Source organism: Bacillus cereus group sp. BfR-BA-01330 (assembly GCF_022663885.1).
Taxonomy (GTDB): domain Bacteria; phylum Bacillota; class Bacilli; order Bacillales; family Bacillaceae_G; genus Bacillus_A; species Bacillus_A cereus.
In genome coordinates this window covers 115,344-173,014 of sequence record NZ_JAKUGK010000007.1, presented here as the reverse complement: position 1 = coordinate 173,014, position 57,671 = coordinate 115,344, and the positions used below count along the sequence as shown (strand labels likewise).

The window sequence follows — 57,671 nt, the reverse complement described above, 5'->3', positions numbered from 1 at the left end:
TTATTGCTTAAAAACCATAAAAAAATATAACAATCATCGAGTAAAACTATTATAGCATCAATAAATAGAGTTTTTATATGCATTTTTACATATATATAGATTTATTTATGTTTTATCTATATAGTTAAATTGTCTGTTTCTTGTTTTAATTCGTTTGTTTATTTTGAGTGCTCCAGCAATGGAGCCTTTTTTATGCAATAAAACATTTTCTTAGCATTACTTAGTTGATCTATATTAACTTTACCCTCTTAAATTATATCTATATTTTACCAAATAATCATATGAATAACTAATTTTTTCTAATAATCTAGTGCATTGATAATTTTAAGGTTAGTTGTTAATACCCATAGAAAAATTCATTATGCAATGAAAATTGAGAAATCAAGAATTATAAAAAACTTATAGTATCTTTTGGAAAAGTATATTTAAAATTTGTATATTAATATGTTATAATTTAATTTCTAAAACTACCAAAAAAGGACTGCCAGTAATGGTGGTCCTTTTTTATATTGGTGAGATTGTACTAGTATGATAGAATAGGATTAACTGTATATTGTGAGGGTGATTGGTTATCCCTTCTTTCCATTTGGAAGGAAAGGGGGTGATATACCTATGGAGTTTTTGTTTGAGCTTCTAAAAGAATTTGTGAAAGCCATTGTACGTGAAGTGTCTGCGTATGTTTTTAGGAAACAAATTTTAGAAAAAGATAACAAAAAACCCACTCCTCGTCGCCGTCGGAAGCAAAAGGGTGGGTTTCGTAAAAAATAAATGATATAACCACCACCCTGACGGTAGCAGTTATTAGAAGAGATGTTAGCGCATCTCTTCTTTTATTATATACACAAGCTATTACTGTAATACTACTACAGTAATTATATCAAACGTACATAAAAAATCAATGAGCACGTAATAGATATAATGTACAGAAGAAAAGAAACCCAAGTGAGTCTTTTTTCAATTTATTACATCCCTAATTGATTGTAAATTGATTTGAATACGTGAATTCACCACGATATTTAATTGCAGCTACATAAGTACCACTTGTATAGCTATCTGTGATAGGGGTTTGCCAAATTTCTGTTCCAGGAATAAATTCTGGTTCTATTGTTTGGAATCGTTCTAGGGTACCATTTGTGTGGATTTTAAAAATTTTCATTTGCGCACCAAAATGTTCTCTACCAAAGTGCTGTGTTAAGTAAAATGTATCACCAGTTATTAAATTCCCAATCTTCCAATCTGGTTGATATGTACTTTCCTCTGAATTTTGTAAATCCACAATGGTTTTAAATCCCCAATCATCATTAAGTGGATCTGAGTAAGCTGCAGCTGCTTGTGAGGTAGGCTTACTCATTTCTATTGCAGTAAAACCGCTAAAAGTTAACGCCCCAATTAATGCTAATTTTCCTAACTTCATTATTGTTTCCCCCCTATTAATTTTTGTAATTTTTAAAACCAGAAATCATACACACATAATAATATAATTCACTGTATAATATTTCAAATAATTTCTAAAAAAAGTTATAAATACAAAAGAAAGACACCAAAAGGGGCCTTTCTCCGACTTGAACCACTTTAATTTTAATAATATGTATTGGACTCCCATCCGAATATTGTTTTAACGTATTTATCCATATTTTGTTTGCGAAAAAATGAAAAGCATAATATCTTATTACTGCTTGTTCATAGCTTTTATCTGTTATAAACATATTCAGTAGTCATGAAGTCATTAGGGAAGTCGTTGATCACTTTCTTCATAACGTTTAGTTCTTCCTGAGATTTGAGTTCAATACCATTTATATAATCAAATACCTTAGATTGTTCATCTGCTACGTAATTCTGTGTCATGTAATCATCTTGGAAGTCTTTCTTTGCTTTTTCTTTAACGGCATTCATAGCATTTATAAAAAAATTGTACTGTGTAGAATTATTTCACTGTACCAAATATTCGAATTTACTAAACAGTTAGAATGAATACGATTAGTTATATAATTGAAAATAAAATTGTTAAACAAATGTTGAGAAATAACAAATTTCAATTTCCATTATATTCTATATTTGCTATTATTTAATGTAAGACTATTCAGAAAAGGAAGGGATTATATGCGTGTTCCAGTGAAGGGGAATGAACAGATTTCAAAATTATTTAATGACTGGTATCAAGCTATACTACAACATCAAAATGTACAAGCAACAAACTTAAAACAAGAAGTTGAAGATAAGCTTTCCAGTATAAAAGAAGATAAAAATTTATTATTATACTATTCATTATTAGACTTTAGATATAAAGTACTAACCGATGGACTTAACATTACAAAAGATAGCTTTAATGAAATTAACTCCTTTGATATACCTGATAGTAGTTTTTCATCCTATTATTATCACTTCTTCAAAGCTATTCACAGCACAATTCTTGCAGACTATAATGAAGCAAAAGAATATTTTGAGAAGGCGAAAAAACTTTTAATGTACGCAATGAATGAAGTAGAAGAAGCTGAATTTAATTACCGTTTAGCTTCATTTTATTATCAAATCTATAAACCGCTTTTAGCTATTGATTACATACGAATAGCTAAAGATATTTTCTCTAAACAAACAGGCTATAAAATTAATGTAGCATTATGTGACAATGTTTTTGGATTAGCTTGTATAGATTTAAGGCAATTTGAACAAGCCGAAGAAAGTTTTAACACTGCCATAGATATTCTAAAAAGTAAAAATGAAAGAACATTGTTACTACGTGTTAGAAATAACATTGGACTATTATATGCAAATCAAAATCTATCCTCTTTAGCAATTCGTCACTTATCAGAGGTTACAGAAAATATACCAAATCACTTTAAAGCCCTATATTTACAAGCAGATGAAAATTTAAAATTAGGCGAAACGACAGTAGCATCTCAACTCATCGAAAAGGGCTTAAACATTTGCAATGAATTAGCAAATAAAGAATATCAATATCGCTTTAAAATCTTAGAAAAATTGAACAACACGTCTAACACTACAGAATTAGAAGCTGTTGTATTAGCAGGAGTTTCATACTTTAAAAAAGAAGAGTTATGGGATTGCATTGAAGAATATGCAGAACGATTAGCGAATAAATTTTATGCAGAGGAACATCATGTGAAGGCTAGTAAATATTTTTATATGAGTAATGAAGCAAAGAAAAAACTATTAGCTAAAGGGGCGTTAAAGTAATGAAAAAGTTTGGATTAACAATAGCAGGTTTAACGTTAGCTGGAATTATGACTTTTGGTATAAGTAACAACTTAGAATTTTCGGCATTAAACAAAGGTGACACACCTGCACCACAAAGACCTGATTTAGCATTTAGTGATGGGCATATCGGTACTTCTCCAGAATATACACATGGAGAAGGGTGGTCTTCATCTTACACACACGGGGAGCCTTGGGGTATAGCTGATGGTAATACTGGTGCACCTACTTACGATCATGGAAGACCGCCTGCACCACAAGCTTAATTGTTCCGCAAAGAAAGTCATACTACTTGTATGGCTTTTTCTTTATTTTAGTTACTTAAGCCCTACATTTTTATCTGATTTGCTTTTGCTGGTGTAGAAGAGGGAAAAGATATAGAAGCATAAATTGAAACTTTAATCAGCCCCCACCTAATTTCTTTGCTTTCGCTGAATTTTGAGGTGGGGATCTTACTGCCCGTTAATGCGGGATAAAAGAAAACCGCCTGAAATGATATGTACTTGAATAGTAGTACATAAAAAATACAAATAACAATAAATTAAATATCGTTAAAACAAAAAGGAGATGTCCCAGGCATGGTACTAGGACATCTCCTTTACTTATCTAAATTCTACAAAGCACTATCAATTAAACAATTATTAAATATATCTTCTATCTAAAACATCGTATTATCATTAGCTGCTTCACTTGGAATCTCTTGAATTACATCCCAGTGTTCGACAATCTTTCCATCCTTGATACGAAATATATCCACTATAGCAACTCCCTTATCTTGAGAATTAGTACGAGAATGTACATGAAGAGCAACTGTATCCCCTTCAGCTACTACACGTTTAATCTCTGCAGAGGAATTAGGATTTTTAACAAAATCCTCCTTAAAGAAATCCATGAAGGCTTTTCGTCCATCAGCAACAAAAGGATTATGTTGCTTATAATCTTCGCTAACATATTTAGGGATAATATCGATATTATGTTTGTTAAAAACTTCATTATAGAAATCAACTACCATCTTTTTATTCTTTTCATTTTCTTTTACTTCTTTTGATGCAGAAGCGACATTTTCGCTCTTAATTGAGTTCCCTTTGTTATTACCGGTGGAAGCTTGATATACCAAAGTCGAAACTACTCCTAAAATAAATACAGAAATAATTGTTATGATTAAACTTTTCTCTAATTTCATATATACCTACCTCTTCTACTTAAATAAGTTTTCTTCTATAAAAAGCTTGAAGAAGGAGAAACCTTCCCCAAAATGTAATGTCAGAGGTAATGTTAGGAATTTCATTTATCCTAACCTCCCCCTATACAAGGCATATTAGAAACGATTCATTCTAACTTAATACCTCATTAACAGTTGCACTGTCCACAATTTGAATAAACTTCTTAACCTTATCGTTCTCATCAAACTTATAAAGGTGACAAAAATCTGCTATGAACGATTTCCCTGTAGCTTTATATGTCCCACTATATTTTCCATACACGATAACAGTATTGTTATTAAAAGCATAGATTTCATCTTTAGCGCTATAGTCATCCCATTCTGTGCCAAGACGTTCATGTACGTTTTTCACTACTTCATCTGGACCTATATAAGTACCTGCATATGGAAACCCAGCAGCTTCTGTCCAAGATACATTTTCACTTAAATACGTTTTGAACGCATCCAATTTTCCTTCGCCAGTTAACACATACGTTTCATGTAATAGCTTTTGATATTTATTCATATCATTAACCCCAAGGCATTTCTTTTGTTACAACTTTTGCACTTAATTCTAATACACCTTTATTTGCATAGCCTGGATATGCTGCTTCAAGTTTTGCCACAAAATCTTTTGAAGTTCCACTTTCCTCAGAAGCTTGAACCGCAGTTCTTAGATAATCCATTGTCGCAGTAAGTGCTTGATTATTTAGGGATTTTTCAATTGATCCATGGCTAGGTACAATTATGTCAGCATGTAACGCTTGTAATACTTTCAAGTTCTCAATCCACGCCTCCATAGTCGCTTTTGAGCTAGTATCCGCTAAGAATACATGTATTTCGTTAAAGACATCAATACCACCAATTAATACTTTTAGTTCTTTATTAAATAGGCTAGTTCTGTAATGATCTAAGCCTACTAGTTCAAATGTTAACCCCTGAAAATCAATCACTTTTTCTTTAAACACTTGAGGTAATACCACGTTACTTGGTGCATTTTCTCCAAGGGCGTCTTTCCAAACTTTTAATTTCCCTAAGACAGAATGAACGATATGTTCAACAGTAGACTCTGTTGCATACGCTATAGCTTCTGGGTAAACGGCTTTAATGCTCTCTAATCCAAAGTAGTAGTCTGGATCCCCATGAATAATAAAGATTTTATCTAAAGATAAGTTATTTTTTTTCAGATACTCCACAATTTCTTTCGAATCAGATTGAGTAAATTTTGAGTTTATTAAAAATGCATGTCCTGCTTTCTCAACTAATGTTGCTGTGACCATAAAGCTTTTTTCGTCCGAACTAAACACCGTTAATTTCACATCTTTTTGATTTGTATCGATTGTTTTAAACATAGTATGTTATTCTCCTTTTGTTAAAGTTATTAACTAATTATCATATTTTTATCTTGTTCCGATAAAGTGAAACTTTAATCAGTGGGGGTTTTGTTCATCCCCCACTGATTATTAGCCCACACCAATCGGACTTTTACGGACAGTTGATCCCCCACCTAACTTCTTTGCTTCCACTGAATTTTGAGCTGGGGGTCTTACTGCCCGTTAAAGCGGGATAAAATCTCCCACTCCCATTTATCTGAAAGTGTAATAGTACTGGCGAATATTCCGGAGATGAATGTCAGGTGGCTTAAGATAACATGTTTGCTACTATATCCTAAATTTTCTTAATATAAATTTTTAAAACGTGCTTCAATTTTATCCGGCGTCATTACGCCACCACCAATAGGAATAATTTGATTATCCTTTTGTAAAAGTAAGGAAGGATAGCTATTAACACCAAGCTGTCGAACTTTATTAAAATCATTTTGGACATCTATTATTGTTTCTTGAGCGTTTAAACGTTCTAATACTTGTTCAGGGTCCAAACCATGCTCGATTGCAATTTTACGATATGTTTCAGGATCACTCAGACTTTGGCCCTCATAATAAAACGCTTTTTGCATAGCCGAAGTGAATTCTAATAAACGGTCTGGCGCTAATGAGCGTAAAGCTGAAAAACCAATTGCAGCATCTTTCGAATTCATTTTAAAAGTCCCTTCCTCCACCAATTTTTGATAGGAAGGACCAAATTCAGCACCTGTAAGTTGATTAATTCTTTTATTTCCTTCTTCTATATATGAGAAGTGTTTCATTGGTAAATTATCCAAAAATAACCCTCCACATAAAACCGTTAATGGTACTTCAGTGTGGTTTTTGTAAAATCCTTTAATACTTTCTGAAAAACCATAGCACCATCCACAATATGCATCCCATACGTAAATAAGATTATCTTGTTTCGTCTCCATTTAAATCTCCTACCTTTTTTTTATTATCCAGCTCAACTAAATTTTTGGTTTATATAGGTACATCTTTTTATACCTTATTCTTTTTAGATACCTTACTATATTTCCCCAAAACTAATATTTCCAAAGAAAGATCCACCAAGGTTTTTAACAAAAGATAACGTTTCACCTTATTGCCCCGTAACAGAAAGTACTAAAGCTTAGAATATGCATCGATTTGAATGTGTTAGTAACTTTCTACACCGGGTGGCAACGTATGGACCACCATCCTTAATTAAATATATAAATCATATTTTTAGCAGATATTAGTTGTAACTAAATTGATTACATCTTTATGTAACCATTTTAGTTACAACTAATATAGAAGTCAATTCTTTTTTTCGAAAACATTAAATTTCTACATTATAACGAAATTCTGTGTTAACTTGTAAAAAAAAAGAGGAGCCATCTCCTCTTCATAAATAAACACTATTTAATTTGTTCCTTATACTCATGGTTAACAACTACATACCACTTTCCTGTATCAAATTTTTCTTTATTAATCACGTAAACTTTATTTTGTCTCTTTACCTCCCCTGGTTTTAATTCCTTAGTAATAGTAGAGGTCTCACCTTTTTCAACCGCATAACTACTAGCTGCTAACACATCACTTTGATAAGCATTATCATTTTCATCCACTAAATCCACTGATGGTAAAACGGCTAATTTCATCGGTTCGTTTGTGATATTTTTCCCTTCTGCTTCTACAACAATAAAGACATGTCCATCTTCAGGTTTTTGGAATCCTATACTCTCTTTACCAACCTTATCTCTTTCTACAACTCTTTTTACAGTTACATCAAATTTAGGTGTATGAAAATCCTTGTTTACAGCATACTCTTTTTCTTTTATTTTTGATTTCTCTTTTGTTTGTTCTGTATTTTTCTGCTTTGTATTCTCTTTCGTTTTCGCCTCATCAGTTGTTTGCACTTTCTTTTCTTCTTGTTTAGAATTGGTTTCTTTAGATTCTGAAGAAGTTTTGTCGGATGTATTGCCGCAACCAGATAAATTGAATACTAAAGCGCCACCTAAAATACATGTAGTAAATTTTTTCAACATCTCTTTTTATCCCCCAATAACACGATATGTAAATTTCTTACTTATCATAGCAAAAAATATGATCTTAAATTGTTGTATCTTGTCGAATGATTAAGAATAATCAAGTTACTCCACGTCCTCTTTTATTATAAAGGGAAATATAACGTCTATAAAACCTGCTATAATAGGTTTTTACACCCTTAGCATACAATTTTTCACTTTCGGTAATGTGCCCCCTATTTGAAAGGTAATTGAAATATTAAGACCAACTGATAGAGGTGTTTATGTGGAATTATTTGAGTATTATAAAAAAAAGGGAAAGTTGAAATGTTTAATTGGAACTGGGCTTTTTCTTTATGGATTAATTGGTATGTATAATACTTGGGGTAATATTAATTGGGGACCAGTAATCTTAATTATTATAGCTTCTCTTGTATTTTTTAGTATTGGATTTTGGCAATTAAGAAAAGGAAATTTACTCGAAAAAAATATAATTAAAAATGATTTAACATTTTGGGATATTGATACTTATGTTTTGTTAGAATTACCCGGCAATAATAAACATTTAGGTTTATATACTCCTGATGGAAGATATGTAGCAGGAACAAAGATGATTTCTTCAACATTACCTATTTTAAAAAATAAAGAAGTTTTTGGATTGGAAGCAAGTGATGGAGAAATCCTTGCATATTTTCAAAGTGAAGTTGAAAATTATGATTGGGCTATTTATGATTCGAATTATAATTGTGTAGGTATGTTTAAAGAAAATATGATACAAGGATTTGGAATGGTACGTGGTTCCTTGATGAATGAAAAAGAGATAAAAATTTCTGAGATAGAAGTGGAATTTGATTTTTTCGAAACGTCTTTTCGTACAATGGATGATCGTATATTAATAAACTGCAAGAGGGGATATATGCCTTTAGAATGGAGTGAAAGATTTGGCTTAAATGTACCGATTATTAGATTAGGTAATAATATTTCTAATGCTGAAAAAATATTTGGTTTAGGTATTCTTCTTTATATTTTAGAAACAATTAAAGTAAGAAAAAGTAGGATTTTTAATGATTAGAATTAAATATTTATATTATAAAATTTATTGAATCTTTTATTAGGGATTACATCGCTGAAAGTAAAATATTGTATACTTCGGAATTACTTTACGTTCACTTCTTGGAATTGATGAGCATTTGTTATGCTAGAACCAACTGGAAATGGAAACGGCAAGCGAGTATACTCCGCTTGCCGTTTTTTCATAGCTTCGTATGTATTTGAATTCCTTTCGCTTTCTCTTCTTCACCCTTCACACGTACAATTAAATCATATGATCCGGATTTTGGCGCTTCAAAAGAAAGCAAACCTTCTTTTTGAGAAGTGACTTCTTCTTCATAAATGACCTTATCATCTTTTGTGACTTGCAATAAAATCGTACCTTCTTCAACTGCTGCCTCATAAGGAATTTCCACATTTCCTTTTTCAGCTTTAAGCGTTTGTACATCGTAATACCCCTGCAAAGAACCAATTGTTAAAGTCGTTTCGCCATTTTTTTGAACCTTTGTGACTTTTGTTGCTGTATTACATGCGCTTAACAATACAACAAGAGTGAAAATGAGAAATGAACGAAGCAATTTCATAGAGAGTCCCCCTTCCATTAAATATATTAAGGATAAAATATACAATCTAACATATCATTACAATTATAGTTGAAAAATAAGGAAAATTATATAACAGGAAATGCAACTATAAACAATCACTGACCATTAGTCTACAACCAATCCCACACCCCAACACAAAAGAAAAAAGCACCAGGTCCCCCCTAGTGCTCTCCCTCTAAAACAAATGACAAGCCACTTCATGCCCTTTCGCAATCTCAACCATCTTCGGTACTTCCTGTGCGCATTTTTCAGTGGCGAATTTGCAGCGCGTTCTAAATTTGCAGCCGGACGGTGAGTTGAGCGGGCTTGGAACTTCCCCCTCTAGGATGATCCGTTCTTTACCTGTGTTTGTTGGATCTAGTTCTGGCATAGATGAGAGTAGTGCTTGTGTGTATGGATGTGCCGGTTTTGTGTATAAGTCTTCGCTGTCGGCAATTTCTACTATGTTTCCTAAGTACATGACTCCGATTCGATCTGATATGTGTCTTACCATCGATAGGTCATGTGCGATGAATAAATATGTGACGCCTGTTTCTTCTTGAATGTCTTGCAGCATGTTTACGACTTGCGCTTGGACTGAGACATCTAGTGCTGAGATTGGTTCGTCACATAGGATAAAGTCTGGTTTTACAGATAGTGCGCGCGCGATGCTAATGCGCTGGCGCTGGCCCCCGCTAAATTCGTGCGGGTAGCGATATAAATGTTCTTCTTTTAAGCCTACCTTTTTGAGCAGGTCTAATATGATTTCTTTTTGTTCTTCTTTTTCATAAGATCCATGAATGTTCATTGGCTCACTAATAATTTGGAATACGTTCATTGCCGGGTTTAATGATGCGTATGGATCTTGGAAAATGATTTGCATTCGTTTTCGATATTCTTTTAGTTCACTTTCCTTTAAACTTGCGATATCTTTTCCGTCAAATAAAACGTTACCTGAAGTGACATCGTGTAAGCGAATGATACTTCTTCCTGTCGTTGATTTTCCGCAGCCAGATTCTCCTACTAACCCGAATGTTTCACCCTTTTTAATAGTGAAGCTTAAGTCATCGACTGCTTTTAATTGCTCTGTTTTTCTGCCGAATAGTCCTTTTTTAATAGGAAAATACTTTTTTAAGTTCCGAACTTCAATTAAGTTTTCTTCATGCATGTGAATCACCTACTGTCTTATCGTTTAACCAGCACATGGAACGTCTTTCGTTTCCGATTTCAAAATATGGCGGACGTTCTTTTTCACAAATGTCCATCGCATGCGGGCAACGCTCTGCGAATGGGCAACCTTGTGGTGGATTTAATAAGTTTGGCGTTACACCTTGAATAGGAGCGAGTCTTTCTTTTACGCCGTTCGATATTTTTGGCAGAGAGTTTAATAGCCCTTTCGTATATGGATGATTCGGCGATTGGAAAATATCAAGTACAGGTCCTTCTTCCATAATAAGCCCGCCGTACATAACGATGACGCGCGTACAGTTTTGCGCGACAATTCCTAAGTCATGCGTAATAAGAAGTAACGCCATATTCGTTTCGTTCTTTAAGTTTTTCATTAAATCTAGTATTTGCGCCTGTATCGTTACATCAAGTGCAGTCGTCGGTTCGTCAGCAATAAGAAGGTCTGGGTTACAAGACATCGCCATTGCGATCATAACCCGCTGCTTCATACCACCGCTTAGTTCATGCGGATATTGTTTTACCCTTTCTTCTGGTGACGAAAGACCGACTTGTTTTAACAAGTTAATCGCGATCTGCTCTGCTTCTTTCTTTTTCACTTTTTGATGACGTATAATTACTTCCATCATTTGTTTCCCAATTTTCACGACCGGATTTAGCGCTGACATTGGGTCTTGAGAGATAAGTGAAATTTGATTTCCTCTAATAGAACGTAATTCTTTTTCAGATTTAGAAAGTATGTTTTCATTATGAAAAAAGATTTCCCCTTCTTTCACTTTTCCTGGTGACGTAACGAGAGACATAACAGACTTCGCCATTACACTCTTCCCGCTTCCAGATTCCCCAACGATACCGACTACTTCTCCTTTATTTAAGCGAAATGTAACGCCGCGAACCGCTTCAACTTCGCCACTTTCTATGAAAAAAGAAGTCTTTAAATTTTTCACTTCTAGTAGTTTTTCAGACACGCTTCTCACTCCTTTCACTTAACACTTTAGTTTTCATGTCCGGCTCCTTTTGGTGCGAAAGCTTTCTTCAATGCTTCACCAATTACGTTAAAACTCAGTACCGTTAAAAGGATAAGGAATCCTGGGAAGAGCGTTAAATACCAAGCTTCACCAATATATCCTTGCGCATTGTTTAGCATGCTGCCCCAAGAAGAATCTGGTTCTCTAATACCTAAACCTAGGAAACTAAGTGATGATTCCATTAAAATCGATGTCGCAATTGTTAATGTCGCGGCGATAATAATGGTTGATAAAATGTTAGGAATGATATGTCTTACAATAATCATAAGTGATTTTTGTCCTGATACTTTTGCGTATAAAACGTACTCACGCTCTTTTACAGATAACGTTTCTGCCCTTACAATGCGCGCGGTGTCCATCCATGTTAGTAATCCGATAATAAGAACTAACGTCGTAATTCCTGGTTTTAAATACGCATTTAATAGTAGCATTAAAAAGAATGATGGAATTGACATCAGTACTTCAACAACTCGCATTAAAAAGTTGTCTAACTTTCCGCCAAAATATCCGCTAATTGTTCCAACTGCAGTACCGATTGTAATAGAAACAACCATCGCAAGGAAACCGACCGCAAGTGAAACTCGTCCGCCATATAACGCTCTCGTTAAGTAATCCCTTCCGTAATCATCCGTTCCGAAAGGATGACTCATACTTGGTTCTTGTAAGCGATCTGGAATCGACATTTTGCTAGGATCGTACGGCGATACGAATGCGAATATTGATGCAACCGTTAAAATCGCAAGTATTATAACTCCCATTAGTACAAACTTATTTTTCGTAAAACTACTTTTTATCGTTTGAAATCTCCTATTATTCATTCCAAATCACCCCCTCATTCGAATGCGCGGATCTACTACGCCATATAAAATATCAGCAATTAAGTTACCGAGAATTAACATGAATGATGATAGTAATGTAATTGCCATGATAATCGGATAATCAAATCTAAAAATAGCATTTACCCCAAGTGAACCAAGACCCGGCCATGAAAATACTGTTTCCGTAATGAACGCTCCGCCTACTAAACTTGGAATCGATAATCCGAAAATTGTAATGATCGGTATTAATACATTTCGAAGTACGTGATTAAATAAAACTGTTTTCTTTGAAGCGCCGTACGCATATTGAATTTGTACATATTCTTCTTCTAATTGCTGAATCGTACTTGAACGAATATATCTCATATAAACAGATACGTTTTGGAACGCTAACACCATGCAAGGTAAAATACCGTGTTGCACAATATCCCAGACAGAATCTTTACCTACGGTGCGCATACCCATACTCGGAAGTAGGTTCAATTTTAAAGAAAATAAGTAGACTAATAGTAGTGCAAACCAGAAAACCGGCATAGAAATACCAACGTATGAAATAAAGTTTACAATGCGGTCAAAGAATGAATTCTTTTTCACACCTGTAAATAGTCCAAGTGGTATTGCGATTACGAATGAGACGAGTAAAGATGATCCCATTAACCCAATTGTTGCAGGTAATCTTTCTGTGATAAGTTCCAAAACAGGACGATGATTTTGAAGTGAGTAACCAAAGTTTCCTGTTAAAATGTTTTTTAACCATAAAAAATACTGCACGTAAATTGGTTGATCTAGTCCTAAACTTTTGCGAATACGCTCCACATCAATTGGACTCATGTTTGGCGTTACAAAGTTTCGAACGGGATCCCCCGGCGCTAGCTTTATTAATAGAAAAGAAATAATAGAAATAACAAATAAAAGCGGAATTGCATTTAAAAGCCTCTTCGCAATTACTTTATACACAAACTTCCCCCCTCAAGCTAAAGAAGCTGATTTCCACCAGCTTCTTTATTGTTTCTTATTTCACTTCATAAATCTTAGATAGATCTTCAAACATTGTGACAGGAATTGCTTTCGCTTCTTTTAATCCATCAAACTTTTTATCTACTGCAATAACTGCTTTCGGATACGCGATTGGTAGATAAGGTACGTCTTCTCTCGCTGTCTCTTGAATTTTATGGTATAGCTCTGCACGTTTTGTTTTATCTGTTTCAACTGCAGCTTCTTCCCATAACTTATCGAAATCAGCGTTTTTATATCGTGCATAATTGTATTCAGCATTACTTAGGAATAAGCTCTTATATGAATCTGGCTCAGGTCCCATTATGTAACCACCAAATGTAATGTCATATTCTTTATTCTCTTTATCTAAGCCTTTTTCACTTGCTGCACTAGCATCTAATGCATTTAGTTCAACTTCTAAGCCAACTTCTTTTAATTTTTGTTGTGTATAAAGCGCTAAGCTTTCCATGATTTTGTTATTCGTTACATACATCACACGTACTTTTTCTTTATCTTTCACGCCAGCTTTTGCTAATAAATCTTTCGCTTCTTTTTTATCATACTTATAGTCTTTAATATCTTTCGCATAATACATAGCGTCTGGCGTTAAGATTGAATTTGCTGGTTCTGCAAATTCACCCGAAACGAATGCTGAGTTAATCATTTCTTTTTTATCTAACGCATGCGCAATTGCTTGGCGCACTTCTTTTTTCTTCATCAAATCTGTATTCATGTTATAAGATAAGTAGAATAATCTACCTTCAGGGAATGTCACCATTGAGAAGTTCCCAGTGCTATCTAGTTTCTTAAAGTCTTGCGGCTCAATCATCTTCATGTTGATTTGACCATTTTGCAGTGAAACATTTGCTGTATTACGGTCTTTTACAACTCGGTATACGATAGAGTCTAATTTAGCTTTCCCACCTACATAATCATCGAATCGATCTAATGCAACGTACTCATCTGATTTATATTCTTTAAACTTAAACGGACCTGACCCTACAGGCTGTAAGTTTTTCTTACTCTTCGCTAAATCTGCTTCCCCTTCAAATACATGTTTCGGAATTGGGAAGAAATCATTCATCACACCTTCAAAAGATGCACTTACTTGTGGTAAAACGAATTGAGTTGTTAACTCATCTACCTTTTTCACCTCAAGCGGCTTTCCTTTAAAAATAAAGTTTTCACGACTTGAGCTATTTTGCTTCTCATCTAAAATAGATTGGAATGTAAATGCTATATCGTCTGATGTAATTTTCTTACCATCATGCCATTTCAAATTATCTTTTAATTTCAATGTCCACGTTAATTGATCTTCTGAAGGCGTAAAGCTCTCAGCAAGAACAAACTTTTTCTTACCATCTTCCATATGATATAGCGGCGCATATAAAGCTTGCTGCACAGTTAATGACACACGATCATTCGCATAAAGCGGATTCATCGTATCTGGATTATCGCTAACACCAATCGTTAACGTTCCTCCATCTTTCGGAGTCCCTGATTTACTAGTGCCCGCTTGCTTTGAAGAATCTTTTTCCCCAGAACAAGCCGCTAATGCAATAAGTAGTATTAGAACAAATGGTAATGCAAATAACTTCTGTTTCATCTTTCGGCCCCCTCAAACTAGTTATACCCATAAGAAAACTCGGAATTAATCCCGAGTTTTCTTATAAGTTTTAAATTACCACTACCTGTATGTAAAGTCAAACTTTTTTGTAAAACTAGAAAGTTTGAAATCTATTAATGTATTCTTGCGATAAACTATATTTATAAGGATGATAAAATAAAAAACCTCGAATAGATGGCCTCTTAAAATGAATAAAAAAACTAGAAACTTACAGAAAATACCTCTAAAATGATTGTTATATATGACCGAAAATATAGAATGGGATTAAAGACAAAAAACACATTTAGGAGGTTATCATGACATTTGATGAATTGAAAAAAAATAAACCAACAACCTCATGGGTTGAGTATGATGAAGATGGGGAATTTTTTACTGAAGAAAATATAAGTGCAACAAATACAGTTCTTGACACTTACATTAACAACTTACAGCGATTAGGAGAGAATCCAACCGAAGTCGAAGTAATGCAAGTTGTTAAAGAGGTAGTTATTAAATTAAATGAATTAAATATCGAACATGACCATTTTATCGAAACAATGGAAAGAGAAGATCTCTATGAATTTATCGATACAGCAGCACGAATAGCTGGCTTAGAATCCGAGGAAGATATAACAGAAGAATGGCGTGAATGGTAAAAAGTTGCATCTCTAATAATTAGAGGTGCAACTTTTTTCATATACCAATCGAATGAATGATTTGATGTCCGCGCAGAATTCATATATTTCAACATAATATTAAAAGGCTTCAATTATAAATACTAGCACACCCATCCTGACAAAAAGACCACCAAAAGGCAGTCTCAAAACTCAATCTTATTCCCTACTCCTTGCTCCACCGCTTTCTCATACAAATACTTTGCAACAATAATATCTACTACTGCCAAACCAACCGATTTAAAAACAGTAATCTCTTCATCATTTTCGCGCCCAGCTTTTTCTCCGCTTATAATTTGACCAAGTTCAGCGTGAATGGCGTTTGCTTTGAATAGACCTTCTTTTATCGGAACTTGAAGGTCTCCTGTTTCGTCTAGTGCTGCTTCTTTTGATTCGACTACTACTTTGTTTGCTTTAGCTATGGCATGTGAGGGTAGTTCTTGCATGCTCGGTCTGAATGAGCCGACGGCGTTTACGTGGATGCCTTTTTGCAAGATTTCTGAGAAGACTGGTGTGGTTGCGTTCGTAGTTGTGACGATGATGTCTGCTTCACGTACTGCTTCATTTGGATCCTTGTAAACGTAAGCAGGTTTACCAAATTTCTCTTGTATATATTGCGCAAATGCATACGCTTTTTCTTCTGTGCGATTGTATAAGATGACTTTTTCGATATCTCTAACCGCAAATATTGCTTCGGCAATTCCTTTCGCTTGTTCACCCGTGCCGATAATGCATAAAGTTTTTGCGTTATGACGAGCTAAATATTTTGTCGCTACTCCTGATAAGGCGCCCGTTCGGATCATCGTTAAGTACGATCCTTCTAGAAGTGCGAGCGGTTCTCCCGTTTGAAAGTCTGATAGCATCACAATCCCATTGATCGTTTTCTTTCCTATCTGTTTATTTTGCGGGACTACCGTTACTATTTTTACTCCAAGTGCCTCAAGTCCTTCCGCTACTGAAGGCATAATTAATGCCGTATTTTGCTCGTTCGCAAATGGTAATGAGCCTCTTATTGGTGTAATCGTTCTTTCTGCGGAAAATTCTTTTAAAGCAAGCGCCGCGTATTCAATAACTTCATTCATATTTACTAAGTTTCTTTGTTCGTTCGCGCTTATGACAAGCATATCTTTCCACCCCCTCCTCTTATCCTAACAAAAATCCTCGATTCAAATCATCTCTCGGATCTACAACGAACTGATGAAATCCTGTAATAAAGGCATTCCCCGTTACTTTTGGAACGACAGCTTCATATGTATCTACTGCGGTTACGGATAATACTTCTCCCTGGAATTTCCCATCAGTAATGCATTCATGGATGAATACTTCTCCTTTTTGCAAGGTAGCTTTTTCAAAAAGAGTTGCGATTCTCGCTGAAGTTCCTGTACCGCAAGGAGAACGGTCTACTTGCCCATCAGCAAAAATCGTTACATTTCGTAGCGTAGCACCTTTGTCTTTCGGTTCATCTGAAAAGATAACGCCGTATATTCCTTTCAATCCTTCTTCAAGTGGATGTTTCACTTCCATTTTGCTCTCTATATAATGTTTAATTTTACCGCCCCACATTTGAATAGCAGATAAATCTTTGAAATCAACTTTCAAACCAAATTCTTTACAGTCTACAACAGCGTAAAATGCTCCTCCAAACGCGATATCTACTTGAAATTCATAGTTATCTATTTTAATAGGAACGTCTTTTTTGTATACAAATGAAGGAACATTTTCAAATGATACAGATTCTACTTCACTCCCGTTATATTTTGCATACGCAATAACTTCTCCGGCTGGGCTATCAATAATGAACTTTTGTTTTTCACCCTTTACTTCCAACATGCCTGTTTCAATTCCAACTGTAATAACAGCGATAATGCCATGACCACACATCGTACTCCATCCTTCATTGTGCATAAATAAAACACCAAAATCAGCGTGGGCACTTGCTGGCGGTGTAATGATACAACCGTACATTCCGTGATGCCCTCTCGGTTCATACATCAGAATTTCACGAAGGTAATCCAAATGTTCCATACAGTAGGCGCGTCTTTCCAGCTGCGTTTCTCCTTTTATTTCTGGCACTCCGCCCGTAATAATTCGAAGCGGCTCCCCAGCTACGTGTGCATCAATCGTTGTATATATTTTACTAACCTTCATTTCGATCTCTCCCCTATACGTTGATACTCTTTTCATTGCAAATATCATGCCAACGCATAGGGTATAAATTTGTATGCATTTTTTAGAAAAACATACACTACTGTCTATTTTTTTATACACTGTCCAGAGTCTATGTTATGGGGGCCCCCTTGATACAACCAGTCTTATTATTTTCAATGTAAAGTTACTTCGCTCCCCAACATATACTGTTCAAAAGCAAAAAGGAAGTGATCCCATGTATTACGGAACAAAGGGCTGGTACGTAGCTGAACTAAAAAAATTAGGTGTGCGCTATCATGAAGGAAGAAAACTAGAAAGTTACCGCGGACACATATTACGCAATTTATTAATCGCACAACAAGAAAAATTAAAAGAACAGTAACATTCTCATGTAACGATATCGGCGATTCGCCATGGAATATCGACTTACCGACAAATTCCGCTAATTCATCTATCTACACCACCAACCAATCACACATCAAACTACAATAGAAAAAGGTCACCCAAACGGGTGACCTTTTTCTATTCACAAACAAGAATTTGTCTAGTAAATGACCCTTTTCTGGTAATACAGCGATCTGTAATTTCAAATCCTGCTTCATGGATCATGTCGTCCATTGTCTCCATCGTTACAACGACTACCTTTTTAGCGATGCGGCGCGCACTTGAAAGAATGGAGAGCTGGTCTTCTGGTGTGGCATGCGTAAATAAGTCGTACGGCATATCGATAATGGCAACGTCATAGTTCTCAGTAATTTCCTCAATTGGACCTTTTGTTACTGTTCCTTCAAATCCGAAATGTGCGATGTTTTTTCTCGTTCCAAGAACTACAAGTGGATTTATATCTCTACCAACGATGTTAATCCCCATAGAAAGTGCTTCTACTACTACTGTTCCAATACCGCAGCACGGGTCAATTGCTCGTACTCCTTCTGGATTTGGTACAGCGATATTTGCAACTGATCTCGCAACACGTGTGCTAAGAGATGTCGAATAACTATGCGGTTTTTTTATGTGATGATACCAAACGGGTTCGCTTTCTACATAGTGCCCGAAGTACCAGCGTCCTCCAAGAGGAACAATCCCGAATACACGCTCTGGATTACGAACATCCGCTTCTCCTTCAATATGCATGCCGAGGTCTCGTTCAATAAGACGTCTTTCTCCATATTCAATTTTATTCTCTCCAACAAGGTCATTAATTTTAACGAAGATGACTTTGAACGTCGCTCCTGCCAAGTCAATTTGTTCCACTTGTTTTAAGATACTTTCTAAGTCGTCTCCTTCATACATAACTTCAATTCGCTCTTTAATAAACGCACTTCTACTCGGGTCAATTTTGACATCACTTTTTAAAATATTAACGTGGGACTCCATTCCAAAGAACGAGCGCATTTCCAAGTAACATAAAGCACGCTCCTCCTCACGAAATGCATACGTATATATACAGGCAGGTGTTTTACTATGATTACTCAATCTATTATCATCCTTTATCGTTTAAAATTGTTCTAATTACAATTACTCAAATACTTTTGTATATAAAATTAAATGATATCATATGCCGGAAATAAAGAGAAACTTTAATAAATAAAAGAGACTGCCAATGGCAATCTCTTATTATTTATTAACGGAAAGAAGACACGTTGTTACCCATTTCTTCATAGTAATCTAAAATACCTTGATAAATAGCTTCCGCTGCATTTTGTCTTTGCGCTGGTGTAGCTATTTTATCTGCATCACTTTTATTATCTACAAATGCTAATTCTGCTAATACAGCTGGCATTGTATTTTCTCTAATTACGTATAAATCGCCTTTTTTCACACCACGATCTTTTGTTCCCAGTGCATCTACAAGACGCTCTTGAATTTTTTCTGCTAGTAAACGACTTTCTGATACATTAGGATTTGTTCCTCTTGCTGTCGCTGATTCATAGTAGAACGTTTCTGTACCTTGTCCATTTTTCTCTTCCGTGCCATTACCATGAATACTTACAAAAATATCCCCATTATTTTTTTGAGCAAATTCTACACGTTTCTTTAAAGAATCAGAAGCACTTGTTCCTGGACGTGTATCATCTGTACGAGTGAATAACACAGTAAATGGTGTCTTTTTCTCAAATATTTTCTGTAATCGCAATGATACATCTAATACAGTTTCACTTTCTTTCTCATAATAACCTGGATTACCTGAATCCGCTCCACCATGACCTGGATCAATGATAATCGCTTTGCCTTCTAAGAAATTACCTTGCTTCACTGGATTTAATTGATTTTTATTAACCCATTGGAAACCAGCGCCCATGCGGATACGAATCCAGCTGCCGTTCTCTTCAATAACAGTTACTTGCTGTGCGTTATGTGTTCCCATTACTTTTGACGAAGAAGAAGCTTCTGCATAAGTAGTGAACCCTTCATTAATAACTTCTGTTTTCTCTACTAAAGGTGTCCATTTATCACCGTTACTTGTTGCAATTTTGATCCATCCATCTCGTTCTTCTTTAATTTCAACCATTTGTGGATTATGCTGATTTGCACTAATCCCAGAACTTAATGATGGTGCGTGATATGTAATGAATTTTCTATCTATGTACATTTTCTTTGTTTCTACTGGACGATCACTATTCTTGCTAAATTTATCTGTTTGCGCAGTAAGTTGAGCTGCTTGTTCACGCGTAATAGAATCATTCGGTTTCCAGCCATTCTCTGTACCTAAAGAAAGTTTTAATTCTACTAAAATATTAACTTCTTCTTTACCCCAATGATTCTCTAAATCAGCAAATTTTGTAGGAACTGGTCCTGTTACTTTGCTCTTCAAATTATATGCTCTTACAAGCATAGCTGCCATTTCAGCACGAGTTACTTTTCCTTCAGGATCAAATACTCCTGGTTCTCGTCCCTTAATAATATTCTCTTTTTCCATGGCTGCAATAAATGAAGCTGCCCAACTATTTTTCGCATCATTATAAGACGGCTTTGCATTTGGATCTACTTTAGCACCAATTGCTGTTGCGATAATCTTTGCTGCCTGGGCACGTGTTAAATTTCCGTATGGCATAAAGTTACCATCTGGCATACCGTTAATTACATTTCTCTCTACTAAATAATAAATTGCGTCTTTCGACCACGCACTATCTGAAACATCAGGAAATTTCTTCGTTTCTGCTAAACTACTAATTGGATGTGCTAGTAAATTTGCTGCTAATAAACCTGCGGCTATTGCTTTGTACTTCATGAAAAATAAATCTCCTCTCAAAACTTCATATTCATACAATTTTTTTAATCAAGCTAACTAAAAAATATTAACTATTAATTAATTCCTTTCATAGTGTATAACATTATATATCTATAGTAAATACGTTTCCGGTCGTATAACAAAAATCGCATATATATAACTTATAATGAATGTATATAAAAAACTTTAATCAGCCCTCACCAATCGGGCTTTTACAGGCAGCCCGGTCCCCATCTAACTTTTTTGCTTTCGCTGAATTTTGAGGTAGGGGTCTTACTACTCGGCAAATAGCGGGATTAAAAAGCGATTAGAACATGTCTCCTAATCGCTTCGCCAAATAAAAAGCTGATTAAAAATAATATCTTTAATCAGCTCTCTATTATCTATGAAATTATTCTTCAATTAAATTAGACATTACATATGCATACACTAATGCTTCTGTATGCGCAATAGAACTTTCATGTGTACGTTCAAATGCGTGAGAAGAATCAATACCCGCTCCAATTAAAGCATGTTTCACATCAAATCCCGCGCGAATCGCAGCTGATGCATCAGATCCGTAGTATGGATAAATATCTACTTTATATTCAATATGATTCGTTTTCGCAAGCTCTACTAAATGTTTACGCAGTGCGTAATGATACGGGCCGCTAGAGTCTTTTGCACAAATAGATACTGTATATTCATCAGATGCTTGTCCATCACCTAACGCTCCCATATCAACTGCTAAGTATTCAACAGTTTCTTCAGGAATGTTAGAATTACCACCGTATCCAATCTCTTCATTATTAGAAATTAAGAAATGCGTCGTATATGGTAATGTTACGTTTTCATCTTGTAATCTTTTAATTAATTTTAATAAAATCGCAACACTTACTTTGTCATCTAAATGACGGGATTTTATGTATCCACTCTCTGTAATTTGAACACGCGGATCAAATGAAACGAAGTCTCCTACTTCAATTCCTAATTCGCGTACTTCATCAGCTGAAAATACGCGCTCATCAATACGAACTTCAATATTTTTCTCATCGCGTTTTGCTTCACCTGCATCTTTATATACATGTACAGATGTTTGATGCATTAAAATCGTTCCTGTATATGTCTTGCCACTTGATGTTTCAATTTCGCAATATTCCCCTTCTACAGAGTTCCAGCGAAATCCACCAATCATAGAAAGACTCAGGCGACCATCAGGCTTAATTTCTTTCACCATCGCACCTAACGTATCAACGTGTGCCGTTAATAAGCGGTGCTGCGCATCATTCTTCCCTTTTACCGTTAAAATAAGAGCTCCCTTATTATTACGTTTCGTTTCTACGTTCCACTCACTGACATAGTTTTCAATGAAATTAATAATTTTTGCTGTATTTCCAGATGGACTTGGAATAGAGACAAGCTCCTTAATCAGTTCCATCGTTTCTTTCGTATGGTGTGCCATTGTCGTTTCCTCCTCATTTTCTCTACTATTCAGTATACAAAATTCGCCAGAAAACCTCTACTTATATGGCCTAATTTTCTAAATTGTAGTAAAATTCTTTTTAGTATACAAAAGGAGCCCTGAAATATGAATATATCAAAAAAATATATACACATTGCACTCATTTGGTTTTTAGCATCATTATTTTGTTTACAAATCTCTTATGCCATTCATACTACTACTTCTATTACAATCGGCTGGATATTAACAGCTATCTTCTTCATTATTAGCTTCATTGCAACAAAAAAGCATAGTGTTACTCATTAACGCTATGCTTTTCCTATAAAACTATTCTTCTGAAACATCTAATAAATAAATACCTCTTTCAAATCCACCGCGCTCTATCTCTTTTTGCTTACGAAGGCGTTCCACATCTTCAATCGATGCACCTTCTGCACGTGCTAATGAAATGATAACCTCTAGCGCATCTGCAAGAGAATCTAGTGCATGTTCGCGTTCTTTCATAGAAGCAAATTCACGAATTTCTTCCGTTCCAATTTTCGCTAAAGCTTGTATGTAGGCTTGACCTGTTAATTTTTGTGCTGTATATGTTTTTCCAGACATTAAAATCTTCTCTGGAACACGATCTCTGACTAACTTGTTATATGCTGACATCATTCATCCTCCTATATTTAATAACATCCGAGCTCTGCTTTATAGAAAAACCATTTTTTCTTCACGCATGCACTTAACATATCAATTCCTGATCCATGTGCTCTTACATGTGGAAAGAAATAGTGCTCTAAGTCTTTGTCCTTACCATATAGAGTTTGATACTCATCTGGAATCGCTTCTTTTTTCACATCTTTTTCTTTCGTCACCCCGTCAGAAAATGCAACACTTGGATGTCCCTCAAAAAATAACGCAGTCCGAACTGCCAAAGATGGTGTACTATGCAAAGCAGAATATGTAAGCAAAATAATAGTGATAACACCAATCATTCTCTTCATGTATTACTCCTAAAAAAAGTGCTAACACAATTATACTAAAATGTGTTAGCACTTTCTCCCCTTTATCCCGAATTAACGAGCTAATAATCAGTGAGGAATGGACAAACTTTATTCCCCTTTAAATGCTGGTAAACGTTTCTCTAAAAACGCAGCAATACCTTCTTTATGATCCGCTGTTTGTCTCATTGCATATTGACCACGCTTTTCTAATTGCAATGTTTGCTCTAAATTAGAGCGATTTACTTCACATAAAATTTGCTTCGTTTGAATCATTGCTTTAATCGGTTTTTGTGACCATTCATTAATCTTCTGCTTCACAGCCGTTTGGAAATCTTCGCCGATTACTTCATCAATTAAGTCGATATCAAGCGCTTCTGTCGCTGATAATTTCTTACCTTCCCAAATAATTTGCTTCGTCATATTTTCACCGACACGCTTTTGAAGGAAGAAATGACCGCCTCCATCTGGAATTAAAGCGATTCCAATAAAGTTCATTGCAATAACAGATGATATATCCGCCATTACATAATCAGCTGTTAACGCAATACTTAACCCAAGACCTGCAGTCGGTCCATGAATTGCACTAATAACAAGCTTTGGCATCGTATATAATGTCACGACAACTTCAGAAATGGTATTCATAATGCCATCAAACTTACTTTCATCATTACTTGAAAGCATCGATTTAATATCCCCACCCGCAGAAAAACCACGGCCGTTCCCGCATAACACAACGATATGCGCAGAACTTTCCGCTACTTCTTTCAACTTTTGTAATAACTCTTTTAAGGTCGGCTCATCCAACGCATTTAACACCTCTGGGCGATTGACCATAACCGTTGCAACGTGGCCTTCATATTTCACAACGACAGATTCTGTTTTACTTGTTATTTCCATTATATATACCCCTCTTTTCTCCATAAAGATTATACTTATATAATTATAGAAAACCACTGAAAAATCCTTCTTTTTTCTCAATTTTCTGTCTAATAATCTCGCAATTTGTACATATACCGTATAAAACATACAATTCCGTTGAAAAATATAGAAATTAAAGTCGGTTTATCCATGCTTTTCATCTATTTACCATTACAATGAAATGGTGTATTCTTAAGTTTGATAAAAAAACAAATATTGAAATTCATTCGCCTTACTATGTAAAAAAGGCTTTATACCCATCTTTTGGGTGTTGTAATAAAGGAATGAAGAACTGGAGGAACATATGGTTAATAAGTTGAAACAAACGGATAACTACTTCCCACATTTCCTATTGCTATTCATTGTGTTTCAACCAATTTTAGATTTATTAACATCTTTTTCAATCTATATACTACACATGAGCGCAACAGTTGGAGTTGTAGTCCGTTTCGCCTTTATGCTTCTTGCATTAGGATACCTACTTCTTCATCACAAACAACAAGATGCGAAAAAGTACATCCTCTATTTATGTTTACTCGGAATCGCACTCGCAATCGGTCTTGTAAATAATATGATGGTTAAATCTCCAATTTCATTTGGAGAAGAAGTTAAATTTATCTTAAAGAGCGTATATCCAATTGTGCTACTGTTTGGATATATTATCGCCTTTAAAGAGCTAAAAAATAAAGAATATGTATTTCATAAAATCATTACATATTTCTTATATGCAACTTTAATTTTAAGCATCACAATGATTGTCGCAATGCAAACTGGAACGGATTTCCCAAGCTATCCTCATTCAAAAATCGGTTCAAGAGGTTGGTTCTTCGCTGGAAATGATTTAAGTTCTCTTTTCGCCATTATGTTCCCAATCATTGTCTTATATTCAATTCATAAAACAACTTCTTTCTCGAAAATATATTACTGGATTCCAACAATACTTGCGATGTATGCAAGTATTATGGTCGGAACGAAAGTCGGATATGGCGCAATTGTTATTACATTAGGCGTAGCACTTTTCTTCTCATTCCTTGAGTACATGATAAATCGTAAAAAAGAAGGAAAAGGATTCACACATATTGTAAATACCGTTGTTGCCGCTGTTATACTAGGAGGTTTAATTGTTCTTACACCGCATACTCCTATCGCAAAAAATATGGGCATTCACATGCAAATATACGAATACAAAAAATCAGTACAAGAAGAGAAAGATCGAAAAGAAGGAAAAGTAATTAAAGAAGATCCAGAAGATGCAAAAAAACATGCAAAAGGTGAACTTACAGATTCTGAAGTAAAAAGTTTAATTTACAGCGATCGCGACAAATTCTTAAAAACATACAAACAGTACTATAAAGACGCACCGCTTTCACAAAAACTATTCGGAATGGGTTACGCTGGTAACTACACAGATAAAATTAAATTAATTGAAATGGACTTCCATGACCTATTTTTCGCATTTGGAATTATCGGTTTCCTTATTTACTTAATACCACTTCTATACTTTGGTATTACATTATTCATCCGCATGATCACAAACTTTAAGAAAATCATGACTGTAAAGTATATGCTATTAGCGAGCACACTCATTCTATCACTTGGCATTGGCTTTATGTCTGGCCACGTATTAACAGCGCCAGCCGTTAGCATTTTCTTCGTTGTTATACTCGCCTATATCATTGTTGATTTTGAAATTGAATAAAAAGAAGGTGCTACGAAATATTAGTAGCACCTTCTTTTTTATTTAATTAATGTTTTACGTACTCTAAGCTTTCTTTTGCAATATACGCTTCTGTTACAGTAGGATTATCTGAAATAACTTTAACCCACGCTTTTCCATTTATTATTTCTTCACCAGTAACTGTGACAACTACATTTGTATTTAAACGATACAGTCGCTCATTTGATATACTAGGATTCTTTTTCACTTCCACGTTATTCATCACACGTGCAAGTTTGTACTTGTTGTATTCTTTTTTACCTAAATAAGAATCAAAACGGTTCATATGCCCCGCTACTTTTTTACCCCAGTTCGCATCAGATGCATATTTCGCATTTAAACCAGCAGCTTTATCACCTGTATATGTTGCTGTATAACGCCAATGTCCTGGATTTAAATATCCTTCATTCATGTATAATTTTGCTGCATGTTCAATACAATCTTCTTTTGAATTAAATGCTTCTCCGTTACCATATGGACTATCGTCTGTTGCTTTTAAACCAAATAAATTATTTTTGTCTTTTGCAAGAGCGCTTGTTCCATAATAACTTTCATGAATTGCTAATGAATATAAGAATAATGCATTTACATTATACTTGCTTTCTACTTCTTTAAATTTCTTTCCTAAACCAATTAATGGAGAGTCTGGCTTAATCGATTTCACATAACTATCTAGTTGTTCAGCTGTATAATCTGTTTTCGAACGTAATGATAAATAATTGAAATATTGATAGAAAGTTTCGTCTCCGAATGTCTTTCCATCTACACTATACATTTGCTGTCCTTGCTTCATGAAAGAAGGTGCCACACCATATCTAAATTCTGTATATCCAGGTGAACTTGTATTATATGTATAATATTTATGGTATAAATATCCATCTGATTTCACATAATAAGACGACTGTTTCATTTCATTGGTAGGAATTAAAGTGATTTCATTCTTCTTCACATAACCTGTCAAACCAGAAAGTTGAACTTTCACACGATCTTCGCCAACTTCTAACACTTTCAATTCTGTTCCATACTGAATATACGTATATACTGTTGCTAAATTCTCATCATAAATATTAATGATGTTTTGCCCAGTTATTCTTTTCGCACTTGCAAAACCATCTTTAATCCATAAAAATTCGTTCTCATATTTTACCGCATTCATACCTTTATTTTGAGCAGCCGTAACCGCTTCTTTATACGTATTATAGCGCTCTACTTCTTGCTCTGTTCCGTTTTCTCTTACATTTGTCACAACATATTTCTTAGTTTCTACAGGATTGGTATTTCCGTTTTTTTCAATCGTCTGAAGCATGCGATCCAACATAGCTGAAGCCATTCCTCTTGTAGCTGATAAATGTGGTCTAAATGTATTATCTTCTGGATACCCTTTAATAATTTGAGTAGCCACCATAACTTGCACATGCTCTTTATAGTTAATACTATCTTTATCAGTAAAGGTAAGCGGACTTACAGCTACTTTAATATTTTTATAGTCTAACGCTCGCTTTACCATGATCGACATTTCTTCACGTGTAATCACATCATTTGGTGAGAACGTCTCGTTCGTACGACCATTAATAATTTTCGCTCCATATGCTCTACTTACACCATCATATAAACCGTAAGTCTTCGGCACATCCTCGAAATTCGAATCAGCTTTCGGTAAATTTAAAGCCCTTGCTATGAATGTAGCAAACTCTGCTCTTGTTACTAATTTATCAGGCGCATATACATTGTCTCCATACCCCATTAAAACTCCTTTAGTAATAAGTGAGCGCATATGCGTCTCAAACATATGTCCTGTAATATCATCATTTGCCGCATAACTTGAAATAGGAGTTAAAAGTAATGATCCCGTTAATGCCACTGCTGTTATACCTTTTGAAAAAGTCTTCAAGGTTATCCTCCTCGTAATCTACGAATTTATTATCACAAATTTGATTATATAATAATCACAATCATTTTAGCATAATAAATAGGAATTAAAATAAAACGTTTTTTAATTAGAATTTTCATTACATTCAAAACAAAATAAAAGACACTTTACTTTTTTAATAAAGTGCCTTTTTCCATATGATCAATGAGTTTCTTTGTTGCCTGTTTGCCTTGCAACCGAAGCTCATCTATTGTCAATTGTAACTCTTGCTGCACAGTTCCTTGTTGCATTAATTGCTTTTTCGCAATTTCATATAAATATTCAGCACTCCATTCGCCATCCACACTTCCTATAACTGGCTGATTCACTTGACTTAAAAACGAATCAATTTTCGGATCGTATGAAATCCCGACCATTGGAGTTTTGGCTACAGCAGAAAAAACTAGTGCATGAAGACGCATACCAATTAGTAATGAACATTGTGATAAAATGAATATTTTCTCTTCGATATCCATTTTATATGGAAGCATATACGTCTCTTCCCCCATTAAGTCTACTACTTCACGCGAAGCTTTTTGATCAAATGGCTCATGCATTGGAACAAATAGAATTTGGTATCCTTCTTGCTTTAATTTTTTTAATGCCGCAGCTAATTTTTTTATATAATCTTCTTTTGCATTCCAATAACGTACACTAACCGCAATTACTTTTCCATGTATCGAATGCTTTTGCAACCAATCCGATTGTTTTGTCCGTTTCCATGTTAAAACAGGGTCTGGAACAATTTCAATATCGTTTTTTATGCCAAGTTCTTTTAAATATAAAAACGAATCCTCATCTCGAACTGATACATAGGAAGCTTTTGACAAGTTCCATTTTACTAATAGACGATTATATCCTTTTGTAATTGGACCTATTCCTTGTGAATAAATATAATACGGCTTTTTTAATAATCGAGCGAGTCCCATAATACCCGTATAATATAGAATACTCTTCGTACTTGTCTGATCTTGAAGAAGGCTCCCGCCACCGCTAATAACTCCATCACTGTTTTTGATTGCATGATAAACAGCTTTTATATCCCAGCGATCTACCGATTCTACACCATACATTTCCTTTGTATATTTAGAATCATTTGATAGTACTACTAGTTCTATATCCGGGTTCTCTTTACTTAACGATTCAATAATTGATTGTAGAATCGCCTCGTCTCCAACATTATAAAAACCATAATATCCTGATAAGACTAAACGCACCCTAAATCTCCTCCAAAACTAGGTAACCGTTTATTTCATCTAACATAAACTAGTACCCATTCCTTACCTAAACACTTGATACCCTACATAGTTTCCTCTTTATCAGTTCATATGAATTATAATAAAAAATTAAATTTCTATATTTATCTTTTTAAAAATGGTATTTTGTTTATTGATATCCATTTTAATTTCAAAGCACATACACCATACAAAATGGTTGTAATACTTAATGCTATACCACTGAATAATAACGTCATAATTCTTGAAGATGTAATATTTATCACATTACATAGTTCATACAATCCTAGTCCCAAAATACATGCTATTGCTAGCACACCAAAAAAGCTTTTTAAATGAATAGAATAGGCAATATAGCTTCGAATATACAAATGATTTACAATACAAATCAATACGTAAGTAATGAATGTACTATACGCCGCTCCATCTATGCCAAACTTCTGCACGAACATTATGTTTAACACGACTTTCACACAACTCGCACCAATAACAATCCATGCAGCTTGTGCAGAACGGTTAATGCCCTGTAAAACACCTATTGATAATACCATAACCGCAGTAAAATACGAACTGCCAATCATAACTGTTAACATACTACTGCCTTTTACATCTGTGAACAATCCGACATTTAACGGTACTGTTAATGCCATCAACCATATTGTTAACGGTGCTGTCAAAACATGCGCTAGTCGATTTGTATTTTGAATTGTTATTTTCGCCAAATTTATATCTCTTTTGGCCAATGCGGAAGTTAAGAGTGGTATTAACGGAAATACAATTGCGCTTGCAAAAATAACAATTATTTGCGTGAATGCAAAACCGCGACTGTATATTCCAAATTGTTCTTGAATTTCTGTTGATGATCCTTGTAATACATGCGGTATTGTAAGCGAGTCTACTAAATTTAAAAGTGGCATTGATAAAGCTCCAATAGCGATTGGGATCGATACCCGCAATATCTTTTTGCCGTTTTCTCTTAAATCTCGGAGCGAATAGGAATTGCTTTTATTGTAGTATGGACTTCTATTATATTTTATACGCAAATATATAAGCGAACTAATGACTCCAAGAAAAGAGCCAACCATCGCACCACTAGTAATAACAGTATTACTCTTATCCCATGATACTAGTATGTAAGCAATTATTAACATAAAAAACACACGTACAAATTGCTCAATGACCTGTGATACCCCTGTTGGTTTCATATCACCGAAACCTTGAAAATACCCTCTATACACCGCCATGTATGGCGCAATGAGTAACGCTAATGAAGTAATAAGCAACGGCATTCTAGTTTCTTGTCCACCAAGCATATTTGCAATTTCAATAGAAAATAATACAATGACTAAACAGCCGAAAACGCCAAATGCTATCCCAATAATTGACGCTGATTTAAATAATTTCGCAATTTCCTTTTGCTTATTTTTTTCGTTCAACTCTGCAATTAGTTTCGAAATTGCAAGTGGAACTCCGGCTACCGATAATGTAAGAGCAATCATATATACAGGAAAAACAAGGCGGAAAATACCGAGCACTTCATCTCCTGCAATATTTTGTAATGGAATTTGAAAAAAACTACCCAGCAATTTCGACAAAAAAGTTGTAATGGTTAAAATTGCTGCTCCTTTTACAAATGTTTTATTCATATTTTTTCTCTTTTCTTTTATACATATACTCTCAAACATATTGTTTTAAACGATAGGAATTCACTTTATCCCATTGGTTATCATAACAAATTTATTATAGGTTGAATACTTGGTTTTTTTTTCAAAATAGAAAAGAGAACCCATTTAAGCCTGTCTCTTCACAATATTTTTTCTAATTCCTTCCATTATATATGTACACACTATAACCGTTTCTATTACTCAAAAGAGCCCTTCCTCTCTATCACTGCGATACATATTACTAAAAACATTATAAAAATATCCCACAACTCTACATTATAATTTATGTAAGATTGTGAGATATTCTAATTACCATCTAAACACTTAAAATTTTCAATTGCTCTTTCTGTTCATTGCTTGCCATTACTGCGATTGTTTTTTCAATACTCGGATGTACTTGCTCAAGCTTTACACTTGCTCCTACTTTATTTGATTGCTCAACAAAATTTAATAATGCCATAGCTCCTGATACATCCATATAACGCACATCTTTCATACGTAAAACAACCGGTGGCTTCACATCTTGTAAAGTAGAGAAAATACGATCTACTGATAGGAAAGAGAGCGGTCCTTGAATTGTGTACGTTTCTTCTTTTTCTTTTACGATAGAAGTTTTGCGTTCTTTACATTTCACCATATATATGATGAACGAAAGAATAATACCGAATGCAACAGCAATCATTAAATCGAACTTCACCGTTACAATCATCGTTACGAGCATAACAACGACATCACCTTTAGGAGCGACATGCATCTTTTTCATGCTTCCCCAATCGAACATTCCAATACCAGTTAAAATTAAAATACCTGATAATACAGCAAGTGGAATATATTGTACGACCGAACCAAGACCCATAATAAAAATAAATAAGATAACACTATGCATACATGCCGAAAGTGCCGTTTTACCGCCACTTCTTATATTCACGATAGACCTTACAGTCGCACCTGCACCTGCTAATCCGCCAAACAATCCGCTCATCATATTACCGATACCTTGTCCGACCAGTTCTTTATTACTTTTATGACGTGTACCTGTCACATTATCCATTACGACCGATGTTAACAACGAGTCAATCGATCCTAATAAAGCAATACTAAGCGCTGGCAAAATAAGTGCTGCTATTCCTGTTCCACTTAAAGATGGAATATGAAGCGTAGGCATCGCTTCTGGAATGGTTCCAATCTTTTCAATTACTTTATTTAGTGAAAGATTTCCGATAATCGGTAACTTTACTGTAAGTCCTTCGAGTAAGGAAGAAAATAAAGGAAGCAAAGCTGTCACACCGACTAGTGCTACTAAACTAGACGGAATCGCCTTAATCCATTTACCAGAAACAATCATTACAATAATCGTTAACACAACAAGTAAAAAACTATTTTGTACGTGCTTTATTTCGCCTAAAATAATGATTAATGCAATACCATTCATAAATCCCGAAACGACAGGATACGGAATATATCGAACGTAAGAACCGAGCTTACATACACCGAATAAAATTTGAAATAACCCTGCCATCATAAAGGCAATAAAACTTGCCTCTAACCCGTGCGTCGCAATAACTCCTGTTGCAATAACGGTAATTGGTCCAGTTGGCCCTGTTACTTGCCCAGGTGTCCCGCCAAATAACGCTGCGAATAAACCTGCAAAAATCGCACCATACAATCCAACAAGCGCTCCCTCAGACGTTCCTGTCGCGGCAATACCAAATGCAATCGCAAGTGGTAACGCAACAATCGCAACAGTAAATCCTGCTAAACATTCCTTTGCTATTTTTTGAAACATAAAAAAACCACCTTTGTATAAAGTCCATGTTCCATTGTACACCTAAAAAGATACATTCGTTAGCTCACTTTTTACATTCTCGTGACGTAAACGTATTCAACGAAAAGTTTTCCCCTTATCTTTGGAAACAATTGCAACTATGCTATAATGAACAAATTAAATCTTTTACTATATACTTGGAGGCACTATGCTAACTTTTGAAGAAAAATTATCGATTATTGAATCTTTCCCAGAACTAGAAAGAAAGAACGTATCATTAAAACGTGTAAACTTCCACTTTGAAGAAAGTCGTTTAGATAAAAAGAACGTTGTATTTCATTTACACCCAAATGGAAATGGATTTGTATATGCAAGCGGTATTAAAGGTTATAAAACAGATGATAAAGGCATGGTTAACATCCGTGAGTTTTCAGCAGAGGAGTTACGTTCAGTAATTGAGAAATCAATTGACCTTCTATCACAAGAAGAAGTAGTAGCACCTGTAGAACCTGCGAAAGAAGAAGAATGGCAGAACGAAGATGGTCATATTCTTACTCTTATTTCAGAGGATGACATGTGGAACGTGTACGCTGGTGTAAACTTAGACGGTACATTCAACTCTTATCCAGAAGCTGCGGAATACCTTGATGAAGAAGGCTTTTCACGCAAATAAAAATAGAAACCTATTTCATTCAACGACTTTTATAGTAATCAAAGAAGACACTTAAGGTGTCTTTTTTTGTTATATAAACTCCTTTCTCACACTATCTCTATTAATTTTCATAAAATGATTCAGAGGAGGTTTATATGAATACAACTGCTAAATTAATAAATTGGAAAGAACATGACGATATGATTATTCTAGAATGTGAATTAAATGGAAAACGCTTCGAGATATCAACATATAAACAACGAATATATAATGCACACCTTTTATCAGCTGACGTTTATATTCGTTTAGACTCATCTGATAATATAATTGGAATAAATATTTATAAAAAGTAAGAAAAGCCCCCTATTCCATAGGCGGGCTTTATCTTTATTACACAACATCAGAGTATACTCTCTTTTTTTCATACAGTTTATGTAATTATACATATTCATCAAAAAATACACTGAATGAATATTACATATAGTAAAATATAACTTGTGGGCACGTTCTATAAAGCAGATTCTTTTAAAAGGCGTAACATATCAATTATTATAGGGGATGTGGCGTCACTTCGATATTGATCTCAAATCTCTTGTCTTTTGTGAACTAACAATCTAGTGTATATAGACGATTCTGCTTTATAGTGTGTGTTTACACTCATAACAAAGGGGTAATGGTAATACGGATAGATTCCGATTCGTATGAAATGAAATGGTTCAAGTCGGAGAAAGGCACCTTAGGGTGTCTTTTCTTTTTGTATTACATCCACTTTGTGTTTCCACCTTATTTCAAATGCGCTAATTAACCTTCACCAAGAAAAAATGAGAATTAACAAAGATATTGTTTCTTCTGTTTAATACAGAAAAATGCAGGATACCCCATAGATATGGGGCATCCTGCATTTTCTATTTTTTCGCACCTTTCAACGACTCCCTCAGTACAAACTTCTGCAACTTCCCGCTCGCATTACGAGGGAGTTCATCTACAAATAAATAATGACGCGGACGTTTATAATCTGCTAGTTCATCACTTTCTTTGCAATACGTTTCTAAATCAGCTTCTGTTATTGTTTCATCTTTCTTCACAATAACTGCCACAACACGCTCTCCCCATAATTCATCTGGCTCACCAAGTACCGCCACATCTAATATACCTGGATGACTATGAAGGAAATCTTCAATTTCACGAGGATAAATATTTACGCCACCGCTAATTACCATATCATCAACGCGATCAGCAACGAATAAATAACCGTCTTTATCAAAATAGCCTAGATCACCAGAATGATACCATCCTTTATACATCGATTTTTTATTCGCTTCTTCACGATTATGATAGCCAGCCATCATAGTTGGGCCGCGTAAAATAATTTCTCCCACTTCATAAGGAGGTAATACATCATCTGGTTCTGCCGGTGCATCCTCGTTCGGTTTCACAATACGAACTTCATGGCTAAAACATGGCGTGCCTGCTGAACCAGCTTTGGTAATTTGATCCTCCTCTACGAGAAATGCAACAACTGGCCCCATTTCTGTCATTCCGTATATTTGAACAAGATCAATATAAAGACGTTCTTTACATTCCTTCACTAACGCCGGTGCCATTGCTGCTCCGCCATATATACCGATTTTCATTGACGTTAAATCATACTGAGCTAAATCTTTTTGCAACAACATATTCCACATCGTCGGCGCTGCAAAGAACGTCGTAATCTTTTCTTCTTGAATCGTATGTAATACTGTTTCTGTATCAAAATGATGCAAAATAACATTCTTTCCGCCAACTTGAATGCGTGGTATGATTCCGGCATTTAATTCACCACAGTGATATAAAGGTGCAACAACAAGCCCAACGCTATCTCTATTATATTTTAGGAAATACGTACAAATCATACTATGCTCAGCCATTTCACGATGGCGGTGTAACACGCCTTTCGGATGACCTGTCGTACCGCTCGTATACAGCATAGAACAATAATCCATTTCATCAATTTCGATATTTACTTTCTCAGAAGATGCTTCATTCACTTTTTCATGGTAGGAACTTGCATAGGAAGGTTTATCGTTTTCTATAGACCAAAAAGATGTATTTGGAAAATCTCTTTCAATTATAGCAACAGTTGACTCAACTGCTTTTTCAAAGACAACGACTTTCGAGGATGCGTCCTGAAGAATATAAGATACTTCTTTTGCTTTTAAGCGGAAATTAATCGGGTTAAAGATCGCTCCAATTTTCGCACAGGCTAAGTAAACGTTTACAAATTCATGGCAATTATATAAGTAAACAGATACCGTATCTCCCTTTCTTACCCCTTCTTCTAATAGAGCGTGCGCTGTTTTATTTATTTGTTCATCCCACTGTTTATACGTCCAGCGAATATTTTTTTCAGGTTCCACTAACGCCTCTTTATTTGGATACTTACCAACTGATAAATCAAAAATTCTCCCTATCGTCATATACATGCCAACAATTTCCCCCTTTTCTCTTTCATAAATCTATCATTTCGTCCATAAGTAGACATTGTCCTCTAATGATTTGACTAATTTTTCTGATTATTATCGACATAGTTTTACATACGATACCGCTAGACAGTAAATGAAATTATATCGGAGATTTTCCAGATATATGGACCGTAACTTGAAATATATCAACCACAACTCAATTTATATCAGCGATTTTTCGAATATATCGACTTACCGACAAAAACTGATAAGATATAATCGGACCGCCCGTTACTGCAGGATAAAAAAGAGGTTGTTCCGAGTCGGAACAACCTCTTTCTTCTTATGCAAATAGCTCTTCTAAAATTTTCAGTTTATCTTCTGTATATTTCACAAAGCCATCGTTATATGATTTTGGATCTTTCGGATTCGCAAAGTGCGTAATTGCTCCCGTCTTCGGGTGAACAAATTTACTTGATGCACCACAACCAAGTCCGATAATTGATTGTACTTCTTCCATAATGACAATGTTGTAAATACTTTCTTGCGTCGGCATTGCATAACCAACGTTCTCTAAGTTACCTAAAATATTCTTTTGACGATATAGGTAATATGGTACGTAATTATGCTTTTGCGTCCACTCTTCTGCTTCATGCATCATCGCTGTAATTTCTTCGCGACCTGCTACTTTATATTTACGTTTGTTTTGCGTCATTTCAGAAGCACGTTTAAATGATAACGTATGAACTGTTAATGATTCTGGCATTAACTTTTCTGTTTCATCTAACGTATGCTTGAAGATATCTAACCCTTCACCAGGAAGACCAATAATTAAGTCCATATTAATATTGTTCATTCCCATTTCACGAGCTAAATGGTATTTCTCAATTGTTTCTTCTACAGTATGATGACGTCCAATTGCTTTTAGTGTCTCTTGATGGTATGACTGCGGATTAATACTAATACGGTCAATATTCCATTTATTTAACACTTCTAGCTTTGCTGGCGTAATTGTATCTGGGCGACCTGCCTCAACTGTTACTTCACGCACATTTTTCACATCTGGGAACGCTTCATACATTTCTTCATACAGCATATCCATCTCTTCTGCTGTAATACTTGTAGGTGTACCGCCGCCGTAATAAATCGTCGTAACTTTTACACCTTTTTCTTTTAAAAACTTACCAATTTCACGAACTTCATAATGTAAACCACCTAAGAACGAATCAACAGATCCTTGGCGTCCATTAATTGCATAAGCCGGGAATGTACAATATGCACATTTCGTTGGGCAGAACGGAATACCGATATAAATACTTACTTCTTCTTTCAAACGGTATAAATCCGGAACAACTGCTAATTGGCAATCAACAATGCGCTGAAGAAGTTCAATTTTCTCTTCATGAATTAAATAACTTTCACGAAGTTCTTGATGCGCTTCTTCTTTTGACATACCATTTTGAAGCATTTTGTGAAGAAGTTTCGTCGGACGTACTCCCGTTAAAATACCCCAGCTTTGTTCAATACCAGTTAACTGCTGAAGAACAGAAAGATATACATAAGAAACAACGTGTTTCACTTGCTTCATACGCTCTTTTTCATCTGTAAAAGCAGATAAATCTTTTGCGAATGTTTCTTCATACACATTTCCAGTCGCAACATCTGTTAAACGAGCAGATGCTTTCACATTCTCTTCAATGTGTATATCAACGATAAGATTTGCTTCCTCTTGTTCAAATCCAATCGTACTCTCTTCAAAAAATAAGCCGCCAATATTTTGTAGCGGACGTAAAAAACGATCATCTTGTAACGTTTTAATTGAAATTAACAACATTATCACCTTTTCATTTGCAAACTCTCTTTAGTTTACTTGAAGGGCGTTTGCAGGTCAATACAGAAGGTTTTACCTGTTTCTCTTACATTTTTTCAAATAATTCTTTTTATGAATATTGCTCATGTATATAGACATCATGATTTTCTCTTGTTAAAATTTATTAGTGTTAAAATCGATACATAGTGAAAATACAATATAAAAAGGAGGACTGTTAACACTAGATTCCACAATCTAATGTGTTAAAAACAAATATGAAAAAGAAATTTTATAGTGTATTAACTCTCTCTCTTGCATTACAAACTGTTCTTGCACCTACTTATTCATTTGCAGAGAGTGCTGAAAAATCCGCCGAAGTATATACGGAGGATCAAGTTTTTAAAAGTATTAAGGAGCATGTTAATGAGCATAGTACTCATGAAGAAGATATCGAGGTTACTGGCCAATTCCTACTATACACTTCAAAAAAACATTCATTATATACCGCGAATGATTTAAAAAACAAATCGAATATCGAGATTACAGAACAAGTCGTAACGGCGACAAAGAAAAAAGGAAATGCTTACTACATAACGACGCCAACTGGCGCTGGATGGATAGATAACAATGATAATAGCTTAGAAGTTCAAGAGATTCATAAACTATCTAACCAAAAATTAATCGTAAAAGAAGAAGCTTCCATACATGCACTTCCGTTCCAATCGTTTAAAGAAGAAGGGAAACTAGAGCCACAAGTCATTACTCCTACTGAACAAGCTGGAAATTGGTTTAAAGTCCAAATAAACGAAACAGCAAAATGGATTTATGCACCTTCTGCTACATTTGAAGGTACAAAAGCTTCATTATTAAAAAACAGTCGTACTGCTAAAAACAGTTTATTGAGATCGCCAGAAGCTCTACAAACAAACAATATTTATGGCGTTACATTTAAAGAAATGATTGTCCCAAAAGGAAATGACGATATTCGACCTGGCTACCCGATGGTGCCTAAATATATTACGATTCACGAAACGGCTAATACAGCGAAAGGTGCTAATGCTCTAAATCATGCAAAATTCTTAGATAATCAAGCACGCGGAACAGCTGATCGCGCCGCATCTTGGCATTTCACAGTAGATGATAAAGAAATTTATCAACATCTTCCGGTAAATGAAGTTGGATGGCATGCTGGAAATAAAACTGGAAACTATGAATCTATCGGAATTGAAATTGCCGTTAATCAAGATGGAAACTATGAAAAAGCGGTAGAAAATGCCCGTAAATTGGCAGCTTATTTAATGAACGACTTAAATATTTCTCTAGATAAGGTCCAAAAACACCAATTTTGGTCAGGAAAAAACTGCCCTGCGTTTATGATTCAACGCGGACAATGGGATGCTTTCTTAAAAGGAACTGAAACATACTATAAAGAAAATCAAAAAAATCCAGTAACTGATGACATTACAGGTGGCTGGTATGAACAAGACATTCGTCAATTAGCAGCTAGAGGCATTATGCAAGGAGAAGGAAACGGCAAGTACTTCCCAGAACGTCTTGTAACGCGTGCTGAATTTGCTACATTAATTACTCGTGCTTTACAATTACCAAGTGGAAATGCTAATTTCACAGACTTAGAACAAGTACACCCATCGTTACGAGACGGTATTAATCGTGCAGCAAGCGCAGGCATAATCCGCGGACGTGGTGATAATACATTTGACCCAAATACTACAATTACACGCGAAGAAGCTGTTATTATGATCGATCGTTCTCTAAAACACGCTGGTATTTTTGCAAAACAAGTTGAACTACCATTCGTAGACCAAAACTTAATTTACGCTAAAGAAGAAGTACAAAGAGTGTATGGATATGGAATTGTAAAAGGTAATGAATTGAATCAATTCGTACCAAAAGGACCATCACAACGTGCTCACGCAGCTGCATTTATAAACAGAATGCTTAGCGTAATTGAAGCTTAAAATATTTATCTGTATTAATTTAAAAGGCATCAGAGATTGTATATCTCTGATGCCTTTTATACATCCGTTAACTATTTTTAGCCATGAATCTTAAACGTATTCCTAGTAACAGAAGCATAAAACCGATGAATGGAACGTAATTCGTATTGTGTCCTGTAGCTGGGAGTTGTTGATTATTAGAAGAACCTTGTCCTTGTTCTGGTAAATTAGGTTTTTCTACTCCCTCACCTGGCTTTTCTGTTCCTTCACCTGGCTTTTCTGTTCCTTCACCCGGCTTTCCTGTTCCTTCACCTGGTTTTCCTGTTCCTTCACCTGGTTTTCCTGTTCCTTCACCTGGTTTTCCTGTTCCTTCACCTGGTTTTCCTGTTCCTTCACCTGGTTTTTCCGGATCTTTATCTGTATCTTTTTTATTTGTAATTTGAAGCTTTACAACTTCAATTTTTTCATTAGAAATCGTAAATTTCATTTCCTTATCGGATAAAGTATATCCTTCTGGCGCTTGGATTTCTTTTAAAGTGTAATCTCCTGGTTCTAACTTCTTAGAAGTCGCTTTACCGCTCTTATTTGTTGTTAATGTGTCGATTTTTATTCCGTCTTTCCAAATTTCAAACACTGCGCCTGCTAATGTTTTATTTGTATTATTAGCATCTACCTTTGTAATTTCTAATTGACCTGTAATTTCTTCTTTTACTTTTTCATTCATAACTTCTTGTTTTACTACTTCGTTCGCTACAACATTTACTTCTACTGTTACTTCTAACGCCTTATAACCTTCCGGCGCTTTCGTTTCTTCTAACGTATACCTTCCTGGCACTAAGCTTTCGAATTTCACAACGCCGTCTTTATTCGTTGTTTTCGCTTCTCCAACTACTTGACCAGCTTCGTTCTTTAATTTAAATTCCGCACCTGCTAGAACTTTTCCACTCTCTGCATCCTTTTTGATTACTTGTAAGCTTCCTAGTTCTTTTGCGTTTTCTATTTGTACTTCTACTACTTTGTCTGCTTCCACAACGACTTCAATTTCTTCTTTTAACAACTTATATCCTTGTGGTGCTTTCGTTTCTTTTAATTTGTATGTTCCTGGCTCTAATTTCTGAGAAATTACTTTACCAGTTTTATCTGTTCGTAACGTATCTACTTTTTTACCATCCTTATACACTTCGAATTCTGCATCTGATAATACTTTCGTTTTATCTTGAGCATCTACTTTTACGATTTCGAATTGCCCAAGGCTCTTACCGTTCGTTACTTTTACATCAATAACTTTTTCACCGTCAACTGTTACATGAATTATTTGTTTTGTTAACTCATAACCTTCTGGTGCTTTTGTTTCTTCTAACGTATATTCACCTGGCACAAGTCCGTCTACCTTAACCGTTCCAGACTTATCTGTTGTAATTCCTTCTTTTACAACATTTCCTTTCGCATCTTTCAATGTAAATTCTGCGCCTGCTAAGCGTTTCGTTTGATCTTTATCATCCATTTTAATAATTTGTAGAGAACCTAAGATTTTTTCGTTTTCTGCCTCTACTTTTACTACTTCTTTCTCGTTTTGAATTGTTACTTTCCATTCTTTATTTGAAAGCTTGTAGCCCGCTGGTGCTTTCGTTTCTTTCACTGTGTATTCACCTAGCGGTAATTTCGGTGACATCACTTTTCCACTCTCATCTGTTTTCAGTTCCGCTACCTTTTTACCATCTTTATACACTTCGAATTCTGCACCTGATAACAATTTCGTTTTATCATTCGCATCTACTTTCACAATTTCGAATTGACCTGTTACTTTTTCATTCGTAACTTCTTGATTTACTACTTCGTTCGCTACAACGTTTACTTCTACTATCACTTCTAGCGCTTTATAACCTTCCGGCGCTTTCGTTTCCTCTAACGTGTACTTTCCTGGCACTAAGTTTTCGAATTTCACAACACCGTCTTTATTCGTTGTTTTCGCTTCTCCAACTACTTGACCAGCTTCATTTTTCAATTTAAATTCTGCACCTGCTAGAACTTTTCCACTCTCTGCATCCTTTTTGGTTACTTGTAAGCTTCCTAGTTCTTTTGCGTTTTCTACTTGTACTTCTACTACTTTGTTTGCTTCCACAACGACTTCAATTTCTTCTTTTAGCAATTTATATCCTTGTGGTGCTTTCGTTTCTTTTAATGTGTACTTTCCTGGTTCTAATTTCTGAGAAACTACTTTACCAGTTTTATCTGTTCGTAACGTATCTACTTTTTTACCCTCTTTATACACTTCGAATTCTGCATCTGATAATACCTTCGTTTTATCTTCCGCATCTACTTTCACAATTTCAAATTGACCTGTTACTTTTTCGGGAATCTTTTTATTCACCACATCTACAGTCAATACTTTATTAGCCTCTACATCAACAGAAACTGAACTAGATGATAATTCATACCCTTTCGGTGCTTCTACTTCTTTTAATGTATAGCTTCCAACTGGAAGTCGTTTCGATAAGGCTTCACCTTTATCATCTGTAACAATTGTTTCCACAACTTTCCCATCTTTATCGATAACATCAAATTTTGCACCTGGCAGAAGTTGACCGGATTCACTATCTTTTTTCAATAATTTAAATTGGCCATTCTCTACTTTTTTCGTATTCTTCATAACAAGTTCAATTACGTTTGTATTATCAATTGTTACTTTGACTGGTGTATCAACTTTTATATATCCTTCTGGTGCATTTATTTCTTTTACAAAATAGTCACCAAGTGGTAAATCTTTAACTTCCGCAATACCCTTTTCGTTTGTTGTAACAGTAGCCACAACGTTATTATCTTTGTCTACAACATCAAATTTTGCGTCTTTTAAAACAATATTTTCATCGTTTTCATCAACTTTTTTAATTTGTAAATGTCCTTTTTCAGCTGCTGGTTTATTCCATTTTGGCCAGTTAAATTTAAAGTTATGAACCTCAAAACCATCTCTTTGGTGTAATCCTCCAACATAGGCTTGTCCATTAATAGAACCACCTTTTGTTTCTACAACTGCATTAGGTGCAAACACACTACCTACTACACCATAACCTTTAGTTGTTATCTTTGTAGCATTAGGAAATACCCAAATTACCTTACTAGCTAACTCAGTAAAAGATGAATTAGGGTCGTATGCTTGAGATGTATTAATTAAATCCGTCGCCATCCCAGTATTTCTTGTATCATACAAAATTGCACCGCCACCAAAACTCACTTCTTCTGCATCTGAATAAATAACAATAAAGTCTTTATTCTCTACATTCGGAAGAAAAACGTCTTTTACATCAAATGCTTTCTTTCCCGTTTGGCCTGAAGAGACATAAATATTAGGGTTATTTACATCTTCACCGATTCCAAAACTCATATTAGGTTTTGGCTTATCAGTGTGTAGTTTACTTGCATCCCCAATTACACCATCAACGTCTTTTCTAAATTCTTTAAACTTAGCATCAATCTCCGCTTGCTCTTTATAAGAGATACGGTCATATGATGTTTTCATCGCGCCATCTGGGTCACCGTCTTTTGTCATCGCCACTGTTCCATCTTGAATAATTACCTGTCCTGCTCCCGCTTTCGTAAATTGACCGCCTAGTAATAATGATGGATATCCTTCATCTACCCAAGTTGCTCCAGCTAAGTTATTTGCTCCAGTTGCAGCCGCTACGACTGTATAACTTGATGCTTTCATATTTTTCTGAACAGCCATCGCACCTTCAATATCAGCACTCGTTGCACTATGATCTCCAAAAATGATGGCGTTGTAATAAGATACATCACCTAAACCTTTTAACTCTGTTGTAGCTGCCTCTGCTTTAAATGGTAAATGGATTAAAAAATTCATACATATTAGTAATACAACTATTAAACTACTACTTAACTTTTTAATTTTTTGATTAAATGATTTCCTCAAGAAATTCATTCCCCCTTTTAAACTTCCTAAAATCACAAAAAGAAGTACATTTCATATGTACCAGGTCTTACTCACATTAACTTAAAATAATCCATTTAAATACAACAAAGGAACGCTACAACTACTTAATAAAATTACTACAATTCATTTTTGAAATAATACGTGAACTAAACTGTCATGCGGAAATACTTTTACGTATGGGAGCCCAATAAAATTAATCTGAAGAATATTTCATGTGGTGTAACTATTTTGACAACATCCTTCACTTTACATTAGTTTTCTAAAGGATTCAAGTGAATTGTATAGATTTCATACACAATTCACATTTTAAAACGTTTTCATTCATTTTAATAAGCTCAACAAAAAACGTAGCCAAAAAGCTACGTTTTTCTTTCATCGTTTCGGTGTATTTTTATGATTCTTCAAAAACGGAAGCGGGAACTGCTTACGGAAATGCTCTTTAATCATGTACTCTACACCGTTTTCACTATTTGAACGTGTAATCCAATCGGCTGCTTGCTTTAATTCTACAGGCGAGTTCCCCATCGCTACCCCAAGTCCCACGTTTTCAATAACCTCTAAATCTTCCATACTATCTCCAATCGCAACCATTTCATTTAGCGAAATATTTAAATGCTCTCCAAGCAATTGTAACCCGCGTAACTTTGATACATTTTGCGGTAAAATTTCTATTCGTTTTGAATCACATTCAACATACTCTACATCTTGGAACGCTTTTCTTAATGTATTTAGCCCGCGTTCTTTTTCACCTTTAGTTTGGAAAAGAACATCAATTTTTGGCGCCGCTACCGGATGGTCACGAAGCGCGTCACCTAACGAATCTACAAATTGAACTGGATAAAATAACGGATCTGCGCTTGATAATACAGTGCGCGCAATTAAGTTTGGTGTATTTCTCTCACGATTTCCTATCGAAAACCGTTCATGAGAAATACGTACGTTACAATCAAAGTGCTCTAACACTTGCACAATGTTAAAAGTCTTCTCTTCAGACAATCTTCTTTGAACGTACGGCTTATCTAACGTTGCTGAAACGAAAGCACCACCATGTGTCACTAATATAGAATCTAATTTTAACGCCTTTGCTACTTTATGAGCGGATTGAAAATTACGACTCGTAAATAACGTAACGTATACATCTTTTCTTTTCACAAATTCAATTGTTTCTCTTAATCCTTTTGCAATTTTTCCATTGTTGTATAGTAGTGTCCCATCTATATTAAGAGCTAGTAAGCGATAAATCATGTCGCACTCCCCCTCTTCGCTGTTGTACTCTATCCATAATTTATGAAATAAATGTAGCAAATAGAACGAGTTAGAATTACTACTGAAAATTTGGTTTACTATATACATATACACTTAGCAAAGGAGATAGTACAATGCAGGCACCTCCTTCTTTTTATGAAGGCGATACGTTAGAAGTCGCAAAAAAATTACTCGGGCAAAAACTTGTTCATATTGTAGACGGAATAAAGCGAAGCGGAATCATTGTAGAAGTAGAAGCATATAAAGGCCCGGATGATAAGGCCGCACATAGTTACGGAGGCAGACGGACAGATCGCACAGAAGTTATGTTTGGTGCACCAGGGCATGCTTACGTATATTTAATTTACGGTATGTATCATTGCTTTAACGTTATTACAGCGCCAGTGGGCACCCCACAAGGTGTTCTCATTCGAGCTCTTGAGCCGGTAGATGGAATAGAAGAAATAAAACTAGCGCGCTACAATAAGACCGAAATTACAAAAGCGCAGTACAAAAATTTAACGAACGGTCCTGGCAAACTATGCCGTGCACTTGGCATCACTTTAAAAGAACGCGGTGTATCGTTACAAAGTGATACGTTACATATTGAATTAGTTCCAAAAGAAGAACACATATCATCACAATATAAAATAACAGCAGGACCTCGTATTAATATCGACTATGCAGAAGAAGCTGTACACTATCCGTGGCGTTTTTATTATGAGGGACATCCGTTTGTTTCAAAAAAATAAGCGATATCAACAATTTTTCAAATATATCTATCGTAACTTACAATATATCAACGGTTCGACAAGAAATATCGATTTATCGACAAATAATAACATTACGAATAAAAGAAGACTGTTCCAAAATGGAACAGTCTTTCCCTCTTACTCTGCACCTTCCGCAGTTGCAATATTATCCTCTAAATTTTCTCTTGATAATTCAGCCGCCATAAAATCAGCTGTTTCTGGAAGTGCTAAATGCATATGAGCTTTTTGACAAATTTGGATGGTACAGTTTTCTATAACATAGTCGAAAACATGTCCGCCCCCGCTTCTTTCATCATCAATGTAATGTAAGTGGAATCCAGCTACCCCAATACCTTGCGCATAATCTGGTGTCCAAAATCCAGCAAGCGTACCTTCTGTATTTTCAAATGAAAAGATTGGTTGTGATTTCGTCACTTCAACGAGCGGTGTATACGGTTTTTCTTGTCTTGGAACAGTTCTCGTCCTTACTTCACGGAACGTACCGTCCATTCGAATACCGTAAAACAAGTTTTTACTTGGCATTAATTCATATAATAACGCTTCAACTTCTTCACGATTCATCGGACGCTCTACCGTATAACTCATTTCTTTTTCAAAAAACGTTACAGTCGCAAATGGCGTTGTTTCTTCTGGCTCTACTTTTTCCGCTGAACCGTCTGAACGTAAATGATAAAATTCATTATCAAATGCAATCATTTCACCATCTAATTGATCAAATGTGCCGATGCCGAAATCACCATGTTTTTTCAAATCTTCAAAGCTAATCACACCATCATATATACCATCTAATAGCGCAAGCATTGTAGATGTTTGATATACTTCATTACTCGTTTTCGTTCTTTTTGCATCAATATCAATTAATTGCGCAACAGTCATCTCAAATCTGCCTCCATTAGTTTAATTGGTTTGGTAATAATTTTTCGCTTAATTTAATGTTGTCACGATAGTCAATTGGAATATCAATAATGACAGGACCATCTGCTGCTAGCGCGGATTTTAACACACCTTCTAATTCATCAGGCGTGTTAACACGAAGACCTAACGCCCCGAAACTTTCCGCATATTTCACAAGATCAACATCGCCAAACTCTGTAGCTGATGTTCTGCCGTATTTCATCATTTGTTGGAATGCAACCATATCATATGTGCCGTCTCTCCAAACAAGATGGACGATTGGAGAATTTAAACGTACCGCCGTTTCTAACTCCATCGCTGAGAATAAGAAACCACCGTCACCTGATACGGAAACTACTTTTTTACCTGGTTCTACTAAAGTAGCTGCGATTGCCCAAGGAAGTGCAACACCTAACGTTTGCATGCCGTTACTAAATAATAATCTACGTGGTTCATAAGAACGGAAACATCTCGCCATCCAAATAGAATGGGAACCGATATCACATGTAACAGTTGTATCGTCACTAATTAAAGAACGAAGTGTACGAATCACTTGAAGTGGATGCGTAACACCTTCTGCAGGACGATTTGGAACTTCTGCTTGTTCTGATAATTTTGCGCGTAATCGTTCTAATACCGCTTCTGATTTCGTACTTAATACAAGTTTCGGTAATTTCTCCGCGATGCTATTTACCGTTAAAGCAATATCACCAATTAATTCACGCTCTGGCTGGTAATCATGGTCGATATCTGCTTGATGGTCGTCAAGATGAATAATCGTTCTGTCGCCAAGTTTATTCCAGAACTTTGGATCATACTCGATTGGATCATAACCGATAGAAATAACAAGGTCTGCTTCTTCTAGTAAAATATCACCTGGTTGGTTACGGAATAATCCAACGCGGCCAAAGAAATGATCTTCTAACTCACGTGAAATCGCACCAGCTGCTTGATATGTTTCAACGACAGGAAGTTCTGTATCCGCAATTAATTTACGAACAGCTTTCGTCACTTCATTTGTGCTCGCTCTCATACCGAGTAAAATAACTGGTAATTTCGCTGATTTGATTTTTTCTACTACATATGTAATATCATTTGTGGGAGCGATTCCAAGCTGTGGCTTAGAAAGCGCACCGATAGACTCTACAGTTGTTTCCGCAGTCATAACGTCTTGCGGAAGACTTACTAAAGTAGCTCCCGGATTTGTGGAAGTCGCACTTCGAAATGCATTACTAAGTGCTTCTGGCACATTATCAGGATGCTCTACTTCTACGCTATATTTTGTGATTGGTTCGAATAGTGCAGCATTATCCATAGATTGATGCGTACGTTTTAATCGATCCGTACGCGGTACTGCACCAGCTAAAGCAACAACGGGATCACTCTCCGCATTCGCAGTAACAAGACCTGTCGCTAAATTTGATGTCCCTGGTCCTGAAGTTACAAGACATACGCCCGGTTTCCCTGTTAATCTACCAATAGCAGCTGCCATAAATGCTGCATTTTGTTCATGACGACAAACGATTAACTCTGGTCCTCTTTCTTGCAATACATCAAATACAGAGTCAATCTTTGCTCCTGGAATACCGAAAACATGTGTAACACCTTGTTTAATTAAACAATCAACAACAAGATCTGCTCCTTTTGTTTTTGTCTTCACGTCGTTTACTTTTACACCTGTACTCAAACTAATCATTCCTTTGTTTCATAATTTGTGTAATAAAGATTTTAACTTCACCTAGTTAATTAATGTGGTGAAGTATCATTTATCATTATATTACAAATGCATTATTTTTCCAACAATATGAATTCGATATTATTTTGACAAGATTTAAAGAATGCGCTTACAACCTTTTGTTTATCTTAAAATAACATTTTTATATCTCTTCTAAAAATGTACAAAAATACTTCCACCTATTCACATTATTAACAAATTTATAGTACCTTGCAAAGAATAATAGCAAGTGATATATTTGTAAATAATGGAATAACCATTATTTGGAATGTTATTTACGATTAGTATATCGCCTTTCAAAAAGTAAATATAGATTGTGTGTGCTGTTTAGAAAAAAGATAGGATTCTCAGCTGTAATTTATCATTTTATAAAGGAAAGTGATTGTTATGAACAAAAGTGAATTTTTAGAGCAACTTAGTTCTTCCCTACGGAATATGCCTAATTTAGAAAAGGAGGATATTATCTCGGAGTACGAAACTCATTTTATTAGTGGTAAACAAGATGGAATATCTGAAGAGAAAATTTCTAAAAAACTAGGAAACCCTAAAACTATCGCTAAAGAACTTAACGTTTCATATGCAATAAGCAACGCTGACAATAGGCGCAGCCTAAAAAACATTATGACAGCACTGTTTTCTGTTATGAGCTTAAGTCTTTTAAACTTTATATTTATCATTATCGCCTTTTTCGTATTACTCTTTCTATTACCGCTTCTTCTAGCACTTATCATTGCTACACCATTATTAATTATTTCACCTATCTTATTAATAGGATTAGGATTCTTTAAAGGGTTTCATCAAATCAGTTATTCCGATGTTTATAATGTATTTATAGCTTTTTGCGTCGGTTTACTCATATCCGTCATATCTTATCAAATGGTAAAACATCTATATGCACTTTTAGTAAAGTATTTGAAATGGAATATTGCTATTTTACAAAGACACTAATGAATGTAAAAGGAGATTAAAATGAAGAAATATACTTTATATTCACTCATGCTACTTACTCTTTTATTTCTATCAGCTTGTTCAAACAGTGTACAACCTAAGGAAGAAAACGATGTACAATCTATTAAAGATGTTGCTATTAAAGTTCCAGAAAATATATTTAGTTCCTCAAAGAAAAACGAAACTATTAGTGAAGACGAAATGAAACAAAATATAAAAAATTATATAGATTATAGTTGGGAGTTATCTGAAAATATTATCCCTCTCGCTTCAACAAATTCTGATAAGAATTTCACGGAATCTGACCGAGAAAAATTACAAAAACTAATTGATTTAGCGAAACAAAACGATATGAATTTCCATGAGTTTATTAGTAATAATAATTTACCTACTGATTATAAAAAACCTTCAAAAGAAATCTATGCATTTATGTCATCATCTACGGATATTTTCGTAGAGCTAGATCAAGAATTAGACAAACTCACCCAAGATGGTAACTTATTCAAAGCCAATTTTTCTTTTACAAAACGCCTTGAGAAAATAAATGGGAGGAAACAAAAAGAGATTGAAACGTTTTTGAACGAAAAAAATATTAAAACTTCAATTAACAGCAATAAAAAAAATTAACAGATATGTTACATATCCCTTTCAAAATAACCAATAAGAAATGGCTATTTTGAAAGGGAGTTTTTGTGGTATAACTATTAAATTCCCTAAACAAAAAAGACACTCCTAAACTAGGAGCGTCTTCCACTATTACGCTTGTTGTTGCGCGCTATATAATTCTTCAAGTGGCTTCATGATAATTTTGTTAACGTCACCGATTACAACGTTTAGACGTTGCTCAGTTTCCATTAATTTTGTAATTTTAGCATCTTGTTGAATGCGAGCTACAACTTCTTGTGCTTGTTGGTTATCTTCTTCAGTGATTTCTTGGCCTTGCATCATTTTTTGTTGTAGGCTAAGTTGCATTGTACGGAACTCATCGAATAAGTTCTTTGAAGCTGTGTCAGCTTGAACTGCTGCGTAGCTCTCTTTTAAAGTTTTGAAGTCTTCGTTTTCAGCGATTGCTTTTTGTAATTCATATGCAACATCATGAATGTTCTTTGTCATTTTATTTTTCCTCCTTTAGAAGGCTAGCGCTTTTCACTCGCACTGCCTTTTACGTGCATTTACATACGCACCTCTTCTTACCATATCAAACTATGCAAGAGATGTGAAGAAATTTCACTTTTATTTCTATGTACTCACCTTATTATCTAAGAAACAATAGTAACAATCCTTGTACGAGCCCGATCATTCCGCCTAATAACGCTCCTAAATACGTAATCATTTTCAATTCATTTTTCGTAATAGACAGAACTAAGTCTTCTAATCTTTCTGTTGAGAATGTAGACACTTCTTGCTGGACAATTTCCGCAAGGTGTAGATTATTTAGTATACTCTCTACATTTTCTGTTCCCCACTTTAAGCCTTTCGCTACTGCACTTGGAACCACTTTTTCAATAATTGTTTCTCGAACTGGTTCACATACTTGCTGAACAGATTGATTTAAAAACTTACTCACTGTTTCCTCTACTCTAACTGCTGACAGCACGGAGCTTACAATCATTTCTTTCTCTACAAATGCTTCCAATTCTTTTACATCTCTTCCTTTTAACTTTTCCCACTCTTTTTGTAGTACGTCAGTTAAAAGCTGCTTTGTAGCATCTTGCCCTAAAAACTTAATAACTTCTGGCTGCACACGATCCACAACACTTACATTTCCTAAAAACATTCCGACTAAGTTAAGTAGCGTTCCACGAGAAGCAAAGAAATCATCAATCATTTTTGAAAGACGCGCTTTCCCTTCTTCACTTTCAAAAAAGCTAATTCCTCGCTCTAAAATAAACGCCGAGGCATTCGGAATCGCATTCTCTATCTTTTCATGTACAGAATGAGGTAAAGCCTGTTCCCATGTATATGTATAATACTCTGCTAAAAATGCATGAATTTTTTCTGTAATCACATATTCGATTTTTCGAGTCGCTTCTTCTTCTACATGCGCTACATTCCATTTTTCTAACATATGTCGCAGTGATTGTTCATTCGTAATTACTTTATCCACTTCCACTTGCGCCCAGTGAATTAAACCTTTTTGAAACTCTTCATTTGTTAGCTTTTTTCCAATTCCTTCTGGTGTTAACAAATGTTCTACAACCATTTTTCCTAATTGAACAGCAAGTTCATCACGACGCTTCGGAATTAACCCTGGTGTAAATGGAACTTGAAACTTTCCGATATAAATAGGACGATGAGGACGAAATAACATTTTTATCGCTAAATGATTCGTGTATCCCCCAATAATTGCTCCGAGTCCTGTCGTCGTTAACATATTTAACCATATATTCATTACAATCAACCTTTCACTTCTCCAAAACTATAGCATATCATCATACGGACAAAAGTATAATGGTATAAAAACGTATTTGCAATATATAGCTTCGCCTATTATGCAAATAGTAGTAAAGGAGTGATTTCGTTGGTTCTCGGCCTTTTAACTTCTAAACTTCATTATGAGCAAACGTATTACACCGAAATCGCTAAACGCGCTCGGCTTTATCATAATGTCGTTGCCCAGTTTACGCCATTTTGTATTGATTCTAAAACAGACCTTGTTTCTGGTCTTATTTACGATACAGATACAGGAAAATGGAAAGAGCAAACATTCCCTATTCCTTCTTATATATATGATCGTTATTCTTTTCACGAGGAAACAGACTTTGAAAAAGCAAAATCAATTATTCACTCTTTGCACAACCGTCCTTCCACTACCTTTTTAAATAACACACTTATTAACTTAAGTGAACTACATGATTTATTTCTTACTAATAAAAAACTGTCTCCTTATATACCCAAATTTGAAGTGGCAACGATACAAAACATTTTCAAACTGTTGTTAAAAACTAAAGATATTATTATACGCCCCACTAATATACATTCTAAAGACAACTTATATCGAGTCGCTTACAAAAATAAAACGTTTCATATCGATACAGTAAATGAAAAATACCATACTTCTCTTCCAATCAAGCGGACAGATGAATTTATATCTTGGTGTAAATCTAACATACGTTCATCACGCTACATAGTGCATACCATGCTACAACCACCAAATCAATTAACATACCCACTCCACATTCGAACCATTTTGCAAAAAAACAAAGAACAAACTTGGAATATTATCGGTCAATTTATACAAAAAAGTTCATTTCCTAATCAACTTTTACCCTCAGCAACAGACGATGATTCATTGCATTCATTTTCAAAAATTAAATACGTACTATCTAGTACAGGTGTGCAACTATTGCAAGACGCTTTACACGACATTATAAATGAAGTATTCCAAACACTAGATCAGTCTTATTCTTCATTATTCGAACTAGAACTTTCCACAATTATGGATCAAAAAGGCGCAATTTGGCTTATGTATGTCAACACGATTCCTCCTTACGAACAATACATTCGTCATAGTGATTCATTAGCCGAAAAGATATTTCACGGACCACTTAAATTCAGTCGCTTTACACCATAATGAAAGGAGGTAAACCTATTTTGAAAGAACATATATATACATTAAACATTTCAGATGAACATCCAAATAGCATTACTTTACCTTACGTTTTTTCTATTACACCACCTATTACATCCCTATCCTTCGGTATACGTCACATTGCAAGTAAAGAGGTGAAAATTCATTATTCCTTTACTCGCGAAATTATTATCGGAAAGCATATTGCCGAAAAACTTTTACTGCCTCAATCCACTACTATTCATGCATTTACACAAAACCAAACAATTATTTTCGGACCATTGATTGGCATTTTTACAACTGGCTTTAACGATGATTCTTCTACCCCTTTAGGAAATCGTTCAATTGCTCTCAGTGAGTTGTTAACACCACCATTCTCATTACGACCGTTCGTATTCGTCTTTGGCGTTCAACATATAAACTGGGAAGAAGAAACGATTGAAGGATATTTCTTTCAAGAGAAACAATGGGTAAAGAAAAAAGTCCCTTTACCAAATGTCATTTACGATCGATTACCGAATCGACAAGCGGAAAATTATAAACCAATCGTCAGAGCAAAAAGAAAGTTAGAACATGACTACTGCATTCCATGGTTTAACCCAGGTTTTTTCAATAAATGGGAAGTTCATCAACTTCTTACGAAAGACGAATCAATTAAACCCTTATTACCAAATACAGAAGCATTTCAGCATTTTGAACAAGTAGAACGGTTTCTTGGCACATATAAATCCGTGTACATGAAACCAATACACGGGAGCTTTGGTAGAAATATTCATCAAATATTTTATTCTCAAACAGAGAATTGCTACTACTGTCGTTATCGCGAAAATGAAGAAAATAAACTGAGAAAGTATCAATCATTAGAAACGCTTCTAAACCACGTATTAAAAGGACATGATTTAAAAAAGTTTATCGTACAGCAAGGTATTTCGTTACTTCGCTTCGATGGGCAACCTGTTGATTTCCGCATTCATACAAATAAAAACCATTTCGGTAATTGGATAGTTAGTGCAATCGTCGCCAAAATCGCCGGCAAAGGCAGTTTAACAACGCACGTAAATAGTGGCGGTGATACAAAATTATTACAAGAGCTTTTTCCAGATTCAACGAAACAAGTTCAAATTGAAAATAAATTAAAACATACTGCCTTACAAATAAGTTACGCGCTCGATGAACAAGTAACTGGAAATATTGGAGAAATCGGTTTTGATATCGGTTTAGACACAAAGGAAAATCCGTGGCTCTTTGAAGCCAACTCTAAACCTGGGCGAACTGTATTCCAAGATAAAAAATTAAAAGAGCAAAGTGAACTGACGCGCCAATTATTTTACGAATATGCCGTCTACTTAACTGAACATTCTTTACGTGATACAAAAGAAAAAATGTCTCAAATAAAATCAGGGGCTTCATCAAACACCGAACATATCCCTTCTCCTATGATTCACTCACAAATACAAAAACAAAAACTTCCACCTAGATAATAAGGTGGAAGTTTTCTATTTACACAAGTTTTACTACAACCTCAGTTTCCACGTTACATACTCTGCAATAAAAAATATGATTGCAATATTCATTTGAATTATTATGCGTTAAACCATCTACTGCACTTAATAATTCTTGATCCATATAGGCACTATAATCGTCTATGTAATCTACAGACTTCCCATAATCTTGGAGTATACTTTGGCAATTTTGACAAGAATATGTTTGTGATTCTAATGCGTTGCAAAGCGGGCAAATTCCCATCATGATTCCTCCATACGTTATCGTTTATAAGCCTCTCTTTTTTAGAGTGAAGAGAGCAACCTATCCAGACATAGGAGCGCCCACTCCATCCCTACTTAAAAATAGAACTATGAAGTTGCTACCGATTTCATTTTTATTTCAATAAATCATAAATAAGAAGCTAATAATTAGCCTACAAGTAGCAAGCTACAATGAAAAAATTATATTTAATATCACCCTTAGTTTGGCCTGTTTTCTTAAAAATACAACGATTACTCTTATTTCATAATTTACGAAATCAATACGTTTTTTTTGACAAAATTTACAAATTATTATTTTGTATATCTTTCTAGGTAACATCCATACTATGAGTACAAACTTAATTACCGATGGATTAGCGCCAACCGGGGCGATAATCTGGTTCAACTCCAGCTAGTCCAACCAAAAAAACTTTTATAACTCTAAGGAGGATATATTCCTATGGCAAACCAAAATTCTTCAAATCAATTAGTAGTACCAGGTGCAACAGCTGCAATCGATCAAATGAAGTACGAAATCGCTCAAGAATTTGGTGTACAATTAGGAGCAGATTCTACGGCTCGCGCTAACGGTTCAGTTGGTGGAGAAATCACAAAACGTCTAGTTGCAATGGCTGAGCAAAGCCTTGGCGGATTCCACAAATAAATATATATGGCAAAAAGGTCTCAAGGCATATGCCTTGAGACCTTCCTTAATTTATTGCAACATTTGTAAAAACTTCTTCGTGCGTTCTTCTTTTGGATTTGTAAATACTTCTTCTGGTGTACCTTGTTCGACAACGACACCACCATCCATGAAAATAACACGGTTCGCAATTTGATGTGCAAAACGCATTTCGTGCGTTACAATAACCATCGTCATGCCTTCTTTAGCAAGTTCTTTCATTACTTTCAGAACTTCTTGAACGAGTTCAGGATCAAGCGCTGACGTCGGCTCATCAAATAGTAACACTTCCGGCTCCATCGCAAGCGCGCGCGCAATTCCAACGCGCTGTTGTTGTCCGCCTGATAATTGGAACGGATATAAATCCACTTTATCTGCTAAACCAACTTTTTCAAGGAAATAGTTTGCTTTTTTCTTCGCTTCTTCTTTCCCCATCTTTTTCACTGTAACGAGCCCTTCCATTACATTTTGAAGTGCTGTTAAATGCGGGAATAAATTATGGTGCTGGAATACCATACCTGTTTGCGTACGAAGATTAACAATATCTTTCTTCGTTACTTTTTGAGAGAAGTTAAGCTCTTTATTACCGATACGAATATTACCAGCGTTTGGCGTTTCTAATACATTGAGACAACGTAAGAATGTCGTTTTACCAGATCCAGACGGCCCAATAATAACAACAACCTCGCCCTTCTCAACTGTTAAATCTATATGCTTTAGTACGGTATTATCTCCGAAACTTTTTTGTAAGTGCTGAATTGAAATCATAAAAACAAAAACTCCTTTTGTAAAAGGATTATTTTAATGTATAGCGTTCTGAACGCTTTTCTAACATCTGTTGTACGATTGATAATAAGAAACAAATAACCCAGTAAATAAGACCTGCTTCAAAATAAACAATTAAAAACTCGTAGTTCATCGCCGCAATTTCCTGCGCTTTTCGGAACATTTCTGTTACTAAAATTAACGATGCTAATGAAGTATCCTTCACTAAGCTAATAAATGTATTTGAAAGCGGCGGGATTGATACGCGCGTTGCTTGTGGTAAAATAACACGTTTTAATGCTTGTGGATATGTCATCCCAATTGTATAAGCTGCTTCCCACTGCCCTTTCGGAATGGAAAGGATAGAAGCACGAATAATTTCAGATGCATATGCACCGACATTTAATGAAAATCCAACAACTGCTGCTGTATATGGCTCAACTTCAATATTAAGAGTTGGAAGACCATAGAAAATAATAAATAATTGTACAAGAAGTGGCGTTCCGCGAATGATAGATACATAGATACGAGCAATCCATTGTAAAATACGACTACCAGAAATACGTGCGAGCGCTGTTAACGTTGCCAGTATAATCCCGATAATAAATGTAATAAGCGTTAATGGAATTGTTGTAAAAACAGCTTCCTTCAGCATAGGCATGAAGGAAGTCTGCATAATATCTATCCAAGTAGACAATCGATCTGAAACCAATGCACTACTTAGATACATTTTCACCGAACCATTTTTTCGTTATTTTGTCATACGTACCGTCTTTTTTCATATCTTCTAACGCTTTATCTACTTCTTGTACAAGCTTATCGCTACCTTTACGGAATAAGAATCCACTTTCTGAAGCTTCTTTTTCAGTATCTACAATTTTAATTTTCGCATCTTTTTTCGTTTCTAAATAATTTAATACTGATAACTTATCATTAATTGTAAAATCAACGCGTCCTGAAGCTAATAATTCTGCTGCTTGGCTAAATCCTTCTACACCAATAATTTCCGCACCATTTTTCTTAGCGATATCTGCATAGTTACTCGTTAAAGATTGTGCTCCTTTTAATCCTTTTACATCAGCAAATGTAGCAGGCTTATCTTTATCTTTTGCAATAACTAATGCCGCTGAAGATGAAACGTATGGCTTAGAGAAATCGTATTTCTTTTGACGATCTTCACGAATACCAACTTCGTTTGCAACCATATCGAAACGTTTTGCATCTAAACCAGCAAGTAAGCTATCCCACTGTGTTTCTTTAAATACAGGCTTTACACCTAAACGTTTTGCAACTTCTTCTGCTAATTCAACATCGAATCCAGTTAATTTATTGCTTGAATCGTGGAACGTAAATGGTGGATATGTACCTTCTGTACCAATTACAAGTTCACCGCTTTGTTTAATCTTTTGTAACGCATCTTGACTAGCTGTATCTTTTTTCTCTTCTTTACCGCAGCCGGCTACAATCCCGATCGCTAATGTAGTTACTGCAAGCACTGAAAATAATTTCTTCATGATTGTAATCCTCCAAGTATTCTGATAGGAATTTAAAAACTATATTGATTGTATGCAATCTTGAACAATTTTTCAATGAAAATGTTCTTATTTAGTTTATCCTTTTTCTTCATAATCAAACAAAAGGGAAAAATAACGCTACATACAAAAAATAAGTAACATTTTTTAATATAGCATTTATAAAGAAAAAGGTAAAACAATACTTCTTATTTAACTGTCGTAATTCGCTAAAGAGTCGACATG

Annotated in this window: 53 protein-coding genes and 1 pseudogene; 17 read left to right on the top strand and 37 right to left on the bottom strand. The window is 35.1% G+C overall.

Annotated elements, in window-relative coordinates; all coding sequences use genetic code 11:
- The first annotated feature begins 612 nt into the window (after positions 1-612).
- A complete protein-coding gene (locus tag MR112_RS20540; protein ID WP_165362282.1) occupies positions 613-768 on the top strand; it encodes a hypothetical protein in 156 nt (51 codons plus the stop codon).
- A gap of 202 nt (positions 769-970) precedes the next feature.
- Here MR112_RS20540 and MR112_RS20535 read toward each other — a convergent pair whose 3' ends face one another.
- On the bottom strand, positions 971-1,414 hold the full coding sequence (locus MR112_RS20535) for a DUF5065 family protein (RefSeq protein WP_000765890.1): 444 nt from the start codon (positions 1,412-1,414) through the stop codon (positions 971-973).
- 255 nt (positions 1,415-1,669) lie between these two features.
- Positions 1,670-1,896 (bottom strand): annotated as a pseudogene (locus tag MR112_RS20530) (hypothetical protein); the annotation flags it as partial.
- 204 nt (positions 1,897-2,100) lie between these two features.
- Between MR112_RS20530 and MR112_RS20525 the strand changes: the two are divergent.
- Positions 2,101-3,195: a response regulator aspartate phosphatase gene (locus tag MR112_RS20525; protein ID WP_071740887.1), complete on the top strand. Its 1,095-nt coding sequence runs from the start codon at positions 2,101-2,103 to the stop codon at positions 3,193-3,195.
- Entirely contained in the window at positions 3,195-3,479 is a 285-nt protein-coding gene (locus tag MR112_RS20520; RefSeq protein ID WP_071740888.1) for a hypothetical protein, read from the top strand. The genes MR112_RS20525 and MR112_RS20520 overlap by 1 nt, the downstream gene beginning before the upstream one ends.
- A 392-nt stretch (positions 3,480-3,871) precedes the next feature.
- Here MR112_RS20520 and MR112_RS20515 read toward each other — a convergent pair whose 3' ends face one another.
- From MR112_RS20515 to MR112_RS20495, 5 genes are all read right to left on the bottom strand, one after another.
- Positions 3,872-4,396: a nuclear transport factor 2 family protein gene (locus tag MR112_RS20515; protein WP_000764208.1), complete on the bottom strand. Its 525-nt coding sequence runs from the start codon at positions 4,394-4,396 to the stop codon at positions 3,872-3,874.
- A gap of 151 nt (positions 4,397-4,547) precedes the next feature.
- Positions 4,548-4,940, bottom strand: a complete 393-nt coding sequence (locus tag MR112_RS20510; RefSeq protein WP_001046359.1) for a nuclear transport factor 2 family protein — start codon at positions 4,938-4,940, stop codon at positions 4,548-4,550.
- Positions 4,941-4,944: 4 nt separating this feature from the next.
- Positions 4,945-5,766 (bottom strand): MBL fold metallo-hydrolase, encoded by an 822-nt coding sequence (locus MR112_RS20505; RefSeq protein WP_025686887.1) that lies wholly within the window; start codon positions 5,764-5,766, stop codon positions 4,945-4,947.
- 326 nt (positions 5,767-6,092) lie between these two features.
- Positions 6,093-6,713 (bottom strand): DsbA family protein, encoded by a 621-nt coding sequence (locus tag MR112_RS20500; RefSeq protein ID WP_000448615.1) that lies wholly within the window; start codon positions 6,711-6,713, stop codon positions 6,093-6,095.
- A gap of 465 nt (positions 6,714-7,178) precedes the next feature.
- Positions 7,179-7,808, bottom strand: coding sequence for a hypothetical protein (locus MR112_RS20495; RefSeq protein ID WP_000913402.1), 630 nt, complete (start codon positions 7,806-7,808; stop codon positions 7,179-7,181).
- A gap of 265 nt (positions 7,809-8,073) precedes the next feature.
- Between MR112_RS20495 and MR112_RS20490 the strand changes: the two genes are divergently transcribed.
- On the top strand, positions 8,074-8,859 hold the full coding sequence (locus MR112_RS20490) for an ABC transporter ATP-binding protein (RefSeq protein WP_071740892.1): 786 nt from the start codon (positions 8,074-8,076) through the stop codon (positions 8,857-8,859).
- A gap of 181 nt (positions 8,860-9,040) precedes the next feature.
- Here the strand turns inward: MR112_RS20490 and MR112_RS20485 are convergent, their stop codons facing one another.
- The 6 genes from MR112_RS20485 to MR112_RS20460 all read right to left on the bottom strand — a co-directional run bounded on the left by MR112_RS20485 (position 9,041) and on the right by MR112_RS20460 (position 15,054).
- Complete coding sequence (locus MR112_RS20485) at positions 9,041-9,421, bottom strand: BA_1872 family lipoprotein (RefSeq protein WP_000771854.1); 381 nt, start codon at positions 9,419-9,421, stop codon at positions 9,041-9,043.
- 196 nt (positions 9,422-9,617) lie between these two features.
- Entirely contained in the window at positions 9,618-10,589 is a 972-nt protein-coding gene (locus tag MR112_RS20480) for an ABC transporter ATP-binding protein (protein WP_000544123.1), read from the bottom strand.
- A complete protein-coding gene (locus MR112_RS20475) occupies positions 10,582-11,574 on the bottom strand; it encodes an ABC transporter ATP-binding protein (RefSeq protein WP_074554171.1) in 993 nt (330 codons plus the stop codon). The genes MR112_RS20480 and MR112_RS20475 overlap by 8 nt, the downstream gene beginning before the upstream one ends.
- A gap of 26 nt (positions 11,575-11,600) precedes the next feature.
- Complete coding sequence (locus MR112_RS20470; protein ID WP_001065302.1) at positions 11,601-12,452, bottom strand: ABC transporter permease; 852 nt, start codon at positions 12,450-12,452, stop codon at positions 11,601-11,603.
- Positions 12,453-12,458: 6 nt separating this feature from the next.
- Positions 12,459-13,409, bottom strand: a complete 951-nt coding sequence (locus MR112_RS20465) for an ABC transporter permease (protein ID WP_000278778.1) — start codon at positions 13,407-13,409, stop codon at positions 12,459-12,461.
- A 55-nt stretch (positions 13,410-13,464) separates the two neighbouring features.
- Positions 13,465-15,054, bottom strand: coding sequence for an ABC transporter substrate-binding protein (locus tag MR112_RS20460; RefSeq protein ID WP_000810663.1), 1,590 nt, complete (start codon positions 15,052-15,054; stop codon positions 13,465-13,467).
- 317 nt (positions 15,055-15,371) lie between these two features.
- Here MR112_RS20460 and MR112_RS20455 point away from each other — a divergent pair, with 317 nt between their 5' ends.
- A complete protein-coding gene (locus MR112_RS20455) occupies positions 15,372-15,710 on the top strand; it encodes a hypothetical protein (RefSeq protein ID WP_000141782.1) in 339 nt (112 codons plus the stop codon).
- Positions 15,711-15,874: 164 nt separating this feature from the next.
- Here the strand turns inward: MR112_RS20455 and MR112_RS20450 are convergent, their stop codons facing one another.
- Positions 15,875-16,852 carry an ornithine cyclodeaminase family protein gene (locus tag MR112_RS20450; protein WP_242245243.1) on the bottom strand — a complete coding sequence of 326 codons (978 nt, stop codon included), beginning with the start codon at positions 16,850-16,852 and terminating at the stop codon, positions 15,875-15,877.
- Positions 16,853-16,871: 19 nt separating this feature from the next.
- Positions 16,872-17,876, bottom strand: coding sequence for a proline racemase family protein (locus MR112_RS20445; protein ID WP_000868679.1), 1,005 nt, complete (start codon positions 17,874-17,876; stop codon positions 16,872-16,874).
- Positions 17,877-17,982: 106 nt separating this feature from the next.
- Here MR112_RS20445 and MR112_RS20440 point away from each other — a divergent pair, with 106 nt between their 5' ends.
- Entirely contained in the window at positions 17,983-18,258 is a 276-nt protein-coding gene (locus MR112_RS20440) for a YflJ family protein (RefSeq protein ID WP_137396435.1), read from the top strand.
- Between the two features lie 140 nt (positions 18,259-18,398).
- Here the strand turns inward: MR112_RS20440 and MR112_RS20435 are convergent, their stop codons facing one another.
- The 3 genes from MR112_RS20435 to MR112_RS20425 form a co-directional block, all read right to left on the bottom strand.
- Positions 18,399-19,352 (bottom strand): TRM11 family SAM-dependent methyltransferase, encoded by a 954-nt coding sequence (locus tag MR112_RS20435; RefSeq protein ID WP_074554175.1) that lies wholly within the window; start codon positions 19,350-19,352, stop codon positions 18,399-18,401.
- Between the two features lie 148 nt (positions 19,353-19,500).
- On the bottom strand, positions 19,501-21,108 hold the full coding sequence (locus MR112_RS20430) for an N-acetylmuramoyl-L-alanine amidase (RefSeq protein WP_029441721.1): 1,608 nt from the start codon (positions 21,106-21,108) through the stop codon (positions 19,501-19,503).
- Between the two features lie 391 nt (positions 21,109-21,499).
- Complete coding sequence (locus MR112_RS20425) at positions 21,500-22,549, bottom strand: M42 family metallopeptidase (protein ID WP_000930085.1); 1,050 nt, start codon at positions 22,547-22,549, stop codon at positions 21,500-21,502.
- A gap of 126 nt (positions 22,550-22,675) precedes the next feature.
- Between MR112_RS20425 and MR112_RS20420 the strand changes: the two genes are divergently transcribed.
- The gene (locus tag MR112_RS20420) at positions 22,676-22,855 is read left to right on the top strand and encodes a hypothetical protein (RefSeq protein WP_001027083.1); all 180 of its coding nucleotides are present in this window, start codon (positions 22,676-22,678) and stop codon (positions 22,853-22,855) included.
- 21 nt (positions 22,856-22,876) lie between these two features.
- On the opposite strand, the gene MR112_RS20415 is transcribed toward MR112_RS20420, so the two are convergent.
- The 3 genes from MR112_RS20415 to MR112_RS20405 all read right to left on the bottom strand — a co-directional run bounded on the left by MR112_RS20415 (position 22,877) and on the right by MR112_RS20405 (position 24,459).
- The gene (locus MR112_RS20415; RefSeq protein ID WP_001277350.1) at positions 22,877-23,203 is read right to left on the bottom strand and encodes a nucleoside triphosphate pyrophosphohydrolase; all 327 of its coding nucleotides are present in this window, start codon (positions 23,201-23,203) and stop codon (positions 22,877-22,879) included.
- 17 nt (positions 23,204-23,220) lie between these two features.
- A complete protein-coding gene (locus MR112_RS20410) occupies positions 23,221-23,538 on the bottom strand; it encodes a hypothetical protein (RefSeq protein ID WP_074554177.1) in 318 nt (105 codons plus the stop codon).
- Positions 23,539-23,646: 108 nt separating this feature from the next.
- Complete coding sequence (locus MR112_RS20405) at positions 23,647-24,459, bottom strand: enoyl-CoA hydratase (protein WP_130055419.1); 813 nt, start codon at positions 24,457-24,459, stop codon at positions 23,647-23,649.
- A gap of 301 nt (positions 24,460-24,760) precedes the next feature.
- Here MR112_RS20405 and MR112_RS20400 point away from each other — a divergent pair, with 301 nt between their 5' ends.
- Positions 24,761-26,155 carry an O-antigen ligase family protein gene (locus MR112_RS20400; RefSeq protein WP_074554181.1) on the top strand — a complete coding sequence of 465 codons (1,395 nt, stop codon included), beginning with the start codon at positions 24,761-24,763 and terminating at the stop codon, positions 26,153-26,155.
- Between the two features lie 46 nt (positions 26,156-26,201).
- Here MR112_RS20400 and MR112_RS20395 read toward each other — a convergent pair whose 3' ends face one another.
- The 4 genes from MR112_RS20395 to MR112_RS20380 all read right to left on the bottom strand — a co-directional run bounded on the left by MR112_RS20395 (position 26,202) and on the right by MR112_RS20380 (position 32,767).
- The gene (locus MR112_RS20395; RefSeq protein WP_000847498.1) at positions 26,202-28,064 is read right to left on the bottom strand and encodes an S-layer homology domain-containing protein; all 1,863 of its coding nucleotides are present in this window, start codon (positions 28,062-28,064) and stop codon (positions 26,202-26,204) included.
- A 146-nt stretch (positions 28,065-28,210) separates the two neighbouring features.
- Positions 28,211-29,299, bottom strand: coding sequence for a polysaccharide pyruvyl transferase CsaB (gene csaB / locus MR112_RS20390; protein ID WP_001241593.1), 1,089 nt, complete (start codon positions 29,297-29,299; stop codon positions 28,211-28,213).
- Positions 29,300-29,442: 143 nt separating this feature from the next.
- Positions 29,443-30,963, bottom strand: coding sequence for a putative polysaccharide biosynthesis protein (locus tag MR112_RS20385; RefSeq protein ID WP_001043999.1), 1,521 nt, complete (start codon positions 30,961-30,963; stop codon positions 29,443-29,445).
- A gap of 334 nt (positions 30,964-31,297) precedes the next feature.
- Positions 31,298-32,767, bottom strand: a complete 1,470-nt coding sequence (locus MR112_RS20380; RefSeq protein ID WP_074554183.1) for a SulP family inorganic anion transporter — start codon at positions 32,765-32,767, stop codon at positions 31,298-31,300.
- Positions 32,768-32,954: 187 nt separating this feature from the next.
- Here MR112_RS20380 and MR112_RS20375 point away from each other — a divergent pair, with 187 nt between their 5' ends.
- Together MR112_RS20375 and MR112_RS20370 are read left to right on the top strand one after the other, a co-directional pair.
- Positions 32,955-33,419 carry a hypothetical protein gene (locus MR112_RS20375; RefSeq protein ID WP_000954998.1) on the top strand — a complete coding sequence of 155 codons (465 nt, stop codon included), beginning with the start codon at positions 32,955-32,957 and terminating at the stop codon, positions 33,417-33,419.
- A 134-nt stretch (positions 33,420-33,553) separates the two neighbouring features.
- Positions 33,554-33,751, top strand: a complete 198-nt coding sequence (locus MR112_RS20370) for a hypothetical protein (protein WP_078187957.1) — start codon at positions 33,554-33,556, stop codon at positions 33,749-33,751.
- A 552-nt stretch (positions 33,752-34,303) separates the two neighbouring features.
- On the opposite strand, the gene MR112_RS20365 is transcribed toward MR112_RS20370, so the two are convergent.
- Together MR112_RS20365 and MR112_RS20360 are read right to left on the bottom strand one after the other, a co-directional pair.
- Positions 34,304-35,860: a fatty acid--CoA ligase gene (locus MR112_RS20365; RefSeq protein WP_000281991.1), complete on the bottom strand. Its 1,557-nt coding sequence runs from the start codon at positions 35,858-35,860 to the stop codon at positions 34,304-34,306.
- Between the two features lie 322 nt (positions 35,861-36,182).
- Positions 36,183-37,673, bottom strand: a complete 1,491-nt coding sequence (locus MR112_RS20360; RefSeq protein WP_002025370.1) for a coproporphyrinogen III oxidase — start codon at positions 37,671-37,673, stop codon at positions 36,183-36,185.
- A 251-nt stretch (positions 37,674-37,924) separates the two neighbouring features.
- Here MR112_RS20360 and MR112_RS20355 point away from each other — a divergent pair, with 251 nt between their 5' ends.
- Positions 37,925-39,628 carry an S-layer homology domain-containing protein gene (locus MR112_RS20355; protein ID WP_033666542.1) on the top strand — a complete coding sequence of 568 codons (1,704 nt, stop codon included), beginning with the start codon at positions 37,925-37,927 and terminating at the stop codon, positions 39,626-39,628.
- 67 nt (positions 39,629-39,695) lie between these two features.
- Here MR112_RS20355 and MR112_RS20350 read toward each other — a convergent pair whose 3' ends face one another.
- Both MR112_RS20350 and MR112_RS20345 read right to left on the bottom strand, forming a co-directional pair.
- Positions 39,696-43,535 (bottom strand): MSCRAMM family protein, encoded by a 3,840-nt coding sequence (locus tag MR112_RS20350; protein WP_242245242.1) that lies wholly within the window; start codon positions 43,533-43,535, stop codon positions 39,696-39,698.
- A 393-nt stretch (positions 43,536-43,928) separates the two neighbouring features.
- Entirely contained in the window at positions 43,929-44,801 is an 873-nt protein-coding gene (locus MR112_RS20345; protein WP_000640431.1) for a Cof-type HAD-IIB family hydrolase, read from the bottom strand.
- 134 nt (positions 44,802-44,935) lie between these two features.
- Here MR112_RS20345 and MR112_RS20340 point away from each other — a divergent pair, with 134 nt between their 5' ends.
- Complete coding sequence (locus MR112_RS20340; protein ID WP_001148797.1) at positions 44,936-45,553, top strand: DNA-3-methyladenine glycosylase; 618 nt, start codon at positions 44,936-44,938, stop codon at positions 45,551-45,553.
- 138 nt (positions 45,554-45,691) lie between these two features.
- Here MR112_RS20340 and alsD read toward each other — a convergent pair whose 3' ends face one another.
- Positions 45,692-46,450: an alpha-acetolactate decarboxylase gene (gene alsD, locus MR112_RS20335; RefSeq protein ID WP_074554187.1), complete on the bottom strand. Its 759-nt coding sequence runs from the start codon at positions 46,448-46,450 to the stop codon at positions 45,692-45,694.
- Between the two features lie 16 nt (positions 46,451-46,466).
- Positions 46,467-48,155, bottom strand: a complete 1,689-nt coding sequence (alsS, locus tag MR112_RS20330; protein ID WP_074554189.1) for an acetolactate synthase AlsS — start codon at positions 48,153-48,155, stop codon at positions 46,467-46,469.
- Positions 48,156-48,590: 435 nt separating this feature from the next.
- Between alsS and MR112_RS20325 the strand changes: the two genes are divergently transcribed.
- Together MR112_RS20325 and MR112_RS20320 are read left to right on the top strand one after the other, a co-directional pair.
- On the top strand, positions 48,591-49,151 hold the full coding sequence (locus MR112_RS20325) for an HAAS signaling domain-containing protein (RefSeq protein ID WP_074554191.1): 561 nt from the start codon (positions 48,591-48,593) through the stop codon (positions 49,149-49,151).
- A gap of 21 nt (positions 49,152-49,172) precedes the next feature.
- Positions 49,173-49,778, top strand: coding sequence for an NDxxF motif lipoprotein (locus MR112_RS20320; RefSeq protein WP_074554193.1), 606 nt, complete (start codon positions 49,173-49,175; stop codon positions 49,776-49,778).
- A 129-nt stretch (positions 49,779-49,907) separates the two neighbouring features.
- Here MR112_RS20320 and MR112_RS20315 read toward each other — a convergent pair whose 3' ends face one another.
- A complete protein-coding gene (locus MR112_RS20315; RefSeq protein WP_000164614.1) occupies positions 49,908-50,264 on the bottom strand; it encodes a YlbF/YmcA family competence regulator in 357 nt (118 codons plus the stop codon).
- 142 nt (positions 50,265-50,406) lie between these two features.
- Positions 50,407-51,543, bottom strand: coding sequence for a DUF445 domain-containing protein (locus MR112_RS20310; RefSeq protein WP_242245241.1), 1,137 nt, complete (start codon positions 51,541-51,543; stop codon positions 50,407-50,409).
- A gap of 129 nt (positions 51,544-51,672) precedes the next feature.
- Here MR112_RS20310 and MR112_RS20305 point away from each other — a divergent pair, with 129 nt between their 5' ends.
- Positions 51,673-52,725 carry a YheC/YheD family endospore coat-associated protein gene (locus MR112_RS20305; protein WP_000242827.1) on the top strand — a complete coding sequence of 351 codons (1,053 nt, stop codon included), beginning with the start codon at positions 51,673-51,675 and terminating at the stop codon, positions 52,723-52,725.
- Between the two features lie 20 nt (positions 52,726-52,745).
- Complete coding sequence (locus MR112_RS20300) at positions 52,746-54,203, top strand: YheC/YheD family endospore coat-associated protein (RefSeq protein ID WP_074554198.1); 1,458 nt, start codon at positions 52,746-52,748, stop codon at positions 54,201-54,203.
- Positions 54,204-54,222: 19 nt separating this feature from the next.
- Here MR112_RS20300 and MR112_RS20295 read toward each other — a convergent pair whose 3' ends face one another.
- Positions 54,223-54,468: a hypothetical protein gene (locus tag MR112_RS20295; RefSeq protein ID WP_000510476.1), complete on the bottom strand. Its 246-nt coding sequence runs from the start codon at positions 54,466-54,468 to the stop codon at positions 54,223-54,225.
- 459 nt (positions 54,469-54,927) lie between these two features.
- Here MR112_RS20295 and sasP point away from each other — a divergent pair, with 459 nt between their 5' ends.
- Complete coding sequence (gene sasP / locus MR112_RS20290) at positions 54,928-55,131, top strand: small acid-soluble spore protein, SasP family (RefSeq protein ID WP_000013338.1); 204 nt, start codon at positions 54,928-54,930, stop codon at positions 55,129-55,131.
- 51 nt (positions 55,132-55,182) lie between these two features.
- Here sasP and MR112_RS20285 read toward each other — a convergent pair whose 3' ends face one another.
- From MR112_RS20285 to MR112_RS20275, 3 genes are read right to left on the bottom strand one after another with little or no spacing between them, the layout of a single operon-like run.
- Positions 55,183-55,917, bottom strand: coding sequence for an amino acid ABC transporter ATP-binding protein (locus tag MR112_RS20285; protein ID WP_000623610.1), 735 nt, complete (start codon positions 55,915-55,917; stop codon positions 55,183-55,185).
- Between the two features lie 28 nt (positions 55,918-55,945).
- Entirely contained in the window at positions 55,946-56,644 is a 699-nt protein-coding gene (locus tag MR112_RS20280; RefSeq protein WP_000281499.1) for an amino acid ABC transporter permease, read from the bottom strand.
- Positions 56,631-57,428 (bottom strand): amino acid ABC transporter substrate-binding protein, encoded by a 798-nt coding sequence (locus tag MR112_RS20275; RefSeq protein WP_000732843.1) that lies wholly within the window; start codon positions 57,426-57,428, stop codon positions 56,631-56,633. The genes MR112_RS20280 and MR112_RS20275 overlap by 14 nt, the downstream gene beginning before the upstream one ends.
- Positions 57,429-57,671 lie beyond the last annotated feature (243 nt).

Coding starts and splice junctions, on each gene's coding strand:
- MR112_RS20515 (WP_000764208.1), bottom strand. CDS start 4,396: ATGAAATTAGAGAAAAGTTTAATCATAACAATTATTTCTGTATTTATT.
- MR112_RS20345 (WP_000640431.1), bottom strand. CDS start 44,801: ATGATTTATCGCTTACTAGCTCTTAATATAGATGGGACACTACTATAC.
- MR112_RS20540 (WP_165362282.1), top strand. CDS start 613: ATGGAGTTTTTGTTTGAGCTTCTAAAAGAATTTGTGAAAGCCATTGTA.
- MR112_RS20295 (WP_000510476.1), bottom strand. CDS start 54,468: ATGGGAATTTGCCCGCTTTGCAACGCATTAGAATCACAAACATATTCT.
- MR112_RS20310 (WP_242245241.1), bottom strand. CDS start 51,543: ATGAATATATGGTTAAATATGTTAACGACGACAGGACTCGGAGCAATT.
- MR112_RS20470 (WP_001065302.1), bottom strand. CDS start 12,452: ATGAATAATAGGAGATTTCAAACGATAAAAAGTAGTTTTACGAAAAAT.
- MR112_RS20425 (WP_000930085.1), bottom strand. CDS start 22,549: ATGGCACACCATACGAAAGAAACGATGGAACTGATTAAGGAGCTTGTC.
- MR112_RS20495 (WP_000913402.1), bottom strand. CDS start 7,808: ATGTTGAAAAAATTTACTACATGTATTTTAGGTGGCGCTTTAGTATTC.
- MR112_RS20280 (WP_000281499.1), bottom strand. CDS start 56,644: ATGTATCTAAGTAGTGCATTGGTTTCAGATCGATTGTCTACTTGGATA.
- MR112_RS20355 (WP_033666542.1), top strand. CDS start 37,925: ATGAAAAAGAAATTTTATAGTGTATTAACTCTCTCTCTTGCATTACAA.
- MR112_RS20400 (WP_074554181.1), top strand. CDS start 24,761: ATGGTTAATAAGTTGAAACAAACGGATAACTACTTCCCACATTTCCTA.
- MR112_RS20285 (WP_000623610.1), bottom strand. CDS start 55,917: ATGATTTCAATTCAGCACTTACAAAAAAGTTTCGGAGATAATACCGTA.
- MR112_RS20370 (WP_078187957.1), top strand. CDS start 33,554: ATGAATACAACTGCTAAATTAATAAATTGGAAAGAACATGACGATATG.
- MR112_RS20510 (WP_001046359.1), bottom strand. CDS start 4,940: ATGAATAAATATCAAAAGCTATTACATGAAACGTATGTGTTAACTGGC.
- MR112_RS20340 (WP_001148797.1), top strand. CDS start 44,936: ATGCAGGCACCTCCTTCTTTTTATGAAGGCGATACGTTAGAAGTCGCA.
- MR112_RS20445 (WP_000868679.1), bottom strand. CDS start 17,876: ATGAAGGTTAGTAAAATATATACAACGATTGATGCACACGTAGCTGGG.
- MR112_RS20460 (WP_000810663.1), bottom strand. CDS start 15,054: ATGAAACAGAAGTTATTTGCATTACCATTTGTTCTAATACTACTTATT.
- MR112_RS20385 (WP_001043999.1), bottom strand. CDS start 30,963: ATGAATAAAACATTTGTAAAAGGAGCAGCAATTTTAACCATTACAACT.
- MR112_RS20315 (WP_000164614.1), bottom strand. CDS start 50,264: ATGACAAAGAACATTCATGATGTTGCATATGAATTACAAAAAGCAATC.
- MR112_RS20505 (WP_025686887.1), bottom strand. CDS start 5,766: ATGTTTAAAACAATCGATACAAATCAAAAAGATGTGAAATTAACGGTG.
- MR112_RS20360 (WP_002025370.1), bottom strand. CDS start 37,673: ATGTTGTTAATTTCAATTAAAACGTTACAAGATGATCGTTTTTTACGT.
- MR112_RS20275 (WP_000732843.1), bottom strand. CDS start 57,428: ATGAAGAAATTATTTTCAGTGCTTGCAGTAACTACATTAGCGATCGGG.
- MR112_RS20420 (WP_001027083.1), top strand. CDS start 22,676: ATGAATATATCAAAAAAATATATACACATTGCACTCATTTGGTTTTTA.
- MR112_RS20430 (WP_029441721.1), bottom strand. CDS start 21,108: ATGAAGTACAAAGCAATAGCCGCAGGTTTATTAGCAGCAAATTTACTA.
- MR112_RS20450 (WP_242245243.1), bottom strand. CDS start 16,852: ATGCTTGTCATAAGCGCGAACGAACAAAGAAACTTAGTAAATATGAAT.
- MR112_RS20375 (WP_000954998.1), top strand. CDS start 32,955: ATGCTAACTTTTGAAGAAAAATTATCGATTATTGAATCTTTCCCAGAA.
- MR112_RS20415 (WP_001277350.1), bottom strand. CDS start 23,203: ATGTCAGCATATAACAAGTTAGTCAGAGATCGTGTTCCAGAGAAGATT.
- MR112_RS20480 (WP_000544123.1), bottom strand. CDS start 10,589: ATGCATGAAGAAAACTTAATTGAAGTTCGGAACTTAAAAAAGTATTTT.
- MR112_RS20520 (WP_071740888.1), top strand. CDS start 3,195: ATGAAAAAGTTTGGATTAACAATAGCAGGTTTAACGTTAGCTGGAATT.
- MR112_RS20525 (WP_071740887.1), top strand. CDS start 2,101: ATGCGTGTTCCAGTGAAGGGGAATGAACAGATTTCAAAATTATTTAAT.
- MR112_RS20485 (WP_000771854.1), bottom strand. CDS start 9,421: ATGAAATTGCTTCGTTCATTTCTCATTTTCACTCTTGTTGTATTGTTA.
- MR112_RS20500 (WP_000448615.1), bottom strand. CDS start 6,713: ATGGAGACGAAACAAGATAATCTTATTTACGTATGGGATGCATATTGT.
- MR112_RS20410 (WP_074554177.1), bottom strand. CDS start 23,538: ATGAAGAGAATGATTGGTGTTATCACTATTATTTTGCTTACATATTCT.
- MR112_RS20405 (WP_130055419.1), bottom strand. CDS start 24,459: ATGGAGAAAAGAGGGGTATATATAATGGAAATAACAAGTAAAACAGAA.
- sasP (WP_000013338.1), top strand. CDS start 54,928: ATGGCAAACCAAAATTCTTCAAATCAATTAGTAGTACCAGGTGCAACA.
- MR112_RS20325 (WP_074554191.1), top strand. CDS start 48,591: ATGAACAAAAGTGAATTTTTAGAGCAACTTAGTTCTTCCCTACGGAAT.
- MR112_RS20380 (WP_074554183.1), bottom strand. CDS start 32,767: ATGTTTCAAAAAATAGCAAAGGAATGTTTAGCAGGATTTACTGTTGCG.
- alsD (WP_074554187.1), bottom strand. CDS start 46,450: ATGACTGTTGCGCAATTAATTGATATTGATGCAAAAAGAACGAAAACG.
- MR112_RS20455 (WP_000141782.1), top strand. CDS start 15,372: ATGACATTTGATGAATTGAAAAAAAATAAACCAACAACCTCATGGGTT.
- MR112_RS20535 (WP_000765890.1), bottom strand. CDS start 1,414: ATGAAGTTAGGAAAATTAGCATTAATTGGGGCGTTAACTTTTAGCGGT.
- MR112_RS20320 (WP_074554193.1), top strand. CDS start 49,173: ATGAAGAAATATACTTTATATTCACTCATGCTACTTACTCTTTTATTT.
- MR112_RS20365 (WP_000281991.1), bottom strand. CDS start 35,860: ATGTATATGACGATAGGGAGAATTTTTGATTTATCAGTTGGTAAGTAT.